At 70.1% G+C, this 56,611-nt stretch carries 49 protein-coding genes and 3 tRNA genes (1 of these 52 running past the window's edge); 42 read left to right on the top strand and 10 right to left on the bottom strand.

From position 1 onward, the window contains the following. Both ACWGPE_RS02035 and ACWGPE_RS02030 read right to left on the bottom strand, forming a co-directional pair. Positions 1–72, bottom strand: partial view of a glycoside hydrolase family 25 protein gene (locus ACWGPE_RS02035; protein ID WP_231428810.1) — the beginning only. It extends 981 nt beyond the left edge of the window; the window shows 72 of its 1,053 coding nt (coding positions 1–72); the start codon lies at positions 70–72; its stop codon lies beyond the left edge, outside the window. A 24-nt stretch (positions 73–96) separates the two neighbouring features. Beyond that, positions 97–924 carry a hypothetical protein gene (locus ACWGPE_RS02030; RefSeq protein ID WP_231428809.1) on the bottom strand — a complete coding sequence of 276 codons (828 nt, stop codon included), beginning with the start codon at positions 922–924 and terminating at the stop codon, positions 97–99. 137 nt (positions 925–1,061) lie between these two features. Between ACWGPE_RS02030 and ACWGPE_RS02025 the strand changes: the two genes are divergently transcribed. Together ACWGPE_RS02025 and ACWGPE_RS02020 are read left to right on the top strand one after the other, a co-directional pair. Then, positions 1,062–1,712, top strand: coding sequence for a prepilin peptidase (locus ACWGPE_RS02025; RefSeq protein ID WP_275506144.1), 651 nt, complete (start codon positions 1,062–1,064; stop codon positions 1,710–1,712). Positions 1,713–1,755: 43 nt separating this feature from the next. Continuing rightward, entirely contained in the window at positions 1,756–2,169 is a 414-nt protein-coding gene (locus ACWGPE_RS02020) for a VOC family protein (protein WP_452048000.1), read from the top strand. A gap of 253 nt (positions 2,170–2,422) precedes the next feature. Here ACWGPE_RS02020 and ACWGPE_RS02015 read toward each other — a convergent pair whose 3' ends face one another. After that, positions 2,423–3,232 carry an NYN domain-containing protein gene (locus tag ACWGPE_RS02015; RefSeq protein WP_275506145.1) on the bottom strand — a complete coding sequence of 270 codons (810 nt, stop codon included), beginning with the start codon at positions 3,230–3,232 and terminating at the stop codon, positions 2,423–2,425. Between the two features lie 148 nt (positions 3,233–3,380). Here ACWGPE_RS02015 and ACWGPE_RS02010 point away from each other — a divergent pair, with 148 nt between their 5' ends. The 11 genes from ACWGPE_RS02010 (at position 3,381) to ACWGPE_RS01960 (ending at position 14,724) form a co-directional block, all read left to right on the top strand. Continuing rightward, complete coding sequence (locus ACWGPE_RS02010) at positions 3,381–4,934, top strand: hypothetical protein (RefSeq protein ID WP_452047999.1); 1,554 nt, start codon at positions 3,381–3,383, stop codon at positions 4,932–4,934. Between the two features lie 294 nt (positions 4,935–5,228). Continuing rightward, a complete protein-coding gene (locus tag ACWGPE_RS02005) occupies positions 5,229–5,429 on the top strand; it encodes a Flp family type IVb pilin (protein ID WP_275506147.1) in 201 nt (66 codons plus the stop codon). A 37-nt stretch (positions 5,430–5,466) separates the two neighbouring features. Continuing rightward, the gene (locus tag ACWGPE_RS02000; RefSeq protein WP_452047998.1) at positions 5,467–5,913 is read left to right on the top strand and encodes a TadE family protein; all 447 of its coding nucleotides are present in this window, start codon (positions 5,467–5,469) and stop codon (positions 5,911–5,913) included. A gap of 47 nt (positions 5,914–5,960) precedes the next feature. Beyond that, positions 5,961–6,938, top strand: coding sequence for a Tad domain-containing protein (locus tag ACWGPE_RS01995; protein ID WP_452047997.1), 978 nt, complete (start codon positions 5,961–5,963; stop codon positions 6,936–6,938). A gap of 33 nt (positions 6,939–6,971) precedes the next feature. After that, on the top strand, positions 6,972–7,733 hold the full coding sequence (cpaB, locus tag ACWGPE_RS01990; RefSeq protein WP_275506150.1) for a Flp pilus assembly protein CpaB: 762 nt from the start codon (positions 6,972–6,974) through the stop codon (positions 7,731–7,733). After that, entirely contained in the window at positions 7,733–9,070 is a 1,338-nt protein-coding gene (locus ACWGPE_RS01985; protein ID WP_275506151.1) for an AAA family ATPase, read from the top strand. The genes cpaB and ACWGPE_RS01985 overlap by 1 nt, the downstream gene beginning before the upstream one ends. Beyond that, positions 9,057–10,604: a CpaF family protein gene (locus tag ACWGPE_RS01980; protein ID WP_452047996.1), complete on the top strand. Its 1,548-nt coding sequence runs from the start codon at positions 9,057–9,059 to the stop codon at positions 10,602–10,604. The genes ACWGPE_RS01985 and ACWGPE_RS01980 overlap by 14 nt, the downstream gene beginning before the upstream one ends. Continuing rightward, positions 10,601–11,557 (top strand): type II secretion system F family protein, encoded by a 957-nt coding sequence (locus tag ACWGPE_RS01975; RefSeq protein WP_275506153.1) that lies wholly within the window; start codon positions 10,601–10,603, stop codon positions 11,555–11,557. Before ACWGPE_RS01980 ends, ACWGPE_RS01975 begins: the two co-directional genes overlap by 4 nt. Next, entirely contained in the window at positions 11,557–12,450 is an 894-nt protein-coding gene (locus ACWGPE_RS01970) for a type II secretion system F family protein (protein ID WP_452047995.1), read from the top strand. The genes ACWGPE_RS01975 and ACWGPE_RS01970 overlap by 1 nt, the downstream gene beginning before the upstream one ends. Before the next feature lie 48 nt (positions 12,451–12,498). Beyond that, complete coding sequence (locus ACWGPE_RS01965; protein WP_231428796.1) at positions 12,499–13,530, top strand: alpha/beta hydrolase; 1,032 nt, start codon at positions 12,499–12,501, stop codon at positions 13,528–13,530. A gap of 162 nt (positions 13,531–13,692) precedes the next feature. Then, positions 13,693–14,724, top strand: a complete 1,032-nt coding sequence (locus ACWGPE_RS01960; protein ID WP_275506155.1) for a hypothetical protein — start codon at positions 13,693–13,695, stop codon at positions 14,722–14,724. 79 nt (positions 14,725–14,803) lie between these two features. Here the strand turns inward: ACWGPE_RS01960 and ACWGPE_RS01955 are convergent, their stop codons facing one another. Further along, the gene (locus tag ACWGPE_RS01955; RefSeq protein WP_231428794.1) at positions 14,804–15,292 is read right to left on the bottom strand and encodes a YajQ family cyclic di-GMP-binding protein; all 489 of its coding nucleotides are present in this window, start codon (positions 15,290–15,292) and stop codon (positions 14,804–14,806) included. Between the two features lie 266 nt (positions 15,293–15,558). Here ACWGPE_RS01955 and ACWGPE_RS01950 point away from each other — a divergent pair, with 266 nt between their 5' ends. From ACWGPE_RS01950 to ACWGPE_RS01920, 7 genes are read left to right on the top strand one after another with little or no spacing between them, the layout of a single operon-like run. Beyond that, positions 15,559–16,446: a helix-turn-helix transcriptional regulator gene (locus ACWGPE_RS01950; protein WP_452047994.1), complete on the top strand. Its 888-nt coding sequence runs from the start codon at positions 15,559–15,561 to the stop codon at positions 16,444–16,446. A 51-nt stretch (positions 16,447–16,497) separates the two neighbouring features. After that, positions 16,498–17,793 carry a S8 family peptidase gene (locus tag ACWGPE_RS01945; RefSeq protein ID WP_231428792.1) on the top strand — a complete coding sequence of 432 codons (1,296 nt, stop codon included), beginning with the start codon at positions 16,498–16,500 and terminating at the stop codon, positions 17,791–17,793. A 40-nt stretch (positions 17,794–17,833) separates the two neighbouring features. After that, positions 17,834–19,777 (top strand): hypothetical protein, encoded by a 1,944-nt coding sequence (locus tag ACWGPE_RS01940; RefSeq protein ID WP_231428791.1) that lies wholly within the window; start codon positions 17,834–17,836, stop codon positions 19,775–19,777. 35 nt (positions 19,778–19,812) lie between these two features. Next, positions 19,813–20,868: a hypothetical protein gene (locus ACWGPE_RS01935; RefSeq protein ID WP_231428790.1), complete on the top strand. Its 1,056-nt coding sequence runs from the start codon at positions 19,813–19,815 to the stop codon at positions 20,866–20,868. Positions 20,869–20,880: 12 nt separating this feature from the next. After that, a complete protein-coding gene (locus tag ACWGPE_RS01930; RefSeq protein WP_452047993.1) occupies positions 20,881–23,352 on the top strand; it encodes a hypothetical protein in 2,472 nt (823 codons plus the stop codon). Continuing rightward, entirely contained in the window at positions 23,352–23,612 is a 261-nt protein-coding gene (locus ACWGPE_RS01925; protein ID WP_231428788.1) for a hypothetical protein, read from the top strand. Before ACWGPE_RS01930 ends, ACWGPE_RS01925 begins: the two co-directional genes overlap by 1 nt. Continuing rightward, complete coding sequence (locus ACWGPE_RS01920; RefSeq protein WP_231428787.1) at positions 23,605–24,336, top strand: hypothetical protein; 732 nt, start codon at positions 23,605–23,607, stop codon at positions 24,334–24,336. Before ACWGPE_RS01925 ends, ACWGPE_RS01920 begins: the two co-directional genes overlap by 8 nt. 61 nt (positions 24,337–24,397) lie before the next feature. Here ACWGPE_RS01920 and ACWGPE_RS01915 read toward each other — a convergent pair whose 3' ends face one another. Continuing rightward, positions 24,398–24,943 (bottom strand): hypothetical protein, encoded by a 546-nt coding sequence (locus ACWGPE_RS01915; protein WP_452047992.1) that lies wholly within the window; start codon positions 24,941–24,943, stop codon positions 24,398–24,400. Here ACWGPE_RS01915 and ACWGPE_RS01910 point away from each other — a divergent pair. Together ACWGPE_RS01910 and ACWGPE_RS01905 are read left to right on the top strand one after the other, a co-directional pair. Beyond that, positions 24,942–26,573 (top strand): hypothetical protein, encoded by a 1,632-nt coding sequence (locus ACWGPE_RS01910; protein ID WP_275506162.1) that lies wholly within the window; start codon positions 24,942–24,944, stop codon positions 26,571–26,573. The genes ACWGPE_RS01915 and ACWGPE_RS01910 overlap by 2 nt on opposite strands. 20 nt (positions 26,574–26,593) lie before the next feature. Then, positions 26,594–28,639, top strand: a complete 2,046-nt coding sequence (locus tag ACWGPE_RS01905) for a glycoside hydrolase family protein (RefSeq protein ID WP_452047991.1) — start codon at positions 26,594–26,596, stop codon at positions 28,637–28,639. Between the two features lie 41 nt (positions 28,640–28,680). Here ACWGPE_RS01905 and ACWGPE_RS01900 read toward each other — a convergent pair whose 3' ends face one another. Beyond that, a complete protein-coding gene (locus ACWGPE_RS01900) occupies positions 28,681–29,700 on the bottom strand; it encodes a LacI family DNA-binding transcriptional regulator (protein ID WP_452047990.1) in 1,020 nt (339 codons plus the stop codon). Positions 29,701–29,904: 204 nt separating this feature from the next. Between ACWGPE_RS01900 and ACWGPE_RS01895 the strand changes: the two genes are divergently transcribed. The 4 genes from ACWGPE_RS01895 to ACWGPE_RS01880 all read left to right on the top strand — a co-directional run bounded on the left by ACWGPE_RS01895 (position 29,905) and on the right by ACWGPE_RS01880 (position 32,553). Further along, positions 29,905–30,069, top strand: coding sequence for a hypothetical protein (locus tag ACWGPE_RS01895; RefSeq protein WP_231428782.1), 165 nt, complete (start codon positions 29,905–29,907; stop codon positions 30,067–30,069). A gap of 12 nt (positions 30,070–30,081) precedes the next feature. Further along, on the top strand, positions 30,082–30,858 hold the full coding sequence (locus ACWGPE_RS01890) for a PH domain-containing protein (protein WP_231428781.1): 777 nt from the start codon (positions 30,082–30,084) through the stop codon (positions 30,856–30,858). 113 nt (positions 30,859–30,971) lie between these two features. Then, entirely contained in the window at positions 30,972–32,324 is a 1,353-nt protein-coding gene (locus ACWGPE_RS01885; RefSeq protein ID WP_452047989.1) for a hypothetical protein, read from the top strand. Between the two features lie 144 nt (positions 32,325–32,468). Next, a tRNA-Tyr gene (locus ACWGPE_RS01880) sits at positions 32,469–32,553 on the top strand. 69 nt (positions 32,554–32,622) lie between these two features. Here ACWGPE_RS01880 and ACWGPE_RS01875 read toward each other — a convergent pair. Further along, positions 32,623–33,060, bottom strand: coding sequence for a VOC family protein (locus ACWGPE_RS01875; protein WP_275506166.1), 438 nt, complete (start codon positions 33,058–33,060; stop codon positions 32,623–32,625). Between the two features lie 35 nt (positions 33,061–33,095). Here ACWGPE_RS01875 and ACWGPE_RS01870 point away from each other — a divergent pair, with 35 nt between their 5' ends. The 4 genes from ACWGPE_RS01870 (at position 33,096) to ACWGPE_RS01855 (ending at position 37,762) form a co-directional block, all read left to right on the top strand. Next, the gene (locus tag ACWGPE_RS01870; RefSeq protein ID WP_275506167.1) at positions 33,096–33,569 is read left to right on the top strand and encodes a GNAT family N-acetyltransferase; all 474 of its coding nucleotides are present in this window, start codon (positions 33,096–33,098) and stop codon (positions 33,567–33,569) included. Positions 33,570–33,657: 88 nt separating this feature from the next. Further along, a complete protein-coding gene (locus tag ACWGPE_RS01865) occupies positions 33,658–34,494 on the top strand; it encodes an inositol monophosphatase family protein (RefSeq protein ID WP_452047988.1) in 837 nt (278 codons plus the stop codon). 825 nt (positions 34,495–35,319) lie between these two features. Then, positions 35,320–36,468: a M23 family metallopeptidase gene (locus tag ACWGPE_RS01860; protein WP_452047987.1), complete on the top strand. Its 1,149-nt coding sequence runs from the start codon at positions 35,320–35,322 to the stop codon at positions 36,466–36,468. Between the two features lie 430 nt (positions 36,469–36,898). Further along, positions 36,899–37,762, top strand: a complete 864-nt coding sequence (locus ACWGPE_RS01855) for an endonuclease domain-containing protein (protein WP_452047986.1) — start codon at positions 36,899–36,901, stop codon at positions 37,760–37,762. Between the two features lie 215 nt (positions 37,763–37,977). On the opposite strand, the gene ACWGPE_RS01850 is transcribed toward ACWGPE_RS01855, so the two are convergent. After that, positions 37,978–39,783 (bottom strand): glycoside hydrolase family 13 protein, encoded by a 1,806-nt coding sequence (locus tag ACWGPE_RS01850; protein WP_452047985.1) that lies wholly within the window; start codon positions 39,781–39,783, stop codon positions 37,978–37,980. A gap of 240 nt (positions 39,784–40,023) precedes the next feature. Here ACWGPE_RS01850 and ACWGPE_RS01845 point away from each other — a divergent pair, with 240 nt between their 5' ends. The 8 genes from ACWGPE_RS01845 to ACWGPE_RS01810 all read left to right on the top strand — a co-directional run bounded on the left by ACWGPE_RS01845 (position 40,024) and on the right by ACWGPE_RS01810 (position 48,029). Next, complete coding sequence (locus ACWGPE_RS01845; protein WP_231428774.1) at positions 40,024–41,259, top strand: sugar ABC transporter substrate-binding protein; 1,236 nt, start codon at positions 40,024–40,026, stop codon at positions 41,257–41,259. A gap of 142 nt (positions 41,260–41,401) precedes the next feature. After that, positions 41,402–43,021, top strand: a complete 1,620-nt coding sequence (locus ACWGPE_RS01840; protein WP_452047984.1) for an ABC transporter permease subunit — start codon at positions 41,402–41,404, stop codon at positions 43,019–43,021. Between the two features lie 92 nt (positions 43,022–43,113). Beyond that, entirely contained in the window at positions 43,114–44,046 is a 933-nt protein-coding gene (locus ACWGPE_RS01835; RefSeq protein WP_452048016.1) for a sugar ABC transporter permease, read from the top strand. Positions 44,047–44,206: 160 nt separating this feature from the next. Continuing rightward, positions 44,207–46,114 (top strand): glycoside hydrolase family 13 protein, encoded by a 1,908-nt coding sequence (locus ACWGPE_RS01830; RefSeq protein WP_452047983.1) that lies wholly within the window; start codon positions 44,207–44,209, stop codon positions 46,112–46,114. Positions 46,115–46,243: 129 nt separating this feature from the next. Then, positions 46,244–46,315: transfer RNA gene (locus tag ACWGPE_RS01825), tRNA-Thr, on the top strand. Positions 46,316–46,359: 44 nt separating this feature from the next. Then, positions 46,360–46,436: transfer RNA gene (locus ACWGPE_RS01820), tRNA-Met, on the top strand. Between the two features lie 168 nt (positions 46,437–46,604). Beyond that, a complete protein-coding gene (locus ACWGPE_RS01815) occupies positions 46,605–46,829 on the top strand; it encodes a helix-turn-helix transcriptional regulator (RefSeq protein ID WP_452047982.1) in 225 nt (74 codons plus the stop codon). Between the two features lie 6 nt (positions 46,830–46,835). After that, entirely contained in the window at positions 46,836–48,029 is a 1,194-nt protein-coding gene (locus ACWGPE_RS01810; RefSeq protein ID WP_452047981.1) for a tyrosine-type recombinase/integrase, read from the top strand. Positions 48,030–48,354: 325 nt separating this feature from the next. Here ACWGPE_RS01810 and ACWGPE_RS01805 read toward each other — a convergent pair whose 3' ends face one another. After that, positions 48,355–50,691, bottom strand: coding sequence for an arylsulfatase (locus ACWGPE_RS01805; RefSeq protein WP_452047980.1), 2,337 nt, complete (start codon positions 50,689–50,691; stop codon positions 48,355–48,357). Positions 50,692–50,866: 175 nt separating this feature from the next. Here ACWGPE_RS01805 and mobF point away from each other — a divergent pair, with 175 nt between their 5' ends. The 4 genes from mobF (at position 50,867) to ACWGPE_RS01785 (ending at position 55,860) form a co-directional block, all read left to right on the top strand. After that, a complete protein-coding gene (gene mobF, locus ACWGPE_RS01800) occupies positions 50,867–54,316 on the top strand; it encodes a MobF family relaxase (protein WP_452048015.1) in 3,450 nt (1,149 codons plus the stop codon). A gap of 68 nt (positions 54,317–54,384) precedes the next feature. After that, positions 54,385–54,726, top strand: coding sequence for a DUF4113 domain-containing protein (locus tag ACWGPE_RS01795; protein ID WP_452047979.1), 342 nt, complete (start codon positions 54,385–54,387; stop codon positions 54,724–54,726). A gap of 106 nt (positions 54,727–54,832) precedes the next feature. Continuing rightward, on the top strand, positions 54,833–55,390 hold the full coding sequence (locus ACWGPE_RS01790; RefSeq protein ID WP_452047978.1) for an RNA polymerase sigma factor: 558 nt from the start codon (positions 54,833–54,835) through the stop codon (positions 55,388–55,390). Then, on the top strand, positions 55,387–55,860 hold the full coding sequence (locus ACWGPE_RS01785) for a hypothetical protein (RefSeq protein WP_452047977.1): 474 nt from the start codon (positions 55,387–55,389) through the stop codon (positions 55,858–55,860). The genes ACWGPE_RS01790 and ACWGPE_RS01785 overlap by 4 nt, the downstream gene beginning before the upstream one ends. A gap of 50 nt (positions 55,861–55,910) precedes the next feature. On the opposite strand, the gene ACWGPE_RS01780 is transcribed toward ACWGPE_RS01785, so the two are convergent. Next, positions 55,911–56,489, bottom strand: coding sequence for a hypothetical protein (locus ACWGPE_RS01780; RefSeq protein ID WP_452047976.1), 579 nt, complete (start codon positions 56,487–56,489; stop codon positions 55,911–55,913). Positions 56,490–56,611: the final 122 nt, after the last annotated feature.

Raw genomic sequence — 56,611 nt, 5'->3', positions numbered from 1 at the left:
GACGCCCTCGTCGCGCGCCCCCTCGTAGTCGAACGGGTTCTGGCTGCCCGAGATGTCGATGCCGAAGGTCATGAGCGTCCTCCCCGTGCAGTGATTTCACTCGACGGGCAGGTTCGCCACGTCGGCGCCCCAGAAGGTCAGCAGCGGGTTGCGTTGGCCGGCGGACTGCCGCAGCTCGAGGTAGAGCGAGGCGTTCGACTCGACCAGCACGTTCGCGCGGATCGCGGCCTCGACGCTGCCCGTCGGTGACCCGTCGACGGTGAACCGATAGCCGGTCGACGTGTCGCCCGCCGTGGGCTCGAGCACCAGCATCCCCTCGATCTGGGCGTCAGCGGGGAAGTCGTCGAGCGAGAGGTTCAGCGTGAGGCTGTAGAGACCGAGGCCGCCGGTGCCGGCCGCGAGGTTCTCCTGGCGCGGATTCGTCACGTAGGGGAAGCGCTGGAACGCCGTGCGAACCGCGAACTGGCCGTCGGACTGGAAGCGCCGGAACTTCGTCACGTCGGCCACAGGGGTGCTCTCATCGCGGAACGGGCACGTGTTGCCGCCGTTCCGCCACGACCAGCCGAGATACGTCGCCTCGGTGTTCTGGTCGTTGTAGTCGTCGAGCGTGATCCAGCCGGCGTGGTGGTCGACCCACTGCTCGGTGAGGAAGTGCGACGCCATGAGCACGCGGCCGTCGTTCATCATGAACCCGACATGGCCGTCTTCGCGCCAGTCCCAGTAGAGGAACGCACCGGGCGGCGGCGTGCCGTCGTGCACGCGCTCGGCGCTGCGCTCGGTTCGGAAGGCGCCGATCGCCTGCGTCGGCGTGTCGACGATCGTGCCGAACCGGTTCGCGAGCTGCCACATGAGGGCCTGGCACAACCCGCCCCAGTCGCGCTCGTAGTCGGCGAGCCAGCTGTGGATCTCTGCTTCGGTGGCCATGGGAACACCCCTGCGCCGATCGTCCGATCGCACGCTCGCCGCCGCATCCGTGGCAGCACCGGTTCGGGGTGCTCCGAACGGAGCGCCGCTGTGCACAGGCCGCCGTTCACCGCCCCGGCGGGCGCTACGCTGCCTGCATGCCCCTGCTCGAGACATCCCTCTCGGTCGTTCTGGCGGTCGTCGGCTTCGTGCTGGGCTGGTGGCCGCTGGCCGCGTGGGCCGAGCACTCGATGAAACACGGGCGGATGCCTCGGCGCACGATCCGCGTCGCCTCGGCCGTGACCGCCGCCGTCACGTTCGGGTTGCTCGCCCTGCGGGTGGGCCTCGAGTGGCTGCTGCCGGCGCTCGTCGCATTCGCCGCGTTCGCGACGGTGCTCGCGATCGTCGACCTCGCCGAGAAGCGGCTGCCGAACGCGGTCGTGTTCCCCGCGCTCGCCGTGGTGGGCGTGCTGCTCGTGCCTGCGACGTGGGCGACGGGGGAGTGGATGCGGCTCGTCTGGGCGCTCGCGGGCGCCGCCGCGATGTTCGCCGCCTACTTCGTGCTCGCCCTGATCTCGCCGTCGGCGATGGGCATGGGCGACGTGAAGCTCGCCCTCGTGATCGGCCTCGTCGCCGGGTGGTTCGGCCTGTCGGCCTGGCTCGTCGCCCTGCTCGCCGCATTCGTGATCGGCGGGGTGATCTCGCTCATCGCGCTCGCGCTCAAGCGGGTGACGCTGCGGGGTTCGATCCCGTTCGGGCCGTCGATGCTCGCGGGCGCGCTCGTCGCGGTGTGGCTGGCGGCGGGCTGAGGGGCTGAGCGATCGAGGCTGGAACCGCGCTAAGAAGGTCGATATGGAACTCACTCAGATACGCCTGTTGGTGTCCGACTTCCCCGCCGCCTACCGCTTCTATCGCGACGTGCTCGGGCTCGAGCCGCAGTTCGAGGCCGAGAGCGGTCCGTACGCGAAGCTCAGCTTCGACTCCGGTCACGCTGCGATCGCGTTGCAGGACCGGGCGCAGGTGGCCGGCGTGCTCGGGCGGTTGGGGTCGGCGCCGGAGGGGTATCGCGCGCTGGTCGTGCTGCGGGTGGAGGACCTCGACGCCGCGCACGCCGAACTGAGCTCGCGAGGTGCGGTGTTCACCCGGGATCCGGGGCCGATGGGCGATCGGTTGCGGGTCGCGTATCTCGAGGACCCGGAAGAGAATCTGATCGAGCTTCAGGAGTGGCTGGCGTTGCGCGACCAGACCGGTGGCTCGACGGCGTAGGCGCCGAGGCGCCGACGGCGAGGTGGGCTCCTTCACCGAGAAGGCCCTCCGGCTCGCGCAGAGCTGAAGCCTCGCGCCGGTCGCCGTACCTGAAGAACGGAAGTTGAACCCGAGGGGATCGCGTTGTCGGGCATCGACCCACGAGAGCAACTCCGAGGTGGCGCCGCCCTGCCAAGGAACCACACGCACCCTGGCATCGAGTGTCCCCCATTTGCATCGACCGGGGTACTCCCCGTTCGAGGGGTGGGGGCGGTCAGCTGCCGTTCTTGCCCTTGGCGCGAAGCCGCATAACACCGCTTGGCGCTGTCTCGATGACGAAGAGCTCTGTCGCTTGCACGAGGTCGGAGAGCTTCGCGTAGCCCCAGTTCCGCGGGTCGAAATCGGGCTGCTGGTTGCGCATCAGATTGCCCACGGCGGAGAGGTTCGCCCATCCGTCCTCCCCAGAGGCGGAGGCGACGCTGGACCGCAGCCCGGAGACGAGCTTCGTGTCGCTGCGCAGCTTCGTCGTCGGAACGCGTGCGAGCGTCGCAGACGCCTTCTCCGCCGCCGGTTCCTCGAGCACGTCGAGGTAGGTGAACCGATCGCATGCGTTGCGGAGCGACTCGGGCGTCTTCCGCTCCCCGAACCCGTAGACGGCAACTCCGTCTTCGCGAATCCGGGACGCGAGCCGGGTGAAGTCGCTGTCGGACGACACGATGCAGAAGGCGTGGAATCGTCGCGTGTAGAGCAGGTCCATCGCGTCGATGATCAGCGCGCTGTCGGTCGCGTTCTTCCCGGACGTATTGGCGAACTGCTGCATCGGCTGGATGACGTGCTCGCTCGCGACCGGCTTCCAACTGCTCAAGTTGGGCTTGGTCCAGTCGCCGTAGACCCGCTTCACCGAGGCGGTGCCGAGGCGTGCGACCTCGGCGAGGACGGCACCGATCTTCGACGGGGGTACGTTGTCGGCGTCGATGAGGACGGCGAGCAGGTCGGTTCCGTTTGCCATCGGACAAGCATGGCAGTGAGCGCACGGGATACGCGTGGCCGACTCGATGCAGTGTGTGATCGTGCGTGTGTTCATCGCCCGCGCGCTGTGGCGGTCGACGCGCCACCCGAAATGGGACTGGCTGGTCCGCCATCGACGGGGTTACCTGAATTGACCGTCCGACTGCGCGTCGGTCGCTGACCGGATCGTTGTGGACGACGATCGATGAAGGAACGCCCTACCGATGCCCGACCGCTCCGAGGCCCCCACGCGTGCCGCTCGTCTTCGATCGATCATCGCCACGGAGCGGTTCCGCTGGTGGATGGTCTACGTCGTCCTTGCGATGGTCGCCGCCGTTCGAGCCGCGTCGCCGCAGGAGCGCGATCAGTATTGGTCGGCTCGGGCCGGCATCGAGAGTCTCGAGGGATCGCCGTTCATCCGACCCGACACCTGGAGCTGGGCGACCGACGGTGAGTGGGTGCCGAACTCTCCGGTCTGGAACATCGTGCTCGGCCTCGGATGGCAGGTCGGCGGATTCTGGGGATTGTTCTGGGTCGCGTTCGTGTCGATCTCCGTGTTCTTCGCCCTGGCCCTGCTGCTGGCACGACTCGCAGGAGCGCGAGCATTCCCGACGCTGATCGGGTTCACGCCGGTGCTCGTTTTCGCATTCTCCGCGTTCACGCCACGCGCAACGGTCGTGGTCCAGTCGCTGACGTTCGTCGCGGTCCTGTTCGCCTGGTGGTGGAGCCGGCAGCTCGAGCGGCGAAGCAGCCTGGTCGCGGTCGGGGTCGTCGCGGGGTTCGGATTCGTGCTCTCGCTCGTCGGCAACTGGCTGCACCTGTCGTTCATGCTCATGGCCGCCGTGATCGCCGTGATGTGGGCGGTCGCCTGGTGGGCGACTCCCGGCATGACGACGGTGCGTCGCGTGTTCCTCGCCGCCGCCGGTGCCGGCGGGCTGTTCCTCGGGTGCGTTGGGTCGCCCTACGGCATCGGCCTCACGCTCGAGCGCTCGCGCGTGGTCGCGGAGGTGTGCCGCGGACTGGTCAGCGAGTGGTTCTCGATCATCGACCTCTTCCGGCTGCAGGGATTCCGGTTCATTCCGTTCGCCATCGTCGCCATCCTCGTCGCAGCTGGCGCGCTGATCTGGACGGTGCGGCTCGTCCGCCGCGACGGACGATTCGACCCGAGAACGCGAATCGCCGCGCCCTTGGTCGCATTCGGCGTCCCCGCCGTCGTGCTCGGCCTCGACTCGCTGCGCTTCACGCTCTCGGGCCTCCTCGTGCTCCTTCCGGTCGCCGGGTGCGTTGCCACCGGTTTGATCGATCGACTGCATCGCCTCCAAGGAGATCCAGGCCACCGCTTCCTCTCGCGTCCGAAGGTCGTCGAGTACACGTCAGGCCGCTTCTGGACGGTGATCATCGCCGGCCTGATGGTCATGGCGACTCCCGTCGTCGTCCTGAACACCACACCGGGAGCGACCCCGCCCGAGGTCGACGTCATCCGACAGCTCCCCAAGGGGTGCAAGGTCTGGTCCGCCGATCCGATCGCCGGGCCCGTCATCCTCCTACGACCTGATGCGGAGGTGTGGATCGATGGCCGCGCCGACTTCTACGGGAGAGAGCACCTCCTCGAGTACCTCCGGATCCTCTGGACGGAGGATCCGCTCCCCGACGCGACGGGGTGCGTCATCCTGCCGTCCAACGAGATGAGTGAACGGCTCGCCGCAGCACTCGACGCAGACATGGGATGGCATCGGGTCGCCTCTGAACGCGGATTCACGCTCTGGGTGCGGGGTTGAGCCCCCGGGCTGCGTCATCGTTTCGGGGGACGGACGTACCCCGATTGCAGGGTACGTCTGTACCCCAATTCCTATGGGGGGTGTACCCCCAGACCGGGGGACGCGTGGGCGCATGTTGCGCGTCGACAGGCGTATTTGCGGCATCCGTTGCGCCATAGGCGTGGGGCTACCCCCAAAGTGGGGCATAGGTCACCTGTGAGGCGATGGATACCTTCAATCCACTGCATGAACCCACATGCGGGACAGCCATCCTTCGGGGTGGTGACGTACTCCCTCCTACCCGAAGGAATCCTCATGCTCAAGGCATACGCCGCGCTGCAGGCGCGGATCAACTCGCTCCGTTCCGAAGAAGAGGGCGCCACCGCGACCGAGTACGCGCTCGTGCTCGGTCTCGTCGCCATCGCACTCGTCATCGCGGCCGTCGCGCTCACGCCGATCCTCAACAGCTACGTCTCCCAGATCGGCAGCTGGATGAACTCCCAGGGCGTCGGCTAAGTCGTCGCAGAGGCAACGTGGGGTTCGGGTGCATGCAGTGTTCCCGAACCCCCACTGGCGGTTGAGGGTGGAGATGCGTAGGCGCAACGGAGAACGGGGAGCCGCGGCGGTCGAGTTCGCGCTCGTGTTCCCGCTTGTCATCATGCTGCTCCTCACCGTGATCGAGTTCTCGCGACTCTGGAACATCCAGGCGACCATCTCGGACAGCGCTCGTATCGCCGCACGGTCCGCTGCGGTGTACTCCAACGACCCGGATCTCGATGACGCCGAGGTCATTGCCAAGGCGACAGCGGATGCGACCGACATACCGAGCTTCGTCGACTGGTCAAGCGCCGACGTGAGCATCACGATCAGTTGCGACTCCTCAGGGGTCGCAACGAGCGAGGTTGAGATTGAACCCGGATCGATGACGTCTTGGTTCGCTTCGGCACTCGGCACCCCGATCACGTTGAAGGCGACTGGAGAAATGCCATGCGGAGGTTGAGAAGGCTCATCCGTCGACTCGCTCGGCAAGAGCGCGGCGCGAACGCCGTGCTCATCGCCTTCCTCATCGTGCCGATGCTGGGACTCGGTGCCCTGGCCCTCGACGTGTCCGCGCAGCATGCCGAGCACACGCAGTTGCAGCACGGGGCGGATGCCGCGGCCGTCGCCGTCGCGTTCGATTGCGCGAATGATGCGACGGCGTGCAGTGGCTCGTCGGATGCGACGGCGGAGGGCTACCTCGACGGAAACGGTGCCATTCCTGTCGATGGCGAAGCGACCGTCGTGATCGAACCGACGGATCAGACGGTCAACGTCACGGCATCGGCCGACTTCCCGCACTTTCTCGCGTCGCTGATCGACACTGACGGCGATCCCACGTCCACCAAGGTGAGCACCGATGCGACCGCTGCGTGGGGCTACGTCGGCGGCGGAAAGTTCATCCCGCTGGCAATCGCGGAATGCGAGATCGAGCGCGGCATCGCCGACGCAGGCTCGATCGGGACACCGTTCAAGTTGCTCACCGACGCGACGCCATCGGGCGGGGGGAGCGGACCACCGGCGCCGAACCCGTGCAGCGACGCTGACTACCCCGGCGGCTTCAGCTGGCTCGATGACGACAACTGCCAAGTGACCCTCAACCCTGACAACGTTGCGGAGGGTACCCCCGGAAACAACACCGGCGGCACGGGCTGCCCAGTCGACTTCCTGCATGATCTCCTCGGCGAGACCGTCCTGGTCGCGCTCTACGACCACGTGGATGGACTGACCGGTTCTGGGTCGCATGGCGACTACACGATCTCCAAGTTCGCCGCGTTCCACATCACCGGCTACTCGGCCGTGCTGCCAGGCGGCGGTGCAACGCGGGAGTACATCGGGGCGCCCTACAACCAGAGCCCCTACAAGTTCACCGGTAGTGAACGAGGGCTGCAGGGGTACTTCGTCGAGTACATCTCGGTCGCGGAAGCGCTCGAGTTGACCTCGGTCGGCAGCCCCGGGGACCCGATCGCCGTTCATCTCATCGACTAGCAGCAGTCCATCAGTCCCTACCAAAGGCTCCTCATGAAGACCCGAATCATCGGCGCGATCGTCGCCCTCCTCCTCGCCGCGATCGGCGCAGTGCTGCTCGTCGGTTACGTGCGCGGTGCCGACGCTCGCGCGGCTGAAGGTGCTGAGCTCACCGACGTGTACATCGTGCAGGAGACGATCGCCAAGGGGACTCCTGGTGAGTCGGTCGCCGACCACGTCAAGCTCGACACCATGCCGAAGCGCAATGTGCCCGAGGACAGCGTGACGGACCTCGAGGAGATCGCCGGCCTGGTCGCCGACGCCGAGATCCTGCCCGGCGAGCAGTTGCTGCTCGGTCGGTTCATCGATCCGGCCGACCTCGCCGCGCGGGGTGACGTCAGCATTCCAGAAGGCATGCAGCTGGTGTCGTTCACCTTGCCGGCCGATCGCGTCGTCGGCGGGCAGGTGCGCGCCGGTGACAAGATCGGTCTCGTCGGAACGGTCGATCCCGACGAGGTCGGCGATGAAGACGATGTCATCAACCCGGTGACGAGTTTCGCCTTCCACGATGTGCTCGTCACGAACGTGCAAGGAGCGGTGCTCGCTGACAGCAACACCGACACCGAACAGCAGACCGAGCAGGGCGCCGGTGATGCGATCATGGTCACGATCGCCCTGTCTGCCCACGACATCGAACGATGGGTCTGGTTCACGGAGGGCGAGGCCGGCGGCTACGCCAACATGTGGCTCACCCTCCAGAACGCCGAGACTGACAACAGCGGCACCGCGCCCGTGACTGGAAGTAACGCGTTCTAGTGACCGCCTACGTCTTGGTCAGCCGCTCCGCCGAGTACGAGACCCGTCTTCGGACTCTTCTCGGCGAGCGGCTCGCCGTCATCCCGGGCGAGTTCCTGACGTTCGGACCCGACGCGGTCGTGAGCCGGGTGCCCGAGCAGCCTCGCATCGCCCTGCTCGGGCCTGTGCTCAACTACGAGGAGACGAAGGGACTCGTCGAAGCGCTCACCGCGAAGCACCGCGACCTCGGCCTCATCGTCGTGCGCGAGCAGCGCTCCGACCTCGAAGACTGGGTCGACGAGCTCGAACTGCATGCGGTGCTGAGCCCCGACGCGAGCGACGACACGACCGTGGGGCTTCTTGAGCGACTGGCCGGATGGCTCATCGCCAACGGGCGGGCGGGGGAGCACGATTTCGATGCGCCGTTGGCACTCGAACTCGACGAGGAGATCCTCGGCGGGATCGACGCAGGTTTCGAGACGGACGCTGCAACAGACGCTCTCTCGTCGACGAGCGAACCCGAGCCCGAACCCGAGCCCGAGGTGCCCGAATGGGAGTTTCCGCCGATCGAGGCGGGCGTTCCGACTGAGGCCATCGCCGTCGTCGCGCCGAAGGGTGGACAGGGCAAGACGACGATCGCGATCAATCTGGCGACCGGGCTCGCCGAGGTCGCTCCGAACTCGGTCGTGCTCGTCGACGCCGACCTGCAGTTCGGCGATATCACCGCCGCCCTCGCACTCTCGCCCGACCGGACCATCGTCGATGCGGTCGCCGACGCCGCGGCCGACGAGTTGGTGCTGAAGACGACGCTCACCCACCACGACGACGGGTTCTTCGTGGTGGCGAGCGCGACGTCGCCCGAACTCGGTGACCAGGTTCCGCCGGCCGCCCTCGCACAACTCATCGATCGGCTCCGCTCGACGTTCCGCTACGTGATCATCGACACCACGCCGGGTCTCGGCGAGCACACGCTCGTCACGCTCGAGCACGTCACCGATGCGGTGTTCGTCACGAACATGGGAGTGCCGAGCCTGCGGGCCATGCGCACCGAGTTCGAGCTTCTGTCGAAGCTGGGCCTCATGCCGGGCAATCGGCACGTGGTCGTCAACCAGACCGACAAGAACAGCGGCCTCACGATCAAGGACGTCGAGAACATCATCGGCGCGCCCATCGACATCGAGGTGCCGAAGTCGTCGGCGGTGCTGCTCGCCTCGAACCGCGGAGTTCCCCTCATCCACGACGACGTGCGCGACCCTGCAGCGAAGGCGATCCGATCGATCGTGCTTCGCATCGCGCCCGACGCGTTCCCGAAGCGCAGCAAGATCCAGAGAAGGCGGCGATCGAATGAACCTGAATGATCGGCTGAACGCGCTTCGCGCTCAGCAGGGCGAGGCGCCCTTCGTCCCGGCAGCCCAGGCTGTGCCCCGCGAACCGACGGTGCCGGATGACGCGAACACGTCACCCACGGCGCTCGACCCGGTGGCACCCGCCGAACCGCTCGACTCGGCGCCGACCGTCGCACCGTCCCTCTTCCAGCCGTCGGCCGCGCCGAGACCGCCGCAGCCGCGATCGCCGCAGCCGAGACCCGCCGCTTCGGCCGACCCGCTCGCCGCGGTGAAGGAGAAGGCGGCTGAAGAGCTCTTCGGCCGCATCGGCTCGCGAATGAACGACGCCTCGCTGACCGAGGAGCAGCTGCACCTGCTCGCGCGGGCCGAGCTCGCCGACATCGTCGCAGGCGAACAGCTCGCGTTGTCGACCGCCGAGCGCAACCGGCTCATCGACGACATCGGCGCGGACGTGCTCGGCTACGGGCCGCTCGAACCGCTGCTCGCCGACCCGAGTGTCAGCGAGATCATGGTCAACCGCTTCGACCGGCTCTACGTCGAGCGCAACGGCCGACTGCAGGAGACCCCGCACCGCTTCACCGGCGAACCGCAGCTGCGTCGCGTCATCGAGCGGATCGTCGCGAAGGTCGGTCGCCGCATCGACGAGTCGTCGCCGCTCGTCGATGCGCGACTCGAAGACGGGTCGCGCGTGAACGCGATCATCCCGCCGCTCGCCGTCGACGGTGCCTCGCTCACGATCCGAAAGTTCGCAGGTACGCCGTACACCGTCAACGACCTCATCGGCTTCGGAAGCATGACTCGCGAGGTCGCGACCGTGCTCGATGCGGCCGTGCGCGCGAAGATGAACATCCTCGTCTCGGGCGGTACGGGCACCGGTAAGACGACCCTTCTGAATGTGCTCTCCGCGTTCATCCCGGGTGACGAGCGCATCATCACCATCGAAGACGCCGTCGAACTCCAACTGCAGCAGGAGCACGTCGTTCGTCTCGAGTCGCGGCCGGCGAACATCGAAGGGCGCGGCGAGATCACGATCCGCGACCTCGTGCGCAACTCCCTGCGCATGCGACCCGACCGCATCGTCGTCGGCGAGGTGCGCGGCGCCGAATCGCTCGACATGCTGCAGGCCATGAACACCGGCCACGAGGGATCGATCTCCACCCTGCACGCGAACTCTCCGCGCGACGCGGTCTCTCGCATGGAGACGCTCGTGCTCATGGCGGGCATGGACCTGCCCCTGCGTGCCATTCGCGAGCAGATCGCCTCGGCCATCGACATCATCGTGCAGATCGGCCGCCACAAGGACGGCGTGCGTCGCATCACCCACATCACCGAGGTGCACGGCATGGAGGGCGACATCATCACCCTGCAGGACGCGTTCACGTTCGACTACTCGGCGGGATTCGACGAGAACGGGCGCCTGCTCGGCAGAATCGAGCCGACCGGGGTTCGCCCGCGGTTCGCCGAACGTATCGCGGACTACGGGATCGCGCTGCCGATCTCGCTGTTCCAGCCCGACCTCAGCGAGATGCTCGGAGAGCTGCGATGAACCCGCTCGTGCTCGGACTCGGCATCGGCATCGGGCTCCTCGCGCTGCTCGTGCTCATCCTCTTCGTCATCGCACCGCCGGCGCCACGCGTCGCACGTGACCGGCGACTCGCACCGGGCGTCGAACATGTGTCGGGCATCACCAAACTCACCCAGCGGACGACGGCCGCCATCGAGGCGGCCGGTTCGAAGCGCAAGACCCGCATGTTCGGCCAAGAGGAGCTCGAACTCGCCGGGATCAAGTCCGATCCGTCGAGCTTCGTCGTACTCGTCGCCTCCGGCGCCAGCGTCGCGGCGCTCATCGGCGTGCTGCTCGGCTTCGCCAACGGCACGTGGTTTCTGTGGGCGATCCTGTTCGCAATGCTGACGCCGTTCGTGGCGAAGTTGATCATCTCGAGCCGGACGTCCAAGCGGAGAGGGCGATTCGCCGACCAGGTCGACGACACCGTGCAGCTGATCGCCGGAAGCCTCCGTGCCGGTCACGGACTCAACCGCAGCATCGGCGCGGTCGCGAGTGAAGCAGACGCACCGACGAGCGAAGAGCTCGCGCGGGTCGTCAATGAGGTGCGTCTCGGTCGCAACCTCGCCGACTCCTTGCACACCACGGCGGACCGCATGAAGAGCGACGACTTCGAGTGGGTGGCGCAGGCCATCGCGATCAACCAGGAGACCGGTGGAAACCTCGCCGAAGTGCTCGACCAGGTCGGTAAGACCATCCGAGACCGCAACGAGATCCGCCGTCAGGTGCGCGCACTGAGTGCTGAGGGGCGGCTCTCCGCAATCGTCCTCGTGGCGCTGCCGATCGTCGTCTTCCTCTTCCTCCTGATCGTGCAGCCGACCTACTTCAGCACCTTCTTCACGCACCCGCTCGGCATCATCGGACTCGTCGTCGCCGTGATCCTGCTCATCGTCGGTTCGATCTGGACGGCGTTCACGGTAAGGGTGAAGTTCTGATGGAGATCTCGACCGTACTCGTCTACGTGCTCATCGGCGTCACCGCGATCGCGTTCGGCGTCTTCGTGTTCCTGCTCTTTCCGGAACGACGCCCAGCAACCGATCCCGCGGTGGAGGAGCACCCCACGCTCGGCCCGGTGCAGCAGGGCTCGATCAGCGCTTCGCTCATCTCGGCCGCGCCCAGCGGGTACATCGCATGGCTCGAGCGGCAGCTCGTCTTCGCCGGACGCCCGAGCGGGTGGTCGCTCAACGGCATCGTCGTGTGGAAGATCGTGCTCGGCGCCCTCGGAATCGTCTTCGGCTCGATGTTCGCCCTCAACGGCGGGATGCAGCCGTGGAAGGTGCTCCTCGGCATCGCCGCAGCCATCCTGCTCTTCTTCCTGCCCGATGTGATGATCAACAGCCGCGCCCATGATCGGCAGAAGGCGATGCAACTGGCTCTGCCCGACGTCCTCGACCAGATGACGATCGCCGTCGAGGCCGGTCTCGGCTTCGACGCCGCGATGGCGAAGGCCGCCCGCAACGGCAAGGGCCCGCTCGCGGAAGAACTCATCCGCGTGCTGCAGGACATGTCGATCGGCCGCACCCGCCGCGACTCGTTCATGGAGCTCGAGCGCCGCACGAACGTCGAGGACCTCCGCCGATTCATCCGCGCCGTCATCCAGGCCGACCAGTACGGGGTCTCGATCGGCGACGTGCTGCGCGTGCAGTCGAGCGAGATGCGACTCAAGCGCAAGCAGCGCGCCGAGGAGCAGGCCATGAAGGTCAGCGTGAAGATCCTCTTCCCGCTCGTGTTCTGCCTGCTGCCCGTGCTCTTCATCGTGCTGCTCACCCCGGCGGCGATCAACATGATGAGTTCGTTCGGCAGCGGCATCGGCGGCGTCGCCAACTGAGGCCACCTCGATAGGCTGACCCCGACACCGCCCAGGGGAGGGGGAGCCGTGGCCGAGCCGACATCCGCCGACACGACGCTCGCCGCGACGCCGGCCACCGAGCCCGCCTGGCGCCCCGACATCCTCGGCCCCGGCTTCGAACAATTGACCCTCCCGCTCGGCGACGACGCCGAAGGCGAGGTGGTCGCGACCCTGGTCAGGCACCGGCCGGCATGGCGGTGGCGGTGGCGCCGGGCCGCGGCATCCGGTATCGACGTGCTCTACGTGCACGGCTGGAGCGACTACTTCTTCAACCCCGAGCTCGCCGCGTACTGGGCCGGGCTCGGCGCGCGCTTCTTCGCGCTCGACCTGCGCAAGTACGGGCGCAGCCTGCGCCCCGGCCAGACGCCCGGACTCATCACGAGCCTCTCCGACTACGACGCCGACATCGCGGCCGCGCTCGCGGCCATGGGGCACGGCGGGGATGCCTCCGGCCGGCGCCTGCTCGTCATGGGGCACTCGACCGGGGGATTGACGCTGTCGCTGTGGGCCGCGCGGCACCCGGGCGTCGCGTCGGCGATCGTGCTCAACAGCCCGTGGCTCGAGTTCCAGCTGTCGCGCATCGGGCGCGAGGCGATCGCACCCATGATGCAGTTCGGTGCCCGGGTGCATCCGCTCGCGCCGCTGCCGAACGTCGACCTCGGGTTCTACACGCGCGCCGTCGCCCGCGAGCAGGGCGGCGAGTGGGAGTACGACCACGACTGGCGCCCCGACCGCGGGTTCGCGACGAACTCGGTGTGGCTCTCGGCCGTGCTCACCGGGCACGCGACCGTCGCCGCCGGCATCGACGTCGGCGCGCCCGTGCTCACCTTGCTGTCGGCACGATCGACCATCCTCACCCGGTGGGACGAGGCGATGCGGTCGACCGACAGCGTGCTCGTCGTCGACGAGATCGCCGAGCGGGCGACGAAGCTCGGGCCCACCGTCGCGATCGAGCGCATCGACGGCGCGCTGCACGACGTCATGCTCTCGGCCGAGCCCGCCCGGGCGGCCGCGTACGCCGCGATCACCCGGTGGCTCGGCGGCTACGCGCGGGCGTGAAGCGGGTTCGGCGCGCTGAGCGGTGCTCGAAACATGCTCAGCGGGGCGAACCCGACTCAGGTGAGCGGCGACTCGTCCTGCACAGGGGGAGCGCGGCGGCTGGTGTCCACGTGGCGGCGGGATGCGGCATCCGTGGGCCACGGGTCGGCGGAAGCTGGGGCGATGGATCTTCCCCGACTGCCCTCCGGGCTCATCAGGTTCGCCGACGTGCGCGATGCCGGGCTGCAACGGCGCCTCGCGGCCGAGGTGTCGGCCGGCCGCCTCGAACGGGTGCGACGCGGGTTCTACGCCGAAGCGCCCGCCGCGACGACGCCCGCCTGGCGGCGCGACGAGCTGCGCCACCTGCACCTCGTGCACGGCGCCGCCGAGGCGATGCATGCTCCGGTGTTCACCGGGCTCTCGGCACTCGCGCTGTTCGGGCTCCCGACCTACGGTCGCTGGCCGCACGAGGTCTCGGTGCTCTCGCCGGGTCCGACCGGATTCCGCCGTGGCGGGGTCGTCGGCGTGGGGGTGAGCCGGGCGCCGTCACTCGTTCGGGTCGGCGACCGGGTCGTCACCTCGGTCGAGTACACGCTGATCCAGGTGTGCCGCGTCGCGACGGTCGCGGCTGCGCTCGCCGCGGTGGATGCCGCGCTGTGGGTGCCGCGTCGGTCGTCGGGCGGTCCGCGAACGACCCTCGAGCGACTGCGGGCCGAGCATGAGCGCCTGCTGCCGTATCCGGGCAGCCGTCGCACCGAGGCCGTGCTCGAACGCGCGACCGCACGGGCCGAGACGGTCTTCGAGACGGCCAGCCGTCTCGTCATCGAGGAGTTCGGCTTCGAACCGCCCGTGCTGCAGCAGCGGTTCTGGCTCGGCGAACTCGGCACGACGGCCGACGTCGACTTCTGGTGGCCGTCGGTGCGCGCGATCGGCGAGGCCGACGGACGCGGCAAGTACCTGACTGTCGACGATCGGCGGGAGTCGGTCGGCCCCGGCGCCGCTGCCCAGCGCGTCATCCGGGAGAAGGACCGCGAGAACGCCCTGCGCCGACGGGCCGACGCCTTCGACCGGTGGGACTGGGGCGAGATGGTGCGCAAGCGCCCGCTCGAACAACGGCTGGCGGCGATGGGCGTGCCGCGGACGCGGCGCCGTCGTGCGCTGATCGGTCGCCCCGACGAGCCGGCCCTGCGCTCCACGCGCAGCCGCGCCCGCTGAGTCGGGTTCGGCACGCGGAACGAGGTTCGAACCCGACTCAGCGCGCCGAACCCGACTCAGCGCGGCGCGGGCACCCGACTCAGCGGAAGTTGGTGAACTGCAGCGCGACGTCGAGGTCCTTGCCCTTGAGCAGCGCCATCGTCGCCTGCAGGTCGTCGCGGCTCTTCGACGAGACGCGCAGCTCGTCGCCCTGGATCTGGCTCTTCACGCTCTTCGGCGCCTCGTCGCGGATGATCTTCGAGATCTTCTTCGCGTTCTCGCTGTCGATGCCGTTCTTGAGCGCGATCTCGATGCGGAACTCCTTGCCCGACGGGTAGGGCTCGCCCGTGTCGAGCGCACGCAGGGTGATGCCGCGCTTGATGAACTTCGACTCGACGACCTCGAGCACGGCCTTGACGCGCTCTTCGGTCTGGGCCTTCAGCAGCACCTTCTCGCCGCTCCACTCGACCGAGGCGCCGACGTTCTTGAAGTCGTAGCGCTGCTCGACCTCTTTTCGCGCCTGGTTGACGGCGTTCTCGGCCTCCATCTTGTCGACCTTGCTCACGATGTCGAACGTTGCATCTGCCATGCGCGCCAGTTTACCGAGGGGGCGGGCGGATGCCACGGGGTCGCCGCCGACGCTGACCCCCGAAAGCGGGGCCCGCCGACGGCTGTGGAAGCTGAGGAACTCCCATATTCTGGCGCTACCGATGTGGACCGGCGACGCCGCCTCCTCCGACCCGAACGAATGACCGACGCACAGGTTGCCACGACGGCGAAGGCCGGGGTGCGCCGACGTGCCCCGAGCGGTGGATGGCTTCGGGGGGAGCGTCGTGGCATCGAGGGCGTGCGCCGATGGATCGCGCGGCGGATGACGACGCGGTCTTCGCCAGATCGCTCCTCGATCTGTACGCCGACGCGCTGATCGAAGCCGGCGGCGGCGCCGATCCGCGCCCGCGACTGGCGGCGCGCATCGGCGTCGCGTTCGACGCCCGCGCGGTCGGGCACGTCCGCGTGCGCTACGCCCGCGACGGCGGCCGGGCGGTCGAGCCCGACCGCTCGGAGCTCTGCCTCTGGCGGCGCGAGACGTCGAAGCTCGCGTCGACGATCGAGATCGCCTTCCCCGAGCGGTTCCGCGGCGCCCGCATCGACGACGCCTGGTACGCCTCGACCGCGCGCCGCTTCATGCTCGACTGGCTCGCCACCCCGCACCTCGCCGAGCTGCCCGTGCTCGCCGATGCCGAGGGAATCGTCGTGGTGGTCGTCGCGACCGCGGGGCGACCCGACGAGCGCGAGGCGACCCGGCTCGGCGAACTGCGCCGCCACCTCGAGGTGTTCGAACGCACGTCGGCCGCGCTCGCCGTGGCGTCCGGCCACGGGCTCGGCGCCGCCGGGTCGTCGCCGGGGCCGCAGCCGCCGCGGCCCGCCGTCGACCCCATCGACCCCGTCGACCCTGTCGAAACGGGCGCCCGCCGGCTGACCGCCCGCGAGCTCGAGGTGCTGCAGATGCTCGGCGACGGGCTGCTCGCCCGCACGATCGCGGCGCGCATGGGCGTCTCCGAGCGCACCGTGCACAAGCACCTCGGCAACGTCTACGAGAAGCTCGGCGTGCACGACCGGCTGCTGGCTGTGCGGCGAGCCGAGTCGCTCGGACTGCTCGGAGCGGGCGCCGTCGGGCGCGCGCCCATCGCGGGGGCGGAGGGGCGACGGCCCGCGCTACCACCGCCGGCCGCAACGGCATAGTGTCACAACTGCGTATTGTCGGGCGGTCGGCGCCGTCGTTCAATCGTGAACGTGAGGCATCACCTGATCCTGAAGATGCGCGAGCGGCTGCCCGAGCCGCCCGTCATTCCCGACTGGATCACGTTCATCGGCGACAAGACGCACGTCGTCACCTCGGTCGTCGCCGAGGTCGACGCCGTCCTCCACGAGGTGCGCCGCGAGTACTGGGTGACGCACGAGTACGTGCCCGCGATGGATGTCTGGACTCCCGCCGAGACGATGCACGGGCTCGATCGCACGTACCGGATCATCTTCGACGACCTCGCCCCGCTGTCGGCCGACGTGCTCGCGCGCCTCTCCGCGCTGCGCTCGGTCGAACGCTGCAGCCAGCTCGTCGTCGCCGGCACCGACCTTCCGGTGCCCCAGCCCGCGACCGCGCTCGGCACGACCTCGTCGGCGGGCGATCAGATCGGCGTGCCGTTCGCCAACGCGATCACCCGCGGGCGACCCGACGTGCTCGTCGCGGTGCTCGACACCGGCGTCGACCTCGACCACCCCGAACTGCGCGGCACGATCGTCGCCGCAGCCGACTTCGTGAACCTCGAGGGGCTCGACACGAGCGGATTCGTCGGCGACGTGCTCGACGCCGACGCCGACCCCGAAGACGAGGTGGGCCACGGCACCCACGTCGCGGGCATCATCGCCGGGGCCGGTCGGGCGATGGAGCCCGGCGTCGCCCCCGACTGCCGGCTCATGGCCGTGCGAGTGCTCGCGACCATGCGCACCGCGACGGGGTTCCAGGGCGCCGGGATCGTCGACAACATCAACCCGGCGCTCAAGTGGTGCGTCGACCGGGGCGCCGACGTCGTCAACATGAGCGTCGGCATCCGGCACACCGGTGGCGGCCTCCCGCACGCCGACGTCGTGCGCTACGCGCAGAGCCGCGGGGTGACCGTCGTCGCAGCGAGCGGCAACGACGGGGCTCCGACCAAGTACTACCCGGGAGCGCTGCCGGGCGTGATCGCCGTCGCCGCGTGCGACGACGCGGGGGCGGTCGCCGGCTTCAGCTCCTACGGCGCCGACATCACCGTCACGGCCCCGGGCGTGCGGATCCTCAGCTCGTTCGCGAGCGGCCGCTACGCCGTCGCCTCCGGCACCTCGCAGGCCGCACCTCACGTGGCCGGCGCCGTCGCGCTCATGAAGTCGTATGCGCGCGACCACGGGTTCGACCTCGACGCCGACACCGTGCTGCGCGTGCTCCGCGAGACATCCGACCGCATCGACGCCCGCCCGCGCAACCCGCACGCGGGCTACGGGCGCATCAACCTGACCGACGCATTCAAGTGGCTGGGGCGCGCCCGGCGGTGAACGCCGCCCGCGCCAGGTCGCACGCACCGAGGAGACCGCAATGCCGTACACGCTCAGCTCCCTGAACGCCGACGGGAAGTCCGCGCCGAGCGGGTTCCGCATCAAGCGCACGCTCGCGACCGTGCAGGGGTACCAGGCCGCAGTCGACCAGAAGGTCGCCGCGCAGCTCGCCGAACTCGACGGGTTCCTCCAGAAGGCGATCGTCGAACCCGGCGACGAGGCGCTCGACACGGTGCGCGAGTGGGTCGAGCGCCCGCTCACCCCGCGCCGGTCGGCGGCGATCGGCGTCGGCCGGTGGGCCGAGGACAGCCTCGTCAGCGCACTGCGGGCGAACAAGCCGGGCGCGGGCGAACGCACGATCGGCGAGGTGCTCGACGGCGAGACCGACCTCACCGACCTGCGCTACGAGCTCGACGACGAGCTCGACGCCCGGTGGTCGACGCTCGACTTCGACGTGCGCACCGTGCTCGCGTACGAGGGGATCCGCGACCTGGTCTTCGCCCGCGCCTACCTCGTCTACGGCATCCGGCAGCGCACGAGCCTCATCAACTTCGTCGTCTCGCACCGCGACGGCGCGCGCGACGTCGTCGCGTACGCCACCGTCGGAGCCGCGCGCGACCTCGTGCAGGAAGCTCAGCTTCGCGTGCCGAAGCTCGACGACGACGACAGCACGGTCGTCACCGCCATCCTGGCGCGGGCGCCGAAGCTCTCGGTCGACTCGTTCAAGGCCATCGTGCTCGACGTGGTCGGCGACCACCTCGAGCACGACAAGTACGCGGGGCTCATCGCCGCCTCGGGCGTGAAGGACGTGCCGCCCGAGCTCGTGCCGACGCTCGTCGAGTACCTCAAGACCTCGCACATCGCGGTGACGAAGGAGAACGCGCCGTACATGGTGCCCATGTACCTCGCGAAGGCGGCGACGAGCGGCGCGATGCCGAGTGCCGGCCCCGACGACCCGTTCGCCGTGACGTTCTACGGCGACGACGCCGCAGCCCGGTCGGTGAACTCGGCGGCCGTGCGCTGCGCGGCGCAGCTCTTCTACGTCATGACGCTCGGTGACGAGCTCGGCGTGTTCGACGCGGTGCGGTACTTCACCTCGACGTACCTCTTCCACGACGGGTTCGCCGTCGAGGACCCGGTGCTCCGCAAGGACCTCGAGGACTACGTCTTCTCGAACCGGTTCCCGGTGCTCGACCCGCGCAGCGGCACGACCGACAAGGTCGACGCGACCCGCGAGCCGATGCGGCGGGCGTACTACCGCCAGGTCTTCGACCTCGGCAAGGCGCCGACGCCGGCCGACGCCCCCGCGAACGAGGAGTTCGGCCGGCTCTGGAAGATCCTCATCCTCGAGTCGGCCCGCTACCTCGAGCGCGCCCAGGTGAGCCCGCACCCCGACAACTTCGTGTCGAGGCAGAACGTCATGCAGGCCGTCGAGGACCTGCAGTACAACCTCTCGACGAGCTGCGTCGGCCTCGCGACGGTGATGACCCCGATGATGAACGCCGAGCTCGACTTCGTCATCACCCGCATCCTGGGCCACGAGGAGATCCGCTCGCACCTCGTGCCGGCCGGAGGCTCCTGGCTCAAGGTCATCGAGAAGCTCGCGGCGACCCGCGGCCAGCGGGCGCGGGCCAGCGTGCTCAACAACAAAGCGCGGCTGGGGCACGCACTGCTCACCTCGATCGCCGAGTACACGCCGTCGGCCTTCGAGCAGGACGAGGCGTTCTCGCGATTCATCTCGAACGTCGACGCATTCATCACGACGCAGAGCATCCTGCAAGAGGATGCCTCGGAGCACGGCGACGACGAGGCCGAGGCCGGCGGCGGGTCGGGCCCGCTGCCCGGGATGCCGTCGATTCCCGACCTTCCCGGCATGCCGGACCTCGGCGGAATGCCCGGCATGCCGTCGTTCGGTTCGCCGCCGACCGGCGCACCGGGCACCGGGGCGGGCGCACCGGCCTCCGGCGACGACTGGGACTTCTGAGCTCCGGGTGAGCCGGCACGGAAACGGAGCAGAGCATGAACGAGAGCACGCGGCCCTCCGATGCGGAGATCCTGCAGCTGGCCCGAGCCACCGCCGTCGAGGTGCTCGCGCCGAGCGGGCCCTTCCAGGCGATGTCGCTGGCCGACCAGCAGAGCGTCTACCTCTCCCTCGTCGAGGAGGAGATCGATCGCGAACGCGCCCGCCGGGGTCTCGCCCCGCGCGACGTCGCCAAGGCGATGGCGACCGACTCGGGCGAGGAGATGGGCTTCGAGGGGTACCGCCCGGGATTCGAGGGCTCGACCGAGGCGTTCAACGAACTCGTCGACAGCGTCGACTTCCCGCAGTTCGTCGCCGACCTGATGAAGGCGGTGTTCAACGCGAACCTGAAGGTCATGAAGGAGCAGACCGACTCGTACATCAAGCTCATGAAGGAGGCGACGAAGTCGACCGCCGACTTCATCACCAAGATCAAGGACGACGAGTCGTTCCTGAAACTCGCCGAGACGCGGGGGGCGCAGTACGGCGTCACGACCGAGCGCGCCGCCGACGGCTCGCAGAAGATGGCGCTCACCACGCCCGAGGGCGACAAGGTCGACCCCGAGGACTCCGAGGTGAAGCGGCACATCCTCGAGGCGAAGATCAACATGGCCAAGGAGCACCGCGCCGCACTGCGCGAGGTGCTGCTCATGGGCGTCACCCGGCTCGTGGTCGAGAAGGGCGTCATCGAGGCGGGCGTGGAGTTCATGATCACCGCGAACCGCAAGTCGCAGGCGTCGCACCAGGACCAGAACGTCAACGTCGTCAACGTCGAGGCGTCGTACGACCCGCCCCTCGGCGGCCTCTTCGGCGGCCCGAGCGGCAGCATGAGCATGACGAACACGAACATCCAGGTGAACACCTCGCAGAAGGAGGCGACCGACACGCTGTCGGCCAAGCTCACCGGCAAGGTGAACATCCAGTTCAAGACCGACTACTTCAAGCTCGACAACTTCGCGACCATGTACGCCGACGGCGGCGTCGCGGCGCTGCCGCCCGGGCAGGGCGCCGCCCCCGGCGCCGCACCGGGAGGGGCGGCCCCCGCCCGCCGATAGGGGCGACCGCTCATGGCGCTTGCACTGCTTCGGGAGGAGGACGGTGATGGGCAGGCACGGGTCTTCGAGATCGACACGGGCACGAGCCCGTACTTCCGGGTGCTGCTCGGCACCCAGGTGCGCACCGTCGACGGGGTCGTCGTGCTCGACGGCCCGTACTGGCGCAGCGAATGGCGTCGCAATCCCCGCGCCGGGCGTCATCTCGACACCCGCACCCGGTACCTTCTCGAGGAGTCGGCGGTCACCGAGCCGCGCAGCCTCGTGCAGGTGCAGAGCGCCGCGGCGCCCGACGGTCGCGCCCCCGCATTCTCGCGGCCGGTGCGGCTGGGCGCCTTCGTGGACGCGCCGGGCGACGACGACCGCGTCGACGCTTGGGGCAGCGCTCCCGAATCGGGGTTCGCGATGAGCGCGTCGTCGAGCGAGCCGGCGCCGGTCGGCGCACCGGGCGCGGCGCCGATGCCGCGCAGCGCCCGCACCGCGGTCGCGACCTGCAGCGCACGCGAGACGTACAGCCGGCCCGCGTCGATGGACGACCTGCTCGGCACGCTGGTGCGCGTCGCGGGGCCCGTGCTGCAGCAGCTGCTCGGCCCGGGCGGCGCCGGCGGTGCGTCGGGCACCGGCGGCGACGCATCCGCCCTCTCGCCCGACACGCTCGCGCAACTGCTGCGCAGCGTGCTCGGGGCCGTCGCGTCGCCCGCGACAGGGGCGGCGGCTGCGGCGCCGGTCTCGCCGGTGCCGGCTCCGTCGGCGACGGCACCGGCGACGGCGGATGCCTCGGCGGCCCACGCCGCGCCCGCGCCCGCGGCGCTGGGCGCCGACCTCTTCGCGACGCCGCACGACCCGGTTCCGGCCGGCGGCGACCTGTTCGCCACGCCCGAGTCGATGCGCATCGACTGGGGCGTCGCACCGGCGCGCGCCATGATCGCCGGCATCGACGACGCGATCCTCGCGGGGCTCGCGGGCTCGGTGCTCAGCGCACTCCCGCAGCTCGTGAACGCGGCTGCGGCGCAACGCGCCCAACGTCGTACCGACCACCTGCGGCTCGTGACCGAGGTGCTCGGCTCGGCCGATCGCATGCGGCTGCTGCAGTTGCTCGCAGCGGCGGCGCCGGGCGGTGGGGGAGCGACCGGCGCCGCGTCGGGCGGCGACGGCGCCGCGACCGGCGCGGCGGGGAGCCCGGGCGGCGAGTCGGTCGACGCGATCGAAGAGCTCCGCCGCCTGCTCGGTGCCGCCCCGGCGGTCGCCGCGCCGAGCGGCACCCCGGCGGCCGCGGCCGCACCCGCCGCAAGCGCCGCCGCGCCCCCCGCGGCTTCAACGGGTCCCGCGCCGGGCGCGGTGAGCGGCACCTCGAGCCTCGACGGCACGCGCACGACCACGGCGGCGACCACCGCCACCGCGAGCCGGGCCGTGCTCGCGCCGGTGCTCGCCCCGCCGCTGCCGCGGCTCGGCGGCCCGCGCCCCGTGTTCGCCGCCGGGCAGGCGGTCACGCTGCGGTTCCGGCTCGACGTCGGCACCGACGGCCCGACGACGCCGCTGCCGCGAGCCGTGCTCGACGTCGCGATCGGCGAGCCGGGCGGGAGCACGAGGCTCGTCGAGCGAACGCAGCGGCTCACCGGCCTCGCGCCGGGCACGCCGATCAGCGTGGCCCTGACCCCTGCCGAGCTCGCCGCGTTGCCGCACGAGGTCGACCTCGAGGTCACCGCGTCGCTCCGCTGGCCGGGCCGGAGCAGCGTCTACCAGGCGTCGAGCGCGACGCGCATCGTGCTCGGGGCCGTGCGCAGCGTGCGGGCGCGCGGCGGCGTCGCGGGCGAGCCGAGGGAGCTCACCGACATGGCCAGGTTCCGGTCGTTCTGGAACCGCGTGTGGGCGAGCACCGACGCCGACGACGGCGAGCTGCCCCTGTGGGGGTTCGACGCCGCGACCCGGTACTCCGTCGTCCTCACCGCCGCCGACCGGGGCAACGGGCTCATGCAGACCCGCTCCGAGCTGAGGCCGCAGGGCGAGGGGGTTCGCCGGCTCACCGCCGGGCGGTTCAAGGCCGGCCTCGAGGTCAGCGTGCACGAGCTCAACGCGCTGCTCCCCCTCTGGGAGGGCGGGCAACCGCTCGCCCCAGAGGTCGTGGCGGCGTTCGCCGCGCCGGCCTGGCTCGCGGCGCAGGGCGGCGACGCGGTCGCGAACGTGCGGTTCGAGGGCCGCCGCAACACCCGCGGCGTGCTGTGGGCCGTGCCGGTGCTCGGGCTGCGGAGCTTCACCCTCGCCTCGGCGACCGAGGTCGACCCCTACGGGCAGGTGCTCGCGACCGCCGACGAGGAGGTGCGGTTCCCGGTGATCGAGGCCGTCCGGCTGCTCGGCCTCGCCGCGTCGGTCGACGAGGAATCGGCCGAGCCCACCGCGTCGGGCTACGCCTTCGACGGGTACGAGGTCGTGTTCGAGACGAAGGCCGGGCTCGAGCCCGCGTCGGCCGTGATCGACGGGAGCGCATGATGGACGAGGCGTTCGTGCCGCTGCACGAGATGCTGCCCGGGCTGCTGCCGCTCGCGCCGCCGATCGACGACCGCGAGGCGGGAGTGCGCACGACCATCGTCGGCTGCGAGGTCGAGACGCCGATCGAGCTCGACCTCACGGTGCGCGGCTCCTCGATCGAGATCGGCATGGTGCCCCCGCTTTACCACGTCGCGACCGCCGACCTCCCGGTCTTCCACGCCATCCGCATCGTCGTCGAGCAGGAGCCGGACGATGGCTGAGAACTCGCCGTGGCGCCTCGAGGACTTCGTGGACTCGCTCGTCGTCGAGCTCGACAAGACCCGCGAGACGCTCGCCGTGAAGGCGATCAACAAGCCCCTGAGCTACTCGGTGAAGGAGGTGGCGCTCGACGTGAACGCCTTCCCGAGCTACGCCGACGGCTCCGTACGGTTCGTCACCGCGCAGCCCGGCGAGGAGGGCGCGTCGAAGCTCACGATCCAGCTGAACTCGATCACCGACCAGCAGGTGCGGGCCAGCACGAAGGCGCGCGGCACCGCGCCGGTCGACGCGATCGACCCGCTCGAGGTCGACGAGCAGACGCGCACCAAGCTGCGCCGCATCGGCGTCAACTCGCTCGACGACCTCAAGGAGCTCGAGGCGCGCAAGGTCGACCTGGGCGCGGTCACCGACTCCGAGATCGACTACAGCCAGATCGCGCGCAAGATCCAGCAGTCTCGGCGCAGCAAGTCGGCGCCGTCGATCGACGGGGTCAGCCTGTCGCAGTCCGAGGGCGGACCGGTGCTCCTGCTCGAGGGGCGCAACCTGGCCGTCGACGCCTCGTTCGAGCCGGTCGCCGTGCTGAACGGCGAGCTCGTCGAGGTGCTGTCGCGGGGGCCGGCGCACCTGAGCCTGCTCCTCGACGAGGAGCATCCGCTCACCGCCGACAACGAGGTGGTCGTGACGTTCGACCAGTTCGCCGTCGTCCGAGTCAACGTGAGGGCGTGAGGGTCATGTATTCGAGACCGCAGAGCAGGGACGCCGACTTCGCGCGGCTGTTGCGTTCGAGCTACGCGAGCGGGCGACCGCCGGCACCGGCGCGGCGGAGCCGGGCCGTGACGCTCTCCGTCGACCCCGGCACCGAGGTGATGGAACAGGGCGGGCAGCCCTTCGAGGAGTACGTCGTCGAGCGCGGAGAGCCCGTGCCGGCACCGCTCGCCACGCCACCCGCGGCGCCGGGCGCCCCGGCTGCGGCACCAGCGACCCCGGATGCCTCGGCGTCGACGCCGCCCGCACCCGCCGACACCGTCCGCACCCCCGAGGCGCCGGTCGCACCCGACCCGTACGCCGCGGCGACCGTGCCGACTCCGTCTTCGGCGACGCCGACGTCGCCCTCTGCGCCCGCCGCTCCGCCGTCGGTGGAGACGCCGGCGCCGGGCGGGGCGTCGCCGTCGGTCGCGCCGTCGCCCGCCGCCGCCCCGTCGGCGCCCGCACCCGCGCCGACGGCCGCCGAGCCGCTCCCGGCACCGCCGGCGCTGCCGGAGGTGTCGTCACCCGAACCCGCGTTCGCGCCCTCGAAGCCGAGCGTCGCCGAAGACGACCTCGCGGCCGACATGCAGGCCATCCTCACCGGCCGCAAGGTGTTCGACCCGTCGATGGGCGGCATGCGCGACCGCGACGGCTCGCCGCCCCCGCCCCCGCCGCCCGTCGACCCGGCCAAGAACGAGCAGGCGATCTTCGACCGCATCGCCGAGAGCATGGCCTACGCGAACAGCTTCGACCTCGGCAGCGTCGAGCTGCAGCGCCGGTTCGACCGCTTCGACGAGGAGGCGTCGCGACGTGGTGCGCCCGCGCCCGGCACCGCCGCCGCACGACGCGCGCAGGCCGCGGCCGGGCCCGTGCATGCCGGACAGCGCGAGTTCATCGAGGACCTCTCCGCGATCGACGACACGCGCGCGGCCGCTCCCGCAGCGCCGGCGCAGGCGACCCCGGTGTGGGGCGCGCTCGGCGCGGCCACCGATCGCGGCGCGTCGGTGCGGCTCGGCGACGTCGGCCGCCTCGCCGGCCCCGACCTCAGCCGGCCGTTCTTCGACACGGGGGAGCACGTGCGCTCCGGCGACGACGTCGGCACGGTGCCGCTGCGCATCGCGAACGTCGACTTCACGTACGGCGACCTCGTCGCGATGCCCGACTTCTTCGAGAACCCCGCCGACCTGCTCGGCGCCTCCGAGCGCGAGCTCACCGCGCTGCGCGGCCACATCCGACGCAGCGCGGCGCACTACCGCACGAGCACCGGGAACGACCCAGTGACCGAGACCGACTGGTCGACGGCGACGGGCGGGCGCTACCTGCGCCTCGCGGCGACGAACTACACGCACTTCGCGCCGCCCTCGGTCATCGAGGTGAGCTTCCCGCAGGCGCACGGCGACAACCGGGCGCGCTACGCCGAACTGCACCAGCAGGCCCTGCGTGAGTCGCAGCGGCTGCATCTCGCGAACCCGAGCGGTACGCCGACCCTCGAGAGCGCCCTCATCGTCAACGCGTTCGCCGACCACTTCCTGACCGACGCGTTCGCATCGGGTCACCTCGTCAACAAGGAGGTCGTGATCGACGCGTTCCGGCGCGAGTTCTACCACGGCAGCAGCCTCAACGCCGCCGGGCAGGCGTTCTTCACCCGCGTCGCGAACCGCGCATTCACCGGCGAGGTCGCCCGCCGGTTCAGCGAGCTCGAGCAGGCCGACCCGACCATCGGCATCGGCGGTGTCGGCTGGCACGCCAACATCAACAGCGCGTCGCGGTTCGCGACGCTGCTGCAGCGCGCCGCCGAGCAGGAACCGGAGAAGATCGCCAACGTCGCGGTCAAGGCACTGCACGACCATCTCAACAGCACCGGTGTGATGGTCGGCAACAACGCCGGGGCGGTCCCGTGGCGCCTGCACGGCGACGAGGCGCTCGAGTCGTCGACGCTCGCGGTGATGAAGCAGGCCGTCGCGCAGTCGGTCGCCGACCTGCGCGATCCCGCGATCCTCGCCTCCGGAGCCGACCTCGGCGCGCTCGTCGACCGGGTCTGGCGCTTCACGCCCGAACCGACCTCGGCCGGGCTCACCGTCCTGCGCACGGCGTTGCAGACGTACACGACGCCGGGCTCGACCGTGCTCAGCAACGCGGCCGCCGACCTCATCACCGCGCAACTCGACCAGCTCATCGCCGAACTCGTCGGCGGCGGCCACCTGCGCCGAGCCTGACGCAGCCGGAAGGAACGATCATGCCAACCGCATTCGCCGCCGCACCGGGACGGCGTCCCGGTGTCGGCTGGGCGCGCGCCCAGAGCGCCGCCGACCGCCAGCTCGTCGTGCTCATCGAGAACGGCGGCATCGACCTCGGCATCCCCGACCTGGTCGACCGCGTGATCCGCGCCGTGCCCGGCGCCGACACCGTGCTCTCAGATGCGATGCGGGCCCGGCTCGTCGCCGCCGTCGAAGACGGCCTGCGCCGCGCCACCGACACCCTGATCGAGTCGGCCGAACTCGCCGTGCAGCAGTTCGGCGCGGCCAAGCCCGACGTCTACGGCGAGGTCACGGTGCTGCGCGACTCCACGGCGACGTTCGCCGAGCTCCGATCGACGCTCTTCGACGCCACGCGAGCGGGCCGCGTCGTCGACCTGCTGATCCTGACGCACGGCAACGAGGGCCGCTACATCGATGCGGAGGGCCGCGTCGACGCCGAGCGGGTCCGCTCGCTGCGCACCGAGTTCGGCGGACCGCTCAACCTGCGCAGCGTCTACATGATGAACTGCGTCGGCTCGAGCCTCAACGGCGCCTGGCTGCACGTCGGCGCCCGCACGAGCGTCGGCACGCACGCGAACAACTACCTGCCCGAGCCGACGACGCACTTCTTCTGGACGGCGTGGAAGGGCGGCGCCACCTTCGAGGCCGCCGCGACCGGCGCCTATCGCAGCGCGATCGCCAGCATGAACGGCATCGTGCGCGGCCTGATCGCCGCCCTGCCGTTCCCGGCGTCGCTGCTGGCCGGCCAGGTCGACTTCGCCGAGTGGGACTTCGTTCGCGACAGCCGACCCGAGGTCGTCGGCGCCGGCGCGCTGACCGTCTCGACCGACACGCTTCCCGCGCCGACGGCTTCGGCTCAGTCGATGCTCATGACCACGGTGCTGCCGGCACCGACCGGCGACCGCCGCCGGCCCGCCGCCCGAGCCGGGAGCCGATGGTCGGGGTCGCTGTCGGTCGCCCGCGCGGTGTCGCCGGCCGGCCGGGCGTTCGTCACCCGCTGGGAGCGCCCGTTGCTGCCGCCCGGCGACGCAGGCGATGCGGAACTGGCCCGGCGGATCGCCTCGGCCGAGGACTTCATCTCGCTGAAGATCGCGCACCCTCTCGCACAGCACCAGGTCGACGCCATCGTGAGCTTCGCGTGCGGCATCGGCTCGCACGCCTTCAGCCGTTCGGCGGTGCTGCGCCTGCTGGAGGACGGGCGTCTCGACGAGGTGCCCGTCGAGATCGCCAAGTGGGTGCGGGTGCGCAGCCCCCAGGGCGTCGTCGACAGCGCGGCGCTCGCCGAGCGCCGGCGCGCCGAGTCCGAGCTGTTCACGGGGGCGGTCGCCCTCGCGGTGCCGGCCTCGCGCGAGGTGCGCGAGTACGCCTACCAGCAGAACCCGGCCGCGCTGCTGACCGCCGCCGAGGCGATCCAGGTGGGCCTCGCCGCGGCGTCGATCGTGCAGACCCAGGTCAACGCGTTCCCCGGCGGCACGCTCTCGGTGAGCTACGACAAGCAGCAGCGGCTGCTGACCCCCGAGGCGCGGCTGCAGATGCCGGGCGCGATGCGACCGAAGCACGCGTTCACGCGCGAGCTGTTCCGGTTCCCGCAGATCAGGGTCGGCACCGCCCACGCCACGCTCACCGTCTCGTGGGAGGGCAACGACTACGGCGAGATGTCGACGCCGATCGTCTCGCGCGACCTGTCGGAGACGAGCGACTGGTCGCACTCCTCGGCGAGCATGGTCATCACGGCCGTGAACCGGATCCCGACCGGCACCGACCCTCGATCGTGGCCGCTGAGCTACCACTACGAGGGCGCGTTCGACCCGGTCGGCAACGGCGACTGGGAGTTCGTCGGCGACTTCGAGCTCAACGCGTTCGGCGGTATCCGCTTCACGCGCCACGAGGTCGTCTCGCGCTCGCTCATCGACTCGGCGCTCAGCGTCAACCCGTCGGCGTGGCGCGGCTCCGACGTGACGGTCCCGGTTCCCACGATCCCCGACGACCAGGCCGCCTACCTCCGTGCGCACGTGCCGTCATGAGCGGGGGCGACGCGGTCGAGTGACCGAGGCCCGGCGGAACGCTACTCGGGCGGCCGCGCCGTCGACGAGCGCACGCGCAGCTCGTACGGCAGCGGCGTCGCCGCCGGTGCGGGGGTGTCGCCGGTCGCGGGCTCGAGCTCGTCCATGAGGATCTCGGCGGCGTGCTCGCCCTGCAACCGTGGGAACTGCGCGACCGTCGTCAGCCCGAAGAAGTCGGCGAGGTCGTGGTCGTCGATGCCGACGACCGACACGTCGCGCGGCACGACGAGGCCGAGGTCGCGCGCGGCGAGGATCGAGCCGATCGCCATCTCGTCGGAGGCCGCGAAGATCGCGGTCGGCCGGTCGTGCGGGGCGCCGAGCAACTGCTTCGTCGCGTGGTACCCGCCGCGAATGGTGAAGTCGGCCGGCGCGAACAGGCGCCCGTCGGGCTCGACGCCCGCGTCGCGCAGCGCCCCCTCGTAGCCGAGGCGCCGGTTCGTCGGGAGGTGGAAGTCGACGTCGAACTCGAGGTCGCCGCCGATGTGCGCGATGCGCCGGTGGCCGAGGCCGATGAGGTGCTCGGTCGCGAGGCGGGCGACCGCGACGTCGTCGATCGTGAGCGTGCGCACGCCGGGGATCGGCCCGCCGACGCCGACGAGCGGCTTGCCGAGCTCGTGCAGCCGGGCCACTTCGGGCTCGGTGAGCTCGAGCGACACCGCGATGACCGCGTCGACCCGCTGTCGCAGCAGGAAGTGCTCGAACACGCTCGCGCGCTCCTGCCCGTCGCCCGAGAGGTTGTAGAGCGTGAGGTCGTAGCCGTGCCGCAGCAGCGCCTGCTGCGCGCCCTCGAGCACCGACGAGAAGAACCAGCGGTTCAAGAACGGGATGACGACGCCGATGTTGCGCGTCCGGCCCGACGCGAGCGACGAGGCGTTCGACGACACGACGTAGCCGAGCCGCGCGGCGGCGTCGAGCACCTTCGCCTTCGACGCGGCCGACACGTGGCCGCGGCCGCTGAGCGCGCGCGACACGGTCGCGGTCGACACTCCCGCGAGCTTCGCGACCTCTTCGATGCCGGCCATGGCCCCTCATTCTCCGGCCCCGCCGAGCCCGTCGTCATGAGAAATCCTATCGGGCGAGGGAGGTCGGCGACCGGCCCCGACCCGGGCGCCGTGCGGCGCGCCGCCCCCGGCCCGAGGCATCCATGCGGTAAGAATGCCGGGTCAGGGCTGGCTCGTGGGGTGGCGGCATGCCATCGCACGAACATGAAGGGAAACGCAGAAACCATGAAGTTGGTCAAGCGCATACTCCTCGGCCTCGTCGTGGTCTTCGCCGCGTTCTACCTGATCACGCGCCCCGAGGACGCGGCCACCGCGGTGCAGGGCGCCGTCGACGCCGTGTTCAACGCCGTCGGCTCGATCGGCACGTTCTTCATGTCGCTCGTCTCCTAGCACGGAGCGCGCATGGGCTTCTTCGATCCGCACGTCGAGCGGCACCTCATCGCCGATGAGGGCGAGGTGATCGTCGACGAGGTCACCAAGCACTGGGCGGCGAACGTCGCGGCCGCGCTCGAGGTGGCGGCGGCGATCCCCGTGCTGCTGCTGCTCACGGTGCTGCCCTCGCCGGCGTACTTCATCCCGATCTTCGGAGCGCTCTTCCTCGTGCTCGACGGCGGCCGGCGCATCCTCGGCCGCCGCATGGACCGCTTCGTGGTGACGAACATGCGCGTGTTCCGGGTGCACGGCATCCTCTCGCAGCGCATCGCGACGATGCCGCTCACCCGAATCCTCGACATCTCGGTGCACAAGCCGATCATCGGTCGCGTGCTCAACTACGGCCACTTCATCTTCGAGTCGGCCGCGCAGGACCAGGGGCTGCGCGAGATCCGCTTCGTCGGATCGCCGGACCAGCGCGGGCTCACGATCCAGCGCGTCATCCAGCGGGCCGGCCTCCGGGGCGGCGGGCGCGGCGGCGCGGCGTCGGCGCTCATGACCGGGATGCCGCAGCAGGGCGATTCCGGCGAGCAGGGCCGCGTCGACGAACGCGAACCGCGCCCGTTCGACGACGGCGAGGCGCGCACACAGCCCGTGCCCGTCGTGAACGGCGAGCACCGGGGCTGGTTGTCGACCGCGCCGAGCGGTGGCGGCGACGCGAGCGGCACGGCGCCCATCCGCGCCGACGGCACCCGCCGCGACCAGGGCGACACGGCAGAGGCGCCGTGGTGGCGGCCCTCGAACTGAGCGGCATCGGGGCGCGGCGGGGCGTCGGCCACGAGGCATCCACCGTCTGAACGATGCCGGCGCAGGCCGCGATGCGCTGGCGTCGCCCGCGCGCGTGTGCGAGCATGGCGGGCATGGCGAATCGGGGGACATCGCTCGCAGGGGCGGTCGGGGTCATCGCACTGACATTGGCGGGCGTTGCGGCGGGCGCGGCTGCGCCGGCTGCGGCGGTCGACCCGGCGACCGAGATCGGTGCCTACGCCGACTGGACCGTCGGCGGCTCGGCCAACGCCTTCACGGCGACGGGCACGCTGCCCGCATCGACGGGGTTCGGCGGGCCGATCACGCTCACGAGCGACAGCATCTCACTGGCCGAGGCGTCGGGGGCGAGCGCGTTCCTCAACGCGTCGACCGACTTCGGCACCGAGTACGGGTCGAGCCGGCTGCAGCCCTACCTCACGATCCGTCCGAAGTCGGGGGCGCTCGCGCCCACCCCGCCGTCGGTCGGCAACCCGCCGCCGTCGCGCACCGTCGTCGACCTCGGCGCCGACCGTGGCGACGACTGGGGCTTCGTGCTCGGCGACGTCGACGCCGACTGGGTGTTCGTGACCGCGTTCGACGACACCGGAGCGCCGCTGCCGGTCTCGGCGCTCGGCGCGATGACGCCCGGCAACTACTGCGCCGCCGGGTCGCCGAAGCCGAGCACCTGCGCCGGGCCCGGCCCGTTCACCGACATTCCCCGTTGGGACGAGTCGGCGAACATCGACGACTACGGCATCGCCTTCGTGCCCGGGACGGTCGTCGGCAACTTCGACGACACGTCGGGCGCGTACCTCGGCTTCCGTCCAGACTCGTCGGTGCGTCGCGTCGAGCTGCTCTACGGCGCGGTCAACGGCTCGCCCTCGTACCAGCTCTGGATCGCCGCCGCCGCGGCGAAGACGACCATCACCGGCACCGTCGAGCTCGAGGAGGGCGCACCGCCGCCCGCCGGCACCGTCGTCGAGATCGAGGATGCCTCCGGCGAACCCGTGCTCGACGTCACCGGTGAAGAGCTGCAGGTGCCCGTCGAGGACGACGGCACGTACACGGTCGACCTGCCGCAGGACGACAGCTACACCATCATCGTCGTGCCGCCGGCGGGGTTCACCCCGCCCGCGCCGGTGACCGTCGACGGCACCGAGGCCGAGGTGGTCGCGCCGCCGATCGTCGTCGAGCCGGTCGTCGTCACCCCGCCGTCGACCCCGCCGGCCTCGCCGCCCGCCTCGCCGCCGGCGTCGCCGCCCGCCTCGCCGTCGCCGGCCGCCTCGCCCGCCGCGGTCGCGGGCGAGCTCGCCGAGTCGGGGGCGAACGTCGCACCGTTCATCGCGATCGCCGCGGCCGTGATCGCCGCGGGCGCCATCGCGCTGCTCATCTCCCGCCGTCGCCGCACGGCGCCGGCGAAGCCCTCCGGCGACGCCCCGGCGAACGGTGAGGCCGACACGAAGTAGGTCCCGCCGAGCCGTGCTGCACGGTCGTGCGCCGGCCGGCTTCCGGCGGTCTTCGGGCCGGTCGGGCTTCGATTTCCGCGAGCGGGCCCTGACGGGTATCCTTGTCAGGCCCCCGGTTGTGTGCAGAACGTGGTCGGGTGCGATGGCGAGTTACCCAAGCGGCCAAAGGGATCTGACTGTAAATCAGACTGCATTGCATTCGGGGGTTCGAATCCCTCACTCGCCACCAGCAAGAACCCCGGTTTCCACCGGGGTTTTCGCGTATCCGGGCACGCGAAGGGGGCGGGCCGGGGCCGCGTCAGCCGAGCGATTCGGCGAGCGCGACGATGACGCCGGCCGGGCCGCGCAGGTAGCAGAGGCGGTAGTACCGCTCGTACTCGGCGATCTCGCCGACGAGCTCGCCGCCGTGCGCGCGCAGGCGCTCGACGGTGTCATCGATGTCGTCGACCTCGAACATGACGCTGCGCAGTCCGAGCAGGTTCGGCGTCGCGTTCGACGGCTCGGGCGTGAGCACCTCGGGGGAGCGGAACCGGGTGAGTTCGAGCCGGCCGCCGTCGGGCGCGACCATCATCACGATGTCGACGCGCACGTCGTCGATGCCGTTGACCCGGTCGACCCAGTCGCCCTCGACGGCTGCGCCGCCCTCGCGTTCGAGGCCGAGCTCGCCGAAGAACGCCGTCGCGGCCTCGAGGTCGTCGACGATGACACTGACGTGGTCCATTCGCTGCACCGCCATGACCCGAGCCTACGCGCGGCAATAGGATCGCGAACGTGCGCACGCTGGATCCCGTCGAACCGCATCCCCTCACCGAAGCCCATGCCGGTGAGCTCCTCACGCTGCAGCGCGCAGCCTACGTGTCGGAGGCGCAGCTGTACCTCGACGCGTTCCTGCCCGCGCTGACGCAGACGCTCGACGAGGTGCGGCGCGAGCTGCGGCATCCCGCGCTGGGGGTCACCCTCGACCGACGGCTCGTCGCGGCCGTGCGCTGGACGGTCGAGGGGCCGACCGCGCACATCGGGCGGCTCGTCGTCGCGCCAGACCAGCAGGGGCGCGGTCTCGGCACGACGCTGCTGCGCGCGGCCGAAGCGGCGAGCGGCGCCGAGTCGTTCGAACTGTTCACGGGGCACCTGAGCGCGGCGAACATCCGGCTGTACGAGCGCGAGGGGTACCGCGAGTTCCGGCGCGAGGCGCTGCGTCCCGGGGTGGAGCTCGTCCACCTGCGGAAGCCGGGGGCGGCGGGCTGAACTCGGTCGCACCCACCCGGCTGCTCCGTCGGCCGCCGCGCGGCCGCGGCCGCTGTGCTCGGTGGCGGGCGGGGCTAGCGTGGGAGGCATGACCGAGCGCGAGGCATCCGTCGACCCGACCGAACTGCCGGCGCTGCTCGCGCTCGTGCGCGATATCGCCGTACAGGCCGCGGAGTTCGCGGCCGCCGCCCGGCGCACCGGCGTCGAGGTCGCCGCGACGAAGTCGACGCCGACCGACGTGGTGACGGCGACCGACCGCGAGACCGAGGCGCTCATCCGGTCTCGTATCGCGGCGGCGCGGCCCGACGACGGCGTCCTCGGCGAAGAAGACAGCATGCTCATCGGCGCGAGCGGGCTCACCTGGGTCGTCGACCCGATCGACGGCACCGTCAACTTCCTCTACGGCCTGCCCGGGTGGGCGGTGAGCGTCGCCGTCGTGGCCGGCCCGCCCGAGCCGTCGAGCTGGCGCGCGCTCGCCGGCGTCGTCGTCAACCCGTCGACCGGCGAGGTGTTCGAGGCGTTCGCCGGCGGGGGAGCGCGGCTCGGCGACCGCGCGCTGCACGTCAACGAAGGGGTACCGCTCGGGCGGGCCCTCGTGGGCACCGGGTTCGGGTACTCGGCCGAGCGGCGTCGCGAGCAGGCCGAGGTGCTGCTCGGCGTGCTGCCGCAGGTGCGCGACATCCGGCGGGCGGGGTCGGCCGCGGTCGACCTCTGCGCGCTCGCCGCGGGCCGCCTCGACGCGTTCTACGAGCGCGGGCTCAACCCCTGGGACCATGCGGCCGGCGCCCTCATCGCCCGCGAGGCGGGGGCGCTCGTCGGAGGTCCGCGGGGCGGAAGCGAGAGCGACGAACTCGTCGTCGCCGCCGCGCCCGGGCTGTTCGAGGAGCTGTCGGCCGCGATCGCGGCAGCGGGCGAGCGCGGGTGAGGGTGCGCCCGGCCTTGCGGGCTCCCGGTTTCGTCGCCGGCGGCGGTCGGCTGAAACGACCGTTCAGCGGAGGCGCCAACAACGAATACCGAACGTTCGCATGGTGTTCACGATCGATAACGGGTACCCTTTATCGAGTTGTTATCTCGGCGCTCGCGTCGCGATGAGTACCTCCCCTGCAAACCGCTCGTCCCCGACGCCGAAAGCCCCCACAACGTGCTCGAGTCCCCCCTCGTGCCCGACGGATCTTCGCCAGGCACCCAGGCTGCTGTGCGGCCCGAGCGACCCCTGACCCGTCGTGAGCTGCGCGAGCGCGAGGCGGCTGCTGCGCATCGGTACGAGGCCCCGGCCGGCGGGTCGGTTTCGCAGCACGGTGCCGGGGCTCCCGCCGGCCGGGCTTCGATGGCGCCGCAGGGCGGGGCGTATGCGGCTCCGGCTGAGGCCGCGTTCCCCGCTGCTGCTGCTGCTGCTGCTGCTGCGCCTGCGTTCCCGGCTGCGCCTGTTGCGACGGCCGCCTCGGCCGCTGTTGCGCCGACCCCTGTTGCGCCGGCCCCTGTTGCGCCGGCGTCGGCCCCGGCCGCGCCGAAGGCGGATGCCTCGCTCTCCCTTCCCGCCGCGGCACGGCGTCGTCCGGCCTTCGACGACCTCTTCGCCGACTTGTCGAGCCCCGAGCCCCAAGCCCCCTCGCGTTCGGCCGGGAGCGCCGCTCCGGCTGTCGCTCCGGCACCAGCCGCGCCCGCAGCGCAGCCGACTCGGGTCATCCCCGCTCGCCCGGTCGTCTCCGCCGAAGCCCCGATGCGACCTGCGGCGCCTGCGGCGACTTCCGTGGCAGTGTCTGCCACATCCGCTCCCGTAGCAGCGCCCGCCGCGCCGACTCCCGCGGCAGCGCCTGCCGCGTCGACGTCCGCCGCCGTGCCGGCCGTGTCGACCCCGGTCGCCGCACCCATCCCGGCCACCGCGGTGCCCGCTCCGGCTGCCGCTCGCGGCGACTCGGCCGTCGACGACCTCGCCGCGCTCATCGCCGGGGCAGACCTTCTGCCCGCCGACTCGCACGCCGCGACCGAGCTCGCGGCGTCGACGTCGGGCGCCACGGCCTCCCGTCGCCGGGATCGCTCGGGCGCGGTTCCCGAGGGCGTCCACCCCGCGGCATCCGCCCGTCGTTCGAAGCGTGCGCCGCAGCGCGGTGCCGCGAGCGGCGCCGGCCCCGCGGCATCCACGCCCGGTGAACGCAACGCGCCGACGCGACCCGCCGCGACGCGCGCACCGCGCCGTGTCGGCCGTCGTCTCGCACCGGTCGTCGCGATGGGCTTCGCGGCGGCGCTCGCGGTGACCACCTCGGTTCCGGCGATGTCGCTCATGACGCCTGCCGAGGTGCAGGCGATGGCGCTCGAGAGCACCAACTCGACGACGATCGACGGGCAGCGCGTCGAGATCGCCGACGGCGTGGTCGCCGAGGGCGTCGACAGCGAGGGCTACAAGACGCAGACGATCGAGGAGTACGCCGAGGCTGCCGGTATCCGCCCCGAGGCGACCTTCACGAACAACCCGGCGGGCACGATCCAGTGGCCCTTCGCGATCGGCGTGCACATCGGCGACCGCTTCGGCTACCGCGACTGCGCCGGCTGCTCGAGCGACCACCACGGGCAGGACTTCAACCCCGGCTACGGCGCCGAGATCCAGTCGATCGCCGACGGCGTCGTCGTCAACTCGACCGACGAGGGCGGATCGCTCGGCACGGTCGTCATGATCGACCACCAGATCGACGGGCAGACCGTCACGAGCGTCTACGCGCACATGATCTCGGGCTCGCGCCTCGTCGAAGAGGGCGACACCGTCGAGGTCGGCCAGGTCATCGGGCAGACCGGCAACACCGGCATGTCGACCGGTCCGCACCTGCACTTCGAGATCCGCATCGGCGGCATGGACGGCGAGTGGGTCGACCCGCTCGAGTGGCTGTACGCGAACACGAACTGAGTCGCGGCGAGGCTCGGCCGGCTTGGGGCGGGCCGCGTGAGCGCAGTTGCAGGACGAGCCGGTCGGTTGAGGCTGTGCACGCGGTGCCGGCCGCGATGTCCTGCAACCTGGTGGACAGGGCTCTGCCAGCCGGTAGCCGTTGCAGGATGAGCCGGTCGGCAGCGACTCTGCAGGCGAGGTCGGCCGCATCGTCCTGCAACTTCGATCGGCCCGGGTTGTCCACAGTCTCGGATGCGCCCGCTCGAGCCCGTCATCGTGCCCGCAGACTCGACGGATGCGGAACGATTCTCGAACGGTGGCCGGCTGGATACGGCGGAGCGGTGGCGCAGTCCCGGTGCGAGAGCTCGATGCAGCCGGCATCCGACGTGACCAGCTGAGCGACGCGGTCGCCGACGGGGCAGTGTTCCGCGTCAGGCAGCGATGGTATGCAGTGCCGGATGCCCCGACCGATGTCGTCCGGGCGGTTCGCGTCGGCGGCGCGGCGACCGCCGCGTCCGTCGCGAAGATCCATGGGCTCTGGGAGGTCGGCACCGACGACGTGCTGCACGTGCGCGTGCATCGTTCGGCCTCACGGCTGAAGTCGCCGACGTCGGCCACCGGCGCGTCGCACGACCCTGCGGCGAACGCCACGGCGCGAGCGAATCCTCCCGCTCCGCTCGACGCGGCTCGTGACGACGTCTGTGTGCACTACCGCTCCGATCCGCCCATCCGAAGCGGGCGTGATCCGCTGGAAGTGGCGCTGGCCGAGATGCTGCATTGCACACCGACCGCATCGGTGATCGCCACGATCGACTCGGCGCTCGCGCGAGGCGAGGTGGCGCTCGCAGAGATCCGTGCGGTGGCGGGCCCGTCTCGTCGTCGCATCCTGGATCGCTGTTCCGACGGGTCGGAGTCGGGCACCGAGACGAAGGTGCGACTGTTGCTGCGGGCGCGCAACATCGCGCATCGCACGCAGGTGTCGATTGCGCGCGTCGGGCGAGTCGACCTCCTCGTCGGCGATCGGCTCGTCATCGAGGTCGACGGGTCGCGGCATCACTCCGGCCGCGAGGAGTTCGAGAACGATCGGCGACGTGACTTCGAGCTGGCGATGCGCGGGTACGTCGTGCTTCGGTTGAGCTACAGCATGGTCGTCGACGAATGGGAGATCACGAGCCGCGGCATCCTCGCCCTCATCGCACGCGGCGAGCACCGCTGGGGCGTGCGGAGCGCGCCGTCCGTCGGTCTCGACGTTGCGCTGCGCCGGTTGGACCGGTACGACGACGCCCCGCCGGCCGCGCAGTTCGCAGGTCGCTGAAGTTCGAAGTTGCAGGACTCTCCCGTCGGCAGCCCGGCATGCGGGTGTGCCGGTCGGCTGATCCTGCAACTCGGCCAGGATGCCTCGCCCAGTGCCCTCACTCGAAGGCGAGTCTTGGGCCGGTTACAGGATGAGCCGGCCAGGAGGCCCGTATTCGGGTGTGCCGGTCGGCTGATCCTGCAACTGTGCCGCGAACGCCCGCCCGGCGCGGCCCGCTACGCGCGCAGCCAGACCGTCGTGTCGGGCGGCAACAGGCGGGATGCCTCGTCGACGGGTCCGCTCGCGACGAGCACGTCGCCCGCGGGCAGCGTCACAGGCGACGTGCCCGTGTTCGCGACCACGACGACGTCGCCGTTGCGGAACGAGAGCACACCGGCACCGGTACCAGCGCCGCCCTCGGCCGAGACCCACTCGAGCGACCCGGCCGCGAGCCCGTGCTCCCGACGCAGCGCGAGCAGCGAACGGTAGAGCGAGAGCGTCGAGTCGGGGTCGCCCTGCTGCACGTCGCGCGCGAGCGCGGCCCATTGGGCGGGCTGCGGCAGCCACGAGGCATCCGTCGGCCCGAAGCCGTACGACGGTGCCGAAGACGACCACGGCAGGGGAACGCGGCATCCGTCGCGGCCGTACCGCTCGTGGTCGGTGCGGAACCACGTCGGGTCCTGCCGGGCGTCGTCGGGCAGGTCGATGACCTCGGGCAGGCCGAGCTCCTCGCCCTGGTAGAGGTAGGCCGAGCCGGGCAGCGCGAGCATGAGCGCGGTCGCGGCGCGGGCGCGGCGCAGGCCGTCGGCGTAGGCGGGGATGCCGCGCGAGCGCGGCCCGAGGCCGTGGCCCTGCGGGTTCGGCTCGGTGACCGAGAGGCGCGTCGCGTGGCGCACGACGTCGTGGTTCGAGAGCACCCACGTCGAGGGGGCGCCGACGCTGCCGAACGCGGCGAGCGAGTCGTCGATCACGCGGCGCAGCGCATCGGCCTGCCACGGCGTCTCGAGGTAGGCGAAGTTGAACGACTGGTGCATCTCGTCGGGCCGCACCCAGTTCGCGAGCTTCGCGAGCGGGTCGACCCACGCCTCGGCCGCGAGGATGCGCTCGCCCGGGTACTCGTCGAGCAGCGTGCGCCAGTCGCGGAAGATCTCGTGCACGCCCTCCTGCGCCCAGTACGGGGCGAGGTCGTCGGCTTCGGTCGAGATCTCGGGCTCGAGGGGCACGCCGACGGATGCCTCGGCGCCGGCGCCGTGCGCCGTGCCGACGTCGTGCAGCCCCGCCGCGCCCGCACCGGCCGCCGCCATGGCGACCGCGCCCGCAGGCGCGTCGGCCGCGACGCCACCCGCGCCGCCCATGCTGCCGCCGTCGGCGGGCGGGGTGTAGTCGGGCAGGCCGTCGGCCTTGACCATGCCGTGGGCGACGTCGACCCGGAAGCCGTCGACGCCCCGGTCGAGCCAGAACCGCAGGATGCGCCGGAACTCCTCGCGCACCTCTTCGTTGGTCCAGTCGAAGTCGGGCTGCGACGAGTCGAAGATGTGCAGGTACCACTGGCCGGGGGTGCCGTCGGCCTCGCTGACGCGGGTCCACGCGGGGCCGCCGAAGACCGACTCCCAGTTGTTCGGCGGCTCGTCGCCACCGGGGCCGCGGCCGTCGCGGAACAGGTAGCGCGCACGCTCGGCGCTGCCGGCCGGTGCGGCGAGGGCGGCCTGGAACCACTCGTGGCGGTCGCTCGAGTGGTTCGGCACGAGGTCGACGATGACGCGGATGCCTCGCGCGTGCGCCGCTTCGACCATGGCGTCGAAGTCGGCGAGGGTGCCGAAGCGCGGGTCGACGTCGCAGTAGTCGGCGACGTCGTAGCCGGCGTCCTTCTGGGGCGAGGTGTAGAAGGGCGAGAGCCAGATGGCGTCGATGCCGAGCTCTTCGAGCGCGCCCAGGCGCGAGGTGATGCCGGCCAGGTCGCCCATGCCGTCGCCGTTCGCGTCGGCGAAGGAGCGGGGGTAGATCTGGTAGATCGCGGCAGTGCGCCACCATTCGGAAGTCATGTCCGAAACTGTACGACATCTCCATACCGGATGGAAACGCTTGCAGTTCACACGAGTCGCACAACCATCACGAACTGGTATCGATCGCGGCATCCCGGTTTTGTAATGCGCGCAACGCAAGGTATATCTGTAATCGCTTGCAATCGCGAGCGTCAATTGCAGAACGGCCTTTCGGGCGCGGTCGGCATCAGAGCCACCGGCGAAGGCGCCGATCTCACGCACACTGAGAAGGACACACCAATGAGGGTGAACAGGAAGAGCCTGCTTGCGGCCGGTGCGATCGCAGCCGTCGCCGCTCTCGGACTCGCCGGTTGCGCGGGCAGCGGCAGCGGTTCGGACGACAAGTCGAGCGCGAGCGGTTCGCTGACGGTCTGGGTCGACGCCGAGCGCGTGGACGCGCTGAAGGGCGCGGCCGAGGCGTACCAGGACAAGACCGGCATCGAGGTCAAGCTCGTCGGCAAGGACAACGCCGACATCAAGAGCGACTTCATCCAGCAGGTTCCGACCGGCAAGGGCCCCGACGTCGTCATGGGCGCACACGACTGGCTCGGCGAGCTCTCGACGAACGGCGTCGTGGCGCCGCTCGAGCTCGGCGACTCGGCAGCCGACTACCTCCAGGTGGCGATCGACGCCTCGACCTACGAGGGCACCGTCTACATGCTGCCCTACGCCGTCGAGAACCTCGCGATGCTGCGCAACGCCGACCTCGTGCCCGAGCCCGCCTCGAGCTTCGACGACATGCTCGCGAAGGGCAAGGCCGCCGGCCTCACCCAGCCGTTCGTCGTCGAGCAGGGCGCCGAGGGCAACCCGTACCACCTCTACCCCTTCCAGACCGCGTTCGGCGCCCCCGTGTTCGGCAGCGACGCCGAGGGCTACAACCCCGACGACCTGCAGCTCGGCAACTCGGGCGGCGAGCAGTTCGCCACCTGGCTCGGCTCGCAGGGCAAGAACGGCACCGGCGCGTTCAACACCGACATCGACGGCGACATCGCGAAGGACGCGTTCACGACCGGCAAGGCCGCCTTCTGGCTGACCGGCCCGTGGAACGTCGGCGCGGCCGTCGACGCCGGCATCAACGTCGCGATCGACCCGATCCCCAGCCCGACCAGCGAGGTCGCCCAGCCGTTCGCCGGCGTCAAGGGCTTCTTCGTCTCGGCCGAGTCGAAGAACAAGGTCGCCGCGAACGACTTCCTCGTGAACTACATCGGCACCGAGGACGTGCAGCTCGAGCTGTTCAAGGCCGGCAACGTCCTGCCCGCGCTCACCGCCGCCGCCGAGACCGCCTCGAGCGACCCGATCGTCGCGGGCTTCGCGACCGTCGGCGCCGACGCCGTGCCGATGCCGGCCATCCCGGCCATGGGCCAGGTGTGGCAGTACTGGGGCATCGCCGAGGCCGCCATCATCAACGGGGCCGACCCGGTCGCGACGTGGCAGAAGCTCGCCTCCGACGTGCAGGCGGCGATCGACGCCGGCTGATCGGTGACTCCGTCGGTCGAGTAGCGACGAAGGAGCGCATCGAGACCACCTCACGTGGTCTCGATGCGCGTCCTCCTTCGTCGGGTGCTACTCGACCGGCGGTTCCGTTCATCCCAGACGCGACACGAAAGACCAGGCAATCATGAGCACCGCGACCGACGACGTCCGCGAAGACGCCCCACCGAAGCCAACGAAGCAGCAGCGTCGTGCGGCGAACATCGCCGACGAGGCATCCGGCGGCATCAAGGTGCTGCTCGTGAAGCTCGTCGGGCTCGGCATCGTCGACGCGCTCGCGCTCTACGCCGTGTTCGTGCTCGCCATGCACGAGCAGTGGCTCGTGCTCGGCCTCGTCGCCGCGGTCACCGTGATCGTCAACTGGATCTACTTCTCGCGCAAGAAGCTGCCGGCGAAGTACCTGACGCCCGGGGTCATCTTCCTCGTCGTGTTCCAGGTCTTCGTGCTCGGCTACACGGCGTACATCGCCTTCACCAACTACGGCACCGGCCACAACGGCTCGAAGGAGCAGGCGGTCTCGTCGCTCATGGCCTCGTCGCTCGAGCGGGTGCCCGACTCGCCCACGTACGGCGTCACGGTCGTCGAACGGGCCGGCGAGCTCGGCCTGCTCGTCACCGACCCCGAGGGCGAAGCCCTGGTGGGCACCAACGAGGAGCCGCTGCACGAGGCATCCGGCGCCGAATTCGACGGCGACCTCGCCGTCTCGGCCGAGGGCTGGACCTCGTTGAAGTTCGCCGACGTGCTGGCCCGCACCGACGAGGTGACGGCCCTCGCGGTGCCGTACTCGGAGGACCCGAACGACGGGGCGATCCGCACGCCCGACGGCTCGAAGGGATACCTCTACACGTCGACCCTCGAGTACGACGCCGAGGCCGGCACCATGACCGACCTCGAGACCGGCACCGTCTACAGCGACACCGGGGTCGGCGCGTTCACCGCCGAGAACGGCGACGAGCTGCTGCCCGGCTGGCAGATCACGATCGGCTTCGACAACTTCGTGCGAGCCGTCACCGACACCCGCCTCGCGGGTCCGCTCGTCTACGTCACCCTGTGGACCTTCGCGTTCGCGCTCATCTCGGTCGCGTCGACGTTCTTCCTCGGGCTGTTCCTCGCGATCACGTTCAACGACATGCGCATGCGGGGGCGCAAGGGCTACCGCGTGCTCATGATCCTGCCGTACGCGATCCCGTCGTTCCTCTCGGCGCTCGTCTGGGCGGGCATGATGAACAAGAGCTTCGGCTTCATCAACCAGGTGCTGCTCGGCGGCGCAGAGGTGCCGTGGCTGACCGACCCGACGCTCGCGAAGGTGTCGATCATCATCGTGAACCTGTGGCTCGGGTTCCCGTACATGTTCCTCGTCTGCACGGGCGCGCTGCAGTCGATCCCCGAGGAGCTGCAGGAGGCCGCGACGGTCGACGGTGCGAAGCCGTGGGCGATCTTCCGGCTCATCAAGCTGCCGCTGCTGCTCGTGTCGGTCGCGCCGCTGCTGATCGCGTCGTTCGCGTTCAACTTCAACAACTTCAACACCATCTACATGTTGACCGACGGCGGGCCGCGCGACGCGAACGCGCCGATACCCGTCGGCTTCACCGACATCCTGATCACGATGGTCTACAAGGTCGCGTTCACGGGCGAGAACCGCGACTACGGTCTCGCGAGCGCCTACTCGATCATCATCTTCATCGTCGTCGCGGTGATCTCGATCATCGCCTTCCGCCGCACCAAGAGCCTCGAGGAGCTGAACTGATGGCCGCTCGCAAGGTCAAGCCCGGGTCGGTTCCCGGCCCTGGCGTCGTCGCACCCACCGGCGTCGGGCTCGCCGTCGCCGAGATGGAGGAGATGGATGCCTCGACCCGCGCCCACGCGTCGGTCGGCGGCCCCGGCGGCGGTCCGCCCGTCGAGCTGCCCAAGCGGCCGTTCAACTTCAGCCGCTGGTTCTGGGCGACCGGCTGGCGGCACGTCGTCGGCGTCATCATGGTCGTGTTCGCGCTGTTCCCGATCATGTTCGTGGTGTCGTCGTCGCTCAACCCGCACGGCACGCTGACCGGCTCGAACGCGCTGTTCTCGCAGATCGGGCTCGACAGCTACGTGCGGATCCTCACCGACCCGCAGGTGCCGTTCACGACCTGGTTCGGCAACACGCTCATCATCGCGGGCATCACGGCCGTGTGCACCGTGTTCCTCGGGGCGCTCGCCGCGTACTCGTTCTCGCGCATGCGATTCACCGGACGCCGGTTCGGGCTCATCTCGATCGTCGTGGTGCAGATGTTCCCGCAGCTGCTCGCGGTCGTCGCGATCTTCCTGCTGATGTCGTCGATCGGCGACCTGTTCCCGGCGATCGGCCTGAACACGCACGTGGGCCTCATCATGGTCTACCTCGGCGGCGCGCTCGGCGTGAACACCTACCTCATGTACGGCTTCTTCAACACGGTGCCGGCGTCGATCGACGAGGCCGCGAAGCTCGACGGCGCGGGCCATGCGCGCATCTTCTTCACGATCATCCTGCGGCTCGTCGCGCCCATCCTCGCGGTCGTCGCGCTGCTGTCGTTCATCGCCTCGGTGAACGAGTTCGTCGTGGCATCCGTGCTGCTCGTCGACACCGAGAAGCAGACGCTCGCCGTGGGCCTCACGAAGCTCGTGTCGAACCCGCGCTACGCCGACTGGAGCGCGTTCTCGGCCGGCGCAGTGATGGCGGCGCTGCCGGTCGTGGCACTCTTCCTCTTCCTGCAGAAGTACATCGTCGGCGGGCTGACCGCGGGCGCGGTGAAGTAGGGACTGAGGACGACTTACAGGATGAGCCGGTCGGTACCCGCGCATACGGCGGTGTCGGCCGGCTCATCCTGTCGAATCATCGTGGATGCCTCGGCGCCGGCCGACCCCCGCCGGGGTCGCGCTCCGCGGCTCTGACAGTGGCCTACGAGAGGATGCCTCCATGCTGACGCCCCACCACGACGGATCGCCGCTGCACGTCTCGACGCAGAGCCCCGCGCTCGGCGAGACCGTGCGCGTCAGGCTGCGCGTGCCCGAGGGCGCGGTCGCCGCCGACGGCACGCCGATCGGCGGGCTCGCGTGGGTCGGCACGCGCTCCAACCCGAACCGCGAGCCGCGGTTCGACGAGGCGCGGCTCGTGTCCGAGGCATCCGCCGTCGACGGCTGGTCGTGGTGGGAGGCCGAGGTCGAGGTCGAGAACCCGGTGCACGGCTACCGGTGGCTCCTCGTCGGCGACGACGGGCGGCAGCACTGGCTGAACCAGGTCGGGCTGTCGGGCGTCGAGACGCGCGACCGCGACGACTTCAAGCTCGTCGCGCATGCCGCCGCGCCCGACTGGGTCGCCGAGAGCGTGCTGTACCAGGTGTTCCCCGACCGGTTCGCGAAGTCGCAGCGGGCGCCCTTCGACGAGCTCAGCGAGCGGGGCGAGCTGCCCGCGTGGGCGATCGCCGCCGAATGGGGCGACGCGCTCGACCCGGTTCCGCCGGGGCGGTCGAAGCAGGTGTTCGGCGGCGACCTCGACGGGGTGCGAGAGAAGCTCGACCACCTCGCCGGGCTCGGCGTGAACCTCCTGTACCTGACGCCGGTCTTCCCGGCTCGGTCGAACCACCGCTACGACGCGTCGACGTTCGACCGCGTCGACGACCTGCTCGGCGGCGACGACGCGCTCGTGCGGCTCGTCGAGGCGGCGCATGCCCGAGGCATCCGCGTCATCGGCGACCTCACGTCGAACCACTCCGGCGATGCGCACGAGTGGTTCCGCGCGGCGCAGGCCGACCACGGGTCGGCTGAGCGCGAGTTCTACTACTTCCGCGACGACCGGGCCGAGGGCGGTCACGGCTACGAATCGTGGCTCGGGGTGCCGAGCCTGCCGAAGTTCGACTGGTCGTCGGGCGAGCTGCGTCGTCGCTTCGTCGAGGGCCCCGACTCCGTCGTCGCGAAGTACCTGAAGGCGCCGTACTCGCTCGACGGCTGGCGCATCGACGTCGCGAACATGACCGGGCGCCTCGGCGACGTCGACCTCAATGCCGAGGTGCGCGCGGCGATCCGGCGCACGATGCTCGAGGTCGATCCCGACACGATGCTCATCGGCGAGTCGACGAACGACGGCGCCGACGACTTCCAGGGCGACGCATGGCACGGGGCGATGACGTACGCGCCGTTCACCCGCCCCCTCTGGAGCTGGCTGCAGGAGCCGGGCAGCCCGGCCGGCGGCGGCATCGGCTTCGCGCTCGGCCGAGTGCCGACGTTCACCGGGGGCCAATTCGTCGAGGCGCACCTGCGCTTCGCCGCCGGCTATCCGTGGCGCACCCGCCTCGGCACCATGAACGCCCTCGACACGCACGACACCCCGCGCTTCGCGACGCACGCGCGGCCCGCCACCGCGCCGGTGGCGTTCGGGCTCGCGGTGACGATGCCGGGCGTGCCCGTGGTCTGGGCGGGCGACGAGTTCGGCCTCACCGGCGTCGACGGCGAGGCCTCGCGCACGCCGATGCCGTGGGGGAGCGAAGGCGACCCCGAGGTCGCGCCGGTGCTCGCGGCCTATCGCGAGCTCATCGCACTGCGTCGCGAGCATCCGGTGCTCGCGACGGGCGGCATCCGCTGGCTCGCGGTCGGCGACGACGCGGTGGCGTTCGTGCGCGAATCGGCCGAGGCATCCGTGCTCGTCTTCGCCTCGCGCGCGGCGGCGACGCTGTCGTTCGCGGCCGGCGCGGTGACCGGTGCGGATGCCGCAGCTCGCCTGTACGGAATGGCGGGGCTCGAGACATCCGAGGGCGGGGTCGTGCTCTCGGCCGACGGTCCGTCGTTCGCCGTGTGGGCGCTGCCGGGAGTGGTGGCGCCGGGCTCGTGAGCCGCGGCGCGACGGCGGTCGGGCACCGCGCCCGAGCCTCGGCGACGATGCCCGGCGTCATGTCGCCCGGTGGTACGAAGCACCCCTCGAGAGGTGATATCCTCGTCTGGTTGCCGATTCTCGGCACACGCCCCGATAGCTCAGTGGTAGAGCACTTCCATGGTAAGGAAGGGGTCGTCAGTTCAATCCTGACTCGGGGCTCTGGTTCTCGGTTCGAGCGTTCGCGTTTCGGCCGGAAGCCTCGCGGCGGGGTAGCTCAGGTGGTTAGAGCACACGGCTCATAATCGTGGTGTCGCGGGTTCGAGTCCCGCCCTCGCTACCAGAAATCTGGGGTTGATCTGGGGTTTCTTGTCCTATCGAAGGGCAAGGACTCGATGAGTTCAACGTGTATTCAACGCTTTTCCACCGGCGACCGCGTTCAGCGGCCCTCCATGAGGAAGGTGTTCGAGCCGTCCCGAGTCGCTTGGGACGACTTGGTGTACCTACGGGCATGGACACCGAACGACTCTCCGGACTCGGCCTTGAGCCGGTCCTCACGACCAGCGAGCTCGCCGCGTATCTCGGCGTGCACGTGCAAGCGATCTACGACCTCCGCGCCGCAGGCAGAGGCCCTGCCGGCATCCATGTCGGGCGCGAGATCAGGTACCGGGTCTCCGAAGTGCTCAGCTGGATGGACGCGCTGCACGACCCCGTGCCATCCGATCGCGGGCGGTGAGCGCTGATGGCCGGCCGGCCCAGGCTGCCGATCGGAACCTTCGGCGACGTCAAGACCAACCAGGTCGGACCCGGACGATTCCGCGCGTACGCCCGCTTCAGAGACTGGGACGGAGAGACCCGGCAGGTCTCGGCGACGGCGGCGAGCCGCGGCGCTGCGAAGTCCGCGCTCAAGGAGCGACTCGCGACGCGGATGCGACTCGGCGACGGTGACACGCTGACCGCCGATTCGCCGTTCACGAAGCTCGCCGACGCGTGGATCGAAGACGTCCGCCGCGACCTCGATCGCTCCGACGGCACGAAGGAGACGTACGCCCGCGAACTCCGGACGCTCATCGTTCCGTACTTCGAGCACTTCACCGTGCGAGAGGTCACGGTCAGCCGTGTCGATCGGTTTCTCAAAGATCAGCGAGACAGGTCGTTCGCCCGAGCGAAGCACTCCCGCACCCTCCTCGGCATGATCATGGCGTTCGCCGTGCGCCAGGAGATCATCCAACGGAACCCGGTCAAGGAAGCTTCGCGGATGAAGGCGCCGAAGCACACTCCGAAGGCACTCACGCCCGAGCAGATCGCGGCGATCCGCATCGCCGCACGTGACTGGCGTAGCGGCGACGATGTCAAGGGGCCGAAGCCCGACGGCCAGGTGCGCGACCTCATCGAGGTCATGCTCGGCACGGCCACCCGAATCGGCGAGACGCTGGCGCTGCGCAAGTGCGACGTCGACATGACCGCCGACCCGCCACGTGTGAGCATCACCGGTACGATCGTCGTTCGAACGGGCGTCGGCGCGTTCCGACAGGAGCACCCCAAGACCCACGAATCAATACGCACGGTTGCTGTGCCCGCGTTCGCCGCCGAGGTGATCAGGCGGCGGCTCGCCCTCATCGCAGGCGAGGGCGCCGAGCACCCGCTCTTCTTCACGAAGCACGGAACCCCGCTCGCACCGCACAACGCGCGGCGCACGTTCCGCGAGATCCTCAAGGACGCGGGACTTGAAGGCATGAACATCTCGCCGCACGCGTTCCGACGCACCAGCGCGACGTTGCTAGCGAATGAGCTCGACCTGCAGGCAGCCGCCGACATGCTCGGGCACGCCTCGACGTCGACGACGAGGAAGCACTATGCGGAGCCCGATGCCTCCGTCAAGCCGCAAGCGGCGGTGGTGCTGCAGCGGCTCGCGCCCGGGCGTGGACACCAATGACGTGCTCGCTGCAAGTGGTGGACGCTTTCACAACCGCGGTGCCGCACCCGGTGCGGCACCGCGTAGGAGCACACGGCGCCGCACCGGGTGCGGCACCGGCGATATGAAGTGATTCGTGCATCGTGATTCCCTGCCGCGACCGCGCGCCGCCGCCGCATGCTTCGATCCTTGAGCACTGGAAGCGCTTCATGAACAGCAGGTGCGCACCTGCTCCCCTGAGCATGCGTACGCACTTCTGTTGTCCGGTCGCTCAATTTGTCAGTGCAGTTCGAACTAGTGCCCCTAGACCCGACGGGAGCCACCAATCGGTTCCCGTCACACGCCCTCATTCACGCCGTTGCGCCGCCTTCAGCTCGGTGTGGGCGACCGTCGCGTGGTCCTCGTGGCTGAGCTCGAGCGGGCCGAGTTCGATGTCGACGCGGTCGATGCGGCCGGTGAACCGGAACGGCGGGCGGTAGTCGTTCGTCACGGGCTGCCCGGTGTCTTCGCCGATGCCGAAGGTGTCGACGCCGAACCGGGCGAACACGGTCTTCTCGGCGCGGCCCGTGGCGACGGTCTCGCCGTCGACGGTGAGCGTCAGGTCCGCCCCCTTGCCGATGCCGCCGCCGTCGTAGGCGAACTCGAGCCCGAGAACGACGTCGCCCGCGGGCAGCGGCGTGGACGCGCGCAGCGTGGTGTGGTCGCCGTAGTAGTTGTAGTCGAAGGCGGGCACGCCGTCGGTTACGTAAAGCGAGATGCCGCCCGCGACGCCGCCGAGCGCCATCACGACGCCGCTCGTCGCGGTGCCGTCGGTCGTGATCTTCGCCTCGACCCGCCAGCTGCGGTTCTTCATCGAGGGCGCCGCGGTCTCGGGCAGGCGGGTCGCGCCCTCGTAGAAGGTGAAGCGCGTCGCCGTCGGGTCGGAACCCGGTGCGGTCGGCTTCGGCAGCAGCGCGCGGCCGACGCCCCGGTCGTCGAGCGGGTACACGTGGTACTTCTCGGCCGCGGCGTCGAAGCTCGCCTTCATCTGCTCGAGCTTCTCGGGCATCTGATCGGCGAGGTCGTTCGCCTCGGCGAAGTCCTCACTCAAGTGGTAGAGCTCCCAGCGGTCCTGGTCCCAGTTTCCCGGCGCGACGTCCTGCCGCCAGGGCAGCGTGTGCTGGGCGTTCGCCTTCCAGCCGTCCTCGTAGATCGAGCGGTTGCTCATGATCTCGAAGTACTGCTCGGTGCGCCCTTCGTACGCGGCGTCGGTCAAGCTCGCGAGGAACGACTTGCCGGCGAGCGGAAGCTGACCGATGCCGTTGACCGAGTCGGGCATCGTCACGCCGGCCGCCTCGTACAAGGTCGGCGCGATGTCGACGAGGTGCAGGAACGGGTCGCGCGGCACGGGGTCGTGCTCGACCTTCGCCGGCCAGCTCACGACCATCGGGTTGCGCGAGCCGCCGAGGTGCGACGCGACCGCCTTGACCCACTGGAACGGGGTGTTGCCCGCCCACGCCCACCCCATCGGATAGTGCGGCTCGGTCTCGGGGCCGCCGAGCGCGTCGAGCCCGGCCTTGATCTCCTCGACCGTGGGCAGGATGCCACCGAGGTTCTTGATCTCGTCGAGCGTGCCGTCGGGGCCGCCCTCCGACGAGGCGCCGTTGTCGCCGACGATGTACATGACGAGGGTGTTCTCGGCGTCGGGCAGGTCCTTGATCGCGTCGAGCAGGCGCCCGACCTCGTGGTCGGTGAACGCGAAGTACCCGGCGTAGTTCTCGAACAGCGCGCAGTAGACCTGCTTCTGCTCGTCGCTCAGGGTGTCCCACTCCTGCACCCAGTCGGGCCGGGGCGACATCTCGGTGTCGGCCGGGATGATGCCCATCTGCTTCTGGTTCTCGAACACTTGCTCGCGGTACTGCTCCCAGCCCATGTCGAACGCGCCCGCGAACTTGTCGCGCCACTCCTTCGTGACGTGGTGCGGGGCGTGCATGGCGCCGGGCGCGAAGTACATGAAGAAGGGCTTGTTCGGCGCGACCGACTTCGCGTACCGCATGCGCGAGATCGCCCGGTCGGTCATGTCGGTCATGAAGTGGTAGCCCTCTTCGGGCCCCCTGTCGGGCTCGACCGGGGTCGTGTTCTCGAACAGCACCGGGTAGTACTGGTGCGTCTCGCCCGCGTTGAAGCCGTAGAAGTACTCGAAGCCCATGCCGGTCGGCCAGCGGTCGAACGGGCCGGCGACGCTCGTCTCCCAGTCGGGCGTGTTGTGGTTCTTGCCGAACCACCAGGTCGAATAGCCGTTGTCCTTCAGCACCTCGGCGACCGTCGCCGTCGTCTTCGGGATCATCGTCGTGTAGCTCGGGAACCCGGTCGACCACTCCATCAGGTATCCGTTGCCCGCGTCGTGATGGTTGCGGCCGGTGAGCAGGGCCGCCCGCGACGGCCCGCACACGGCCGTCGTGTGGAACCGGTTGAACCGAAGCCCCTCGCTCGCGAGCTGGTCGAGATTCGGCGTCGGGATGAGCCCGCCGAACGTCGAAGTCTGCCCGAACCCGACATCGTCGAGCAGGATCACGACGACGTTCGGCGCACCCTCGGCGGCGGTCGGGATCGTCGGCCAGGCCGCGGTCGACTCCTGGTAGGTCTTGCCGATCACGCCCTCGAACGGCGGCGGCGGATACGGCAGCGAAGTCTTCTCACCCATGCGAGCAATACTCCCACCGCCCGCCAGTCAAAGGAGGCTGGATCTGGATCGAGCCCCTATCGCGGTAACTGTCCAGCCGAGATGGCAACCGATGCCGTCATGCTGCCACGCCTCTTGCAGTTCGAGGGCGCGCACCTTGTCGGCGTGATCGGGGGTGGCGCGGGTGACGGTGTCGATGCGGGTGATGAGCACCGGGGACGGGTTCCGGTATCTGCTTCGCACGGTCGTCGCGGACGATGGTGAGCGGTCGCTTGCGACGCCGTTGACGCGGTACTACGAGGTCAAGGGCACGCCGCCCGGGAGGTGGATGGGCGCCGGCGTTCGCGGTCTTGCCGATGGTGTGCTCTCGGCAGGTGATGTGGTCACCGAGGAGCAGCTTCAGCTCCTGATCGGCTTCGGCCGCGACCCCGTCACCGGGGATCCACTTGGTCGTGCGTTTCCGCAGTACGAGGGAGGCGGAAAGCGCGCGGTGGCGGGGTTCGATTTCACGTTCTCGGTGCCGAAATCGGCGAGCGTGCTCTGGGGTGTCGCGGATGCGACCACGCAGGAGATCATCGTGCGGGCGCACCACGGAGCAGTTGCGGAGGTGGTGTCGTTCATGGAGCGCGAGGTCGCCGCAACCCGCACCGGCGTCGCGGCCGGTGACGGCGCGGTCGCCCAGGTCGACGTGACCGGGCTGATCGCGACGGCGTTCGATCATTTCGATAGCCGTGCGGGGGATCCGCACCTGCACACGCACGTGGTGGTGAGCAACAAGGTGCAGACGGTGCTCGATGGCAGGTGGCGCTCGCTCGATGGGCGCCCGTTGCACGCTGCGGTCGTCGCGCTCTCGGAGCTGCACGAGGCGCTGTTCCAGGATGCGCTCACGCGTGCGCTCGGGCTCGACTGGGAGCAGCGCGACCGTGGCCGCGACCGCAATCCAGCATGGTCGATCGCATCAGTACCTGAACCGCTGATCGGTGAGTTCTCAACGCGCTCACGCCACATCGACGCAGCGACCGATCGCCTGATCGCCGACTACGTCGAAGCGCACGGTCACCGCCCGAGCCGGGCAACGATCATGAAGCTTCGCGCGCAGGCGACCTTGTCGACGCGGCCCGAGAAGCACGTGCGCTCCCTCGCTGAACTCACGCACGGGTGGCGCGACCGTGCAGCCGCAGTGCTTGGGAAGGATGCATCGGCGTGGGCGCGTGTTGCAGCCGTCGACGTTGCACCACTGCTCATGCACGCCGACGATGTGCCGCTCGACGTCGTTGCAACGCTTGGCGCACGGGTGTTGCACGCGGTGAGCGAGAAGCGTGCAACCTGGCGGCACTGGAACCTTGTGGCCGAGGCGGCACGCCAGACGATGCAGTACCGATTCGCGACAGCATCCGATCGCGAAGCCATCATCGGGCTCGTCGTCGACGCGGCCGAGCGGGCGTCATTGCGGATCACGCCGCCCGAGCTCGCAACGAGCCCGGCCGTGTTCCAACGCGTCGACGGCACCAGCGTGTTCCGCCCGAAGCACTCCACCGTCTACACCTCCCAAACACTGCTCGACGCCGAGGCACGCCTCCGCGAACGGGCGGCGACCACGACCGGCCCGACGATCGCGGCGGCGACCCTGCACGAGGGCGCCCGACGACGACTGCCAGGTGGCGCCAGGCTCGGCGCGGACCAGACCGCCGCGTTGCAAGCGATCGTTGGATCGGGTCGTCTCGTCGATGTGCTCGTGGGTCCGGCCGGCGCCGGCAAGTCGACCGTGATGGGCGCCCTCCGCCGCGCCTGGGAAACCGAACGAGGGCGCGGCTCCGTGATCGGGCTCGCCCCGTCGGCCGCGGCCGCGCACGTGCTCGCCGAAGACCTCGGCATCGCAACCGAGAACCTCGCGAAATGGTGGCAGAACCACCTCATCCACGGTCACGCCTTCAGGACCGGCCAGCTCGTGATCGTCGACGAAGCCTCCCTCGCGGGCACCCTCGCGCTCGACCGCGTGAGCACCCTCGCCGCGCAGACGGGCGCGAAGGTGCTGCTCGTCGGGGACTACGCGCAGTTGCAGTCGGTGGATGCGGGTGGCGCGTTCGCCATGCTCGTGCACGACCGCCCCGACCCACCCGAGCTCCTCAACGTGCACCGCTTCACCAACGACTGGGAGCAGACCGCATCGCTCGGGTTGCGACGCGGCGACGTGGCATCCATCGACCGGTACCTCACACACGACCGGGTACAGGACGGCGAGAGCGACGCGATGGCGGATGCCGCCTACGAAGGCTGGCGGGCCGACGCCCGTGCCGGCCGGGTGAGTGTGCTGATCAGCGACTCGAACGAGGCGGTCGCGGCGTTGAACGAACGGGCCCGCACCGACGCGATCCTCGACGGCCGCGTCGATGCACTGCGCGAGGTCGCCCTGCACGACGGCACCCGTGCCGGGGTGGGCGACACGATCATCACCCGCCGCAACGACCGGCGGTTGCGTGCCGGCCGGGGATGGGTGCGCAACGGCGACCGCTGGACCATCCTTGCCGTGCACCGCCACGGTGCCCTCGAGGTCCGCCGACAGGGGCACCGGTGGGGGAACAGCACCCTGCTGCCCGCCGATTACGCCGCCGAGCACGTCGAGCTCGGGTACGCCGTGACCGCCCACCGCGCACAGGGCTTGACGACCGATACCGCGCACGTCGTCGTCGCCCAAGGTATGACCCGAGAGAACTTCTACGTCGCGATGACCCGCGGCCGCGACGCGAACACCGCCTACGTCGCCCTCGACAGGCCGGATATCGCACACACCGGCATCCGACCCCGCGATGACGCAGACGCAACTGCCGAGTCGGTGCTCGCCGGCGTGCTCCAACACGTCGGAGCCGAACTCTCCGCGCACGAAATGACCACGGCCGAACAGGACGCGTGGGGGTCGATCGCGCAGCTCGCCGCGGAATACGAGACCATCGCCGCCGCCGCCCAACACGACCGATGGGTCGCGCTCGTGCAAGGCAGCGGGCTGAACACCGAGCAGGCAGACGCTGCGGTCAGCTCGGACGCGTTCGGGCCGCTCGGCGCCGAACTGCGACGAGCTGAGGCACACGGGGCGGACGTCGCCCTCTTGCTGAAACGGGTGGTCGACGAGCGCGGGTTCGACGACGCGGCCGACATCGCGGCGGTCCTGCACGCGCGGGTCGCGCGCGCCCTGATGCAGGATGCCGCAGCCGGACGTGCAGCACATATGCCACGCCTCGTCGCGGGACTGTTGCCGGTCGCGATCGGACCGATGGATGCCGCGTCCCAGCGCGCCCTGCGCGAGCGTGCCGCTCTCATCGAGGCGCGAGCAACAGCCTTGGCCAAGCACGCCGCGGCAGCGGGGGAGTCGTGGCTGCGTGCGCTCGGCGCCGCACCAACCGGCGCTGCCTCGGCCACGTGGTGGCGTCACGCGACCACCGTCGCCGCCTACCGCGACCGCTACCGGATCATCGGCGGCCGACCGCTCGGCATCGGGCAACCGACATCCGATGCCCAGAAGGCGGACGCTGTGCGCGCCCGAGCCGCACTCGAAACCGCACGCCGCATCTCGAGTGAAGAGACCGGGTCGGCGCACCTCAGTGGGCAGAACGTCACGCCCGGCCTTTCGGATGTTGGCCTCCGGCTCTGAAGCGCGGCCGACGGGTCCGCGCCGATGTGCGCCAGCACGTCCACTGCCGGGGAGGCGTCGGAATCGCGTTGAGCAAGACGCTCGGGATCGTATTCGCGGTCGTCCTTGCGACCTTGGCGAACGCCGCGCGCGAGCGCGAGCTCGTCGACGGCGCCTGGTACGTGCGCGCCGGAATCGTGCTCACGGACCCCCAAGGTGAGTCGCGCGATGCTCGACCCATTCGTGCCCGCGTTCGAGCAGTGCAAGTCCGGGCAGCTGCTCGACCATGGAACCGCACGCACGGCCGCGGCGCGGTTGGCTTCGGCATGGGCCGGTCTGAAAGGCGGCACCGTCTGGAAGATGGACGCGAAAAGCTGTCGCCCAGCTACACAACGCACTGGGATGAGCTGGCGATCGCCAAGGAGGTCTGAGACTCGTGCCGATCGGTGCGGCGTGCAGAGCGAATCTTGTGCAGTTTGAGACGAATCGGACTCGGGATGACACTCTCAAGTAACGGCACACGAACGGAGCCCAGCAGTGACCGAGGACCAGCAACTACTTGATCGCCTCAAGCGAGGCGAGAAGGCGGCGCTGGCTGAAGCGTTCGACAGGTACCGGGGTCCGGTGTACGCGAAGGCGTTTCTCACCTCAGGCTCACGCCCCGACGCCGAGGAGCTCCTCCAGGACACATTCCTGCTGCTCTGGCAGAAGCGCAAGCGGGTCCAGATCCGAGGAGATTCGTTGTTGCCCTGGCTGCTCGTCTCAGTTCACTATCTAGCCCTGAATGCGGTGCGCTCAAGAAGGCGGCGCCAGACGGACGTGCTGGAGGACGAGTTCCCCCCTGCCGCCTCGGCGAAGTTGGATCCGCAGTTGGTTGCCGAAGGTGGGGAACTGAGGGACACACTCGAAGCAGCCGTGGCGCAACTCCCTGCACTCGATCAGCGCATCTTCCACCTCTGCGTGGTCGATGGGTTGACCTACAAGGAGGCAGCCCACCACCTGAACGTGTCCCATGCGGTAGTCCGGAACCGGCTCAGCAGGGCGAAGCAGTCGCTCCGCAACGACATAGCCGAGTACGTGAGGGAGGGGAAATGAACAAGTTCACCCCAACCCAAGCTGAGTTCGATCAGCTGAGGGATGGCATGCTGTCCAAGGTCGAGACCTGGGACCGGAAGCGGTCGACGCGTCTCAAGGTCGGTGCGATCGGTGCTGCGGGAGTGCTTGCTCTCGCGGGGATGGGAGCTGCCTGGGTGGCGTTGGCCAGCCCGGAGCTTCGAGAGACTGCGGTCTACTGCTATCAGTCCGCTTCGACCGATTCGCTCATGTCTACGGTCACTGACGCAGACGCCGTCCGCGAAGGAGTGCCGACTGCTAAGTCGGCTGTCGAACTCTGCGCCGCTGCGTGGCAGGTGGGCGTCTTCGGTGGGAACCCGGACCAGGAGGGCAAGTACACGGTGCCGGTGCTTCAAGCGTGTACCCGACTCGACGGCGTGCGCGCTGTGTTCCCCATTGAGCCGGGTGCTGAGGCCGATTCCTTCTGCCGTGGCCTCGGTCTCGGATCATGAAGCAGGGCATGGTCACTCCGGCGTGAGTGACCATGCCCATGTTGGTGTCGCTACGGAGCCACTCGCCAGGAGCTGGCTTTATCGTTCATGACGCCGAAACGGGACGCGTTGATGTAGTAGCCGTATTGCGAGCCGATGTATGAGGTGTTCTCGAAGACGGCGCTCTTGCACCCGATGTAGCTGTGGAAGGACGACGCCCTATCGTTCCACCCCCAGCCGACAAGGCTCGTGTACCCGTAAGCCGTGCCAGTGGTGCATCCAGCCGAGCTCGTCACGGACATCACGAACGAGCCACCGCCGTAATCCACATCGTCGTAGAGGATTCCAACGACGTAGCTCGCCTGTGTTCCCACGTCGAACGCGGAAACGTTGCTCGCCTTGTAGGGCTTGCCGGCGATGATCGCTCCGTCTTCAGCGACGATCCTGACGCCCTTCTCCTTCGCGACCGCCGCGACCAGGTCGACACCCTCGTCGACGCACAGAGACTCGTTGGTGTCGACTTGGACCCAGCAGGAACCTGTGTCGGGCGCGTGCGCCGATTCCGCGGCGAACGCGGGTGCTGTACCACCGAGGATCAGTGCCCCCGAGGTTGCCGCCGTCGCCAACAGTAATGACGTCATTCGTTTCATTTCCCACTCCTTCGTTCGGGACTTGAATTGGATCGAAGCGGGAAGCAACCCCTATCGCAACATTCCTAAGAAAAGTGAGACGCATTGCCGATTTCAGACAAATGGGGAGCCTGAAACGTGAA

The organism is Agromyces sp. NPDC055658 (genome assembly GCF_053618155.1).
This window is presented reverse-complemented; position numbering and strand designations above follow the sequence as displayed.

What these genes read in the sequence shown, in the direction of transcription:
- ACWGPE_RS02030 (WP_231428809.1), bottom strand. Translation starts at nt 924, where the DNA reads ATGGCCACCGAAGCAGAGATCCACAGCTGGCTCGCCGACTACGAGCGC.
- ACWGPE_RS02025 (WP_275506144.1), top strand. Translation starts at nt 1,062, where the DNA reads ATGCCCCTGCTCGAGACATCCCTCTCGGTCGTTCTGGCGGTCGTCGGC.
- ACWGPE_RS02020 (WP_452048000.1), top strand. Translation starts at nt 1,756, where the DNA reads ATGGAACTCACTCAGATACGCCTGTTGGTGTCCGACTTCCCCGCCGCC.
- ACWGPE_RS02015 (WP_275506145.1), bottom strand. Translation starts at nt 3,232, where the DNA reads ATGAACACACGCACGATCACACACTGCATCGAGTCGGCCACGCGTATC.
- ACWGPE_RS02010 (WP_452047999.1), top strand. Translation starts at nt 3,381, where the DNA reads ATGCCCGACCGCTCCGAGGCCCCCACGCGTGCCGCTCGTCTTCGATCG.
- ACWGPE_RS02005 (WP_275506147.1), top strand. Translation starts at nt 5,229, where the DNA reads ATGCTCAAGGCATACGCCGCGCTGCAGGCGCGGATCAACTCGCTCCGT.
- cpaB (WP_275506150.1), top strand. Translation starts at nt 6,972, where the DNA reads ATGAAGACCCGAATCATCGGCGCGATCGTCGCCCTCCTCCTCGCCGCG.
- ACWGPE_RS01980 (WP_452047996.1), top strand. Translation starts at nt 9,057, where the DNA reads ATGAACCTGAATGATCGGCTGAACGCGCTTCGCGCTCAGCAGGGCGAG.
- ACWGPE_RS01975 (WP_275506153.1), top strand. Translation starts at nt 10,601, where the DNA reads ATGAACCCGCTCGTGCTCGGACTCGGCATCGGCATCGGGCTCCTCGCG.
- ACWGPE_RS01970 (WP_452047995.1), top strand. Translation starts at nt 11,557, where the DNA reads ATGGAGATCTCGACCGTACTCGTCTACGTGCTCATCGGCGTCACCGCG.
- ACWGPE_RS01960 (WP_275506155.1), top strand. Translation starts at nt 13,693, where the DNA reads ATGGATCTTCCCCGACTGCCCTCCGGGCTCATCAGGTTCGCCGACGTG.
- ACWGPE_RS01955 (WP_231428794.1), bottom strand. Translation starts at nt 15,292, where the DNA reads ATGGCAGATGCAACGTTCGACATCGTGAGCAAGGTCGACAAGATGGAG.
- ACWGPE_RS01950 (WP_452047994.1), top strand. Translation starts at nt 15,559, where the DNA reads ATGGATCGCGCGGCGGATGACGACGCGGTCTTCGCCAGATCGCTCCTC.
- ACWGPE_RS01940 (WP_231428791.1), top strand. Translation starts at nt 17,834, where the DNA reads ATGCCGTACACGCTCAGCTCCCTGAACGCCGACGGGAAGTCCGCGCCG.
- ACWGPE_RS01935 (WP_231428790.1), top strand. Translation starts at nt 19,813, where the DNA reads ATGAACGAGAGCACGCGGCCCTCCGATGCGGAGATCCTGCAGCTGGCC.
- ACWGPE_RS01930 (WP_452047993.1), top strand. Translation starts at nt 20,881, where the DNA reads ATGGCGCTTGCACTGCTTCGGGAGGAGGACGGTGATGGGCAGGCACGG.
- ACWGPE_RS01925 (WP_231428788.1), top strand. Translation starts at nt 23,352, where the DNA reads ATGGACGAGGCGTTCGTGCCGCTGCACGAGATGCTGCCCGGGCTGCTG.
- ACWGPE_RS01920 (WP_231428787.1), top strand. Translation starts at nt 23,605, where the DNA reads ATGGCTGAGAACTCGCCGTGGCGCCTCGAGGACTTCGTGGACTCGCTC.
- ACWGPE_RS01910 (WP_275506162.1), top strand. Translation starts at nt 24,942, where the DNA reads ATGCAGGCCATCCTCACCGGCCGCAAGGTGTTCGACCCGTCGATGGGC.
- ACWGPE_RS01915 (WP_452047992.1), bottom strand. Translation starts at nt 24,943, where the DNA reads ATGTCGGCCGCGAGGTCGTCTTCGGCGACGCTCGGCTTCGAGGGCGCG.
- ACWGPE_RS01905 (WP_452047991.1), top strand. Translation starts at nt 26,594, where the DNA reads ATGCCAACCGCATTCGCCGCCGCACCGGGACGGCGTCCCGGTGTCGGC.
- ACWGPE_RS01900 (WP_452047990.1), bottom strand. Translation starts at nt 29,700, where the DNA reads ATGGCCGGCATCGAAGAGGTCGCGAAGCTCGCGGGAGTGTCGACCGCG.
- ACWGPE_RS01895 (WP_231428782.1), top strand. Translation starts at nt 29,905, where the DNA reads ATGAAGTTGGTCAAGCGCATACTCCTCGGCCTCGTCGTGGTCTTCGCC.
- ACWGPE_RS01890 (WP_231428781.1), top strand. Translation starts at nt 30,082, where the DNA reads ATGGGCTTCTTCGATCCGCACGTCGAGCGGCACCTCATCGCCGATGAG.
- ACWGPE_RS01885 (WP_452047989.1), top strand. Translation starts at nt 30,972, where the DNA reads ATGGCGAATCGGGGGACATCGCTCGCAGGGGCGGTCGGGGTCATCGCA.
- ACWGPE_RS01875 (WP_275506166.1), bottom strand. Translation starts at nt 33,060, where the DNA reads ATGGCGGTGCAGCGAATGGACCACGTCAGTGTCATCGTCGACGACCTC.
- ACWGPE_RS01865 (WP_452047988.1), top strand. Translation starts at nt 33,658, where the DNA reads ATGACCGAGCGCGAGGCATCCGTCGACCCGACCGAACTGCCGGCGCTG.
- ACWGPE_RS01850 (WP_452047985.1), bottom strand. Translation starts at nt 39,783, where the DNA reads ATGACTTCCGAATGGTGGCGCACTGCCGCGATCTACCAGATCTACCCC.
- ACWGPE_RS01845 (WP_231428774.1), top strand. Translation starts at nt 40,024, where the DNA reads ATGAGGGTGAACAGGAAGAGCCTGCTTGCGGCCGGTGCGATCGCAGCC.
- ACWGPE_RS01840 (WP_452047984.1), top strand. Translation starts at nt 41,402, where the DNA reads ATGAGCACCGCGACCGACGACGTCCGCGAAGACGCCCCACCGAAGCCA.
- ACWGPE_RS01835 (WP_452048016.1), top strand. Translation starts at nt 43,114, where the DNA reads ATGGATGCCTCGACCCGCGCCCACGCGTCGGTCGGCGGCCCCGGCGGC.
- ACWGPE_RS01830 (WP_452047983.1), top strand. Translation starts at nt 44,207, where the DNA reads ATGCTGACGCCCCACCACGACGGATCGCCGCTGCACGTCTCGACGCAG.
- ACWGPE_RS01815 (WP_452047982.1), top strand. Translation starts at nt 46,605, where the DNA reads ATGGACACCGAACGACTCTCCGGACTCGGCCTTGAGCCGGTCCTCACG.
- ACWGPE_RS01810 (WP_452047981.1), top strand. Translation starts at nt 46,836, where the DNA reads ATGGCCGGCCGGCCCAGGCTGCCGATCGGAACCTTCGGCGACGTCAAG.
- ACWGPE_RS01805 (WP_452047980.1), bottom strand. Translation starts at nt 50,691, where the DNA reads ATGGGTGAGAAGACTTCGCTGCCGTATCCGCCGCCGCCGTTCGAGGGC.
- mobF (WP_452048015.1), top strand. Translation starts at nt 50,867, where the DNA reads ATGCGGGTGATGAGCACCGGGGACGGGTTCCGGTATCTGCTTCGCACG.
- ACWGPE_RS01785 (WP_452047977.1), top strand. Translation starts at nt 55,387, where the DNA reads ATGAACAAGTTCACCCCAACCCAAGCTGAGTTCGATCAGCTGAGGGAT.
- ACWGPE_RS01780 (WP_452047976.1), bottom strand. Translation starts at nt 56,489, where the DNA reads ATGAAACGAATGACGTCATTACTGTTGGCGACGGCGGCAACCTCGGGG.